Genomic DNA, 56011 nt, shown 5'->3' with positions numbered 1-56011 from the left:
CATCATCGGAACCGTGTGCGCCTGTTCGCTGCGACGCCCGGTGGTGGTCAGCAGCAGGAGCCGCTCGCGGTGCATCCCCTCGATCGCGCCGCCCGCCCGGAACTGCGCGACCACCCGGCGGTTCACCGCGGCGACGTCCACCCCGGCGAGCCGGCCGGTCACGGCGTCCACCGCGGGTCGCGGCCGGACGCGGCCAGCGCGCGCTCGAACGCCGGGGCGTCGCCCGGCACCGCCACCTCCGCGCCGAACCAGCCACCCTCCCGGCCTGCGGGTGCCATCGCGGAGACGCCTTCGAGCACCACCGTGGCGAGGCCGTCGGGCACCTCGACCGCGCGCCCGGTGGCCACCGCCAGGTCCCACGCGTGCACGGCGAACTCGGCGGTCATCATCGCGCCGATCAACGCGGCCGGCATCGGCGCGCCGCCCATGCTCGCCTCCCCCTCCCACGCGGCCGGGTCGGCCCAGGCGCGCGCCGTGGCCGCGGCCTCGTCGGCGCAGGCCCGCGCCCACTCCCCGTCGGGCAGCCCCCCGAGGTAGGGCGTGCGGTCCGCCGCGCTCCAGGCGGGGTCCCACGGCTCCCGCGCGCCGGAGCGGCGGGCCAGCAGGAAGCCGAACGCGAGGTGGTTCACCACGTCGCGCACCGTGTAGCCGGCGCAGGGCGAGGGGTCGTCGAAGAGAGCGGTGTCGGTGTCGCGGATGGTGGCGACGGCGAGCCCGATGCTCTGGTCCATGTGGTCTGCCGAATCCATGTCCCGCAGCCTGCCGGGCCGGCGAGCGGCGGTATTGCACGAACGCGACAGCGTCGGCGCGGCCCATGATCGATACTTCGGCGCGTTCGCGGGCGGGATCAACACGCGAACGCGCCGACTCGCCGATCATGACGCTGCGGCCCCGGCAGACGCGCGTCGTGCAGGGAATCGATCATCTAGCCTGGACTCCGTGGACCTGCTGGAGGTGGATGCGCTCGACCGGGCGCTCGACCTGCTCTCCGCCCGCCCGCTCGTCGTCCTCACCGGGGCCGGGCTGTCCACCGACTCCGGCATCCCGGACTACCGCGGCCCGGGCTCGCCGCGCCGCACACCCATGAACTACCAGGAGTTCCTCTCCGGCGAGCCCGCGCAGCGGCGGTACTGGGCGCGCAGCCACGTCGGATGGGCGCGGATGGCGCACGCCGAGCCGAACGCCGGGCACCGGGCGCTGGTCGCGCTCGAACGCTGCGGGGCGCTGCACGGTCTGATCACCCAGAACGTCGACGGGCTGCACGGTGCGGCCGGCAGCACCGCGGTGATCGACCTGCACGGCCGCATCTCCGAGGTCATGTGCGTCTCGTGCGGCGTGCGCAGCAGCCGCGCGGCGCTGCAGGAGCGGCTCGCGCGGCTCAACCCCGGCTTCGTCGAGGCCGCGGGCGGAGCGGTGGAGGCCGCCCCGGACGGCGACGCGGAACTGGCCGCCGTCGACGGCTTCCGCACGGCGCGCTGCGCCGCCTGCGACGGCGTGCTCAAGCCCGACGTGGTGTTCTTCGGCGAGAACGTGCCGCGCGAGCGGGTGGCCCGCGCCTACGCGATGGTCGACGCCGCGGCCGCGCTGCTGGTGGCCGGCTCGTCGTTGACGGTGATGTCGGGGCTGCGGTTCGTCCGGTACGCGCACAAGGCCGGCACCCCCGTGGTGATCGTCAACCGCGGCGCCACCCGCGGCGACGAACTGGCCGCGGTGCGCGTGGACGCCGGCTGCTCCGACGTGCTGCCGGCCCTCGCGGCGACGGCGGGCCCGGCGCTGCCCGGCGGCGCGTGAGCTTCGCGTTCCGGTCCGGGCTCGGGGCGCTACTGCAGTGATCGTCGGCTCGGCGCGTTCCCGGCCGCATACGGCCGTTTTTGCGCCCAACTGGTGATCTGGTTCGGCACCCCGATCCATGATCGCCCGTTGGGCGCACAGGCGGCGGCATGTCGCCGGAACTGCACCCAGTTGATGATCTTCGGCCGTCGGGGCGGTCACGGCCGGCCCCGGTCATGCGCCTGCGGTCACGTACCCCGGCTCCGTCGGGCGGCGAGCCGCGCCGCGGCCCCGTCCACGATCCGGTCGACCGCCACCGCGGCGAACCAGCACAACGGCACCAGGACGAACCCGGCGAGCAGGACCTGGAACCCGAACGGGAGCTGGGTGAGCCACAGCTCGACCGCGTCCCACCAGTCCGCCACCGCCCGTATCACGTCTCACACAGTAGGCCACGGCCCGCGGCACTAGGTTCCGTGGCATGTTCGCCGTCTACGCCGCAGAGCCCAACGCCGACGCTCCGCTCGACTCGCTCACCGTGGGAGAGCGTCCCGCGCCCGAGGTCCCGGACGGCTGGGTCGCCGTCACCGTCACCGCCGCGAGCCTGAACATGCACGACATCTGGACGCTGCGCGGTGTGGGCATCAAGCCCGACCAGTTCCCGATGATCCTCGGCTGCGACGGCGCCGGGACGCTCCCGGACGGCACCGAGGTCGTGCTGCACTCGGTGATCGGCGACCCCGCGTGGGACGGCGACGAGACGCTGGACCCCAAGCGCACGCTGCTCACCGAGAAGCACCAGGGCACGTTCGCCGAGACCGTCGTGGTGCCGGCGCGCAACGCCGTGCCGAAGCCGGCCGGGCTCAGCGCCGCCCAGGCGGCGGTGATGGGCACCGCGTGGCTCACCGCCTACCGGATGCTGTTCACGAAATCGGGCCTGCGTCCCGGGCAGACGATGCTCGTGCAGGGCGCGTCGGGCGGCGTGTCGACGGCCCTGGTGCAGCTCGGCCGCGCGGCCGGGATGCGCGTCTGGGTGACCGGTCGTACCGAGGAGAAGCGGGCCGTCGCCGAACGGCTCGGTGCGCACGCCACCTTCCCCTCGGGCGAGCGACTGCCCGAACGCGTCGACGCGGTGTTCGAGACGGTCGGTGACGCCACGTGGTCGCACTCGATGCGCGCCCTCAAACCCGGTGGGGTGATCGTTGTCTCCGGTTCGACCAGCGGGCCCAACCCCGGTGCCGACCTCCAGCGGCTGTTCTTCCTCCAACTGCGCGTTCTGGGTTCGACCATGGGAACCCGCCAGGAGCTCGCTGACCTGCTCCGATTCGTCGAGAACACCGGAATCTCACCGGAGATCGGGCACGAGCTGCCGATGGATCGGGCGGAGGAGGGCTTCCGCGCGATGCTCGATGGAGACACTGCTGGCAAGATCGTATTCACTCCATGAAGCCGCCCGTCGCGGTGAATCGGCCGTTCGTCTAGGAAATCGGGATCCTGAGAGCCCCGTCCGGCCCTCTCAGGACGTACAGTGTGTGACCGTGTCTGAGCCACCAAGTCGAACGGCGTCGGGGGGCGTCTATTCCCCGGCGCCGCGAGTGACAGGTCTGGTCGAGCTGCTCGACCGGCTGGACCGGGCTGTCGCCTCCGCGCTCGCCCCGGCTACTACGGGCGAAGGTGTCAGCCGTGACGGCTGGCGCGTCCTGCTGATGCTCGCCCGCGGAGGCGGGCGGAGCATGGGCGAGATCGCTTCCCACACGGCGCTGCCGGCGCCCACCGCCACCCGCGTCGTCGACCGCCTGGTCGCGGCACAACTCGCCTACCGACGCACGGACCCCGTGGACCGCAGGCGCGTGCTCGTCCACCTCGCAGGCGGCGGCCGCGCCGTCGTCGAACGGGTCTGCGGGCGCGTCGAGCGCCGCGCGAGCGAAGCCCTCGGACCTGCCCACACCCCCGAACGCGCCCAGCTCGCCGAGCTGCTCGAGGCGCTCGCCAACCGCCCCACCCCGGCTCAGGCCTGAGCCCGGGTTCCCCGTCACCGACCCCACCGCAGCCGTGGTACCCGCCCGGGTGCCACGGCTGCGCGCTGTTCGAGCAGCGCGTCAGCCCCCGCGCAGGAACGCATCCGCGGTCGCCTGGCCCGCCGCCGCGTAGGGGAACACCGCGAGCAGCAGCGTCGCCACCGCCACGACGAGGAACCGGCGCAGCCAGCTGCCGAACGCCGCCAGCCACCCCGCGACGAAGGCCAGGACGAGCGGCACGGTGATCGTGTACAGGGCGGCGAGCTCGACCGCGGGGTCCTCGGTGTCCGGGCCGCCGGCAACCGCTGTGAGGACGATGCCCACGACGAGGATGGCCAGGATCCCGGTGGCCAGCAGCGTCCACCGGCCCTTCGCCCGCGCAGCGGCGACACCGACGACCAGCACGCCGAGCAGGACGGCTCCCGTCACGACGGTGGCAACGGGGAACGGGCCGGCGCTCATGCGTCCCATCGTGGCCCCCCGACCGGGTCATCCCCGCACCACCCCCGCCCGAAGTGATCTAGCGTCACGTTCGTGCGCCGTCCGATCGCCGCAGCCGCCCTGCTCACCGCACTCGTGCTGAGCGGTACGGGGCCGCCCGCGGTGGCGGCGGCCCAGCAGCCGCCCGGCACCGACGTGGGCGCCTGCCTCGACGGCAGCTGCACCCTGCGGGTGACGGGGCCGGTGGAGATCCCGCTGGACGGGCGAGCCGGGCCGAGCGCGCTGACCGTGACCGACGTCGGCACCTACGCCGTGACCTTCATGCTGTCGTCGGGCAACGCGCGCTCGTACGGCGTGACCGGTCCGGGCGGCACCGTGCAGTTCGCCTCCCCGCAGGGCACCCTGACCATCCGGGTGCTGGAGCTCGCCGGTGGCACCGCGACGTTCGAGCTGAGCAGCACGGCGCCGGAGGCGTAGACCGACCGGCTGCCGGTCCACGCCAGCCGCTCAGCGGCGGGTGGCTACTTCTTCGCCTTGTCCGCGCTGGAGTCGGTGGACAGCGCCGCCACGAAGGCCTCCTGCGGGACCTCGACCCGCCCGATGGTCTTCATCCGCTTCTTGCCCTCCTTCTGCTTCTCCAGCAGCTTGCGCTTACGGGTGATGTCACCGCCGTAGCACTTGGCGAGCACGTCCTTGCGGATCGCGCGGATGTTCTCGCGCGCGATGATCCGCGAGCCGATCGCGGCCTGGATCGGCACCTCGAACTGCTGGCGAGGGATGAGCTCCCGCAGCTTCGAGGCCATCGTGGTGCCGTAGGCGTAGGCCTGGTCCTTGTGCCGGATCGCCGAGAACGCGTCGACCGGCTCCCCCTGCAGCAGGATGTCGACCTTGACCAGGTCGGCGCTCTGCTCGCCCGCCTCCTCGTAGTCGAGCGAGGCGTAGCCGCGGGTGCGGGACTTCAGCGCGTCGAAGAAGTCGAAGATGATCTCAGCCAGCGGCATCGTGTAGCGCAGCTCGACGCGGCTCTCGGACAGGTAGTCCATGCCGCCGAGCTGACCGCGCCTGCTCTGGCACAGCTCCATGATCGCGCCGATGAACTCGGAGGGCGCCAGGATCGTGACCTTGACGACCGGCTCGTGCACCTCGCCCACCTTCCCCGTCGGCCAGTCCGAGGGGTTGGTGACGATCATCTCCGAGCCGTCGTCGAGCACCACCCGGTAGACGACGTTGGGCGCGGTGGAGATCAGGTCCAGGCCCGCCTCGCGCTCCAGCCGGTCCCGGGTGATCTCCAGGTGCAGCAGCCCGAGGAAGCCGCAGCGGAACCCGAACCCCAGCGCCGCGGACGTCTCCGGCTCGTAGGTCAGGGCGGCGTCGTTGAGCTGCAGCTTGTCCAGCGCGTCGCGCAGCTCGGGGTAGTCCGAGCCGTCGACGGGGTAGAGCCCCGAGTAGACCATCGGCCGCGGCTCCCGGTAGCCGGTGAGCGGCTCGGCGGCGCCGTGGCGCTGGCTGGTGACCGTGTCACCGACCTTGGACTGCCGCACGTCCTTCACGCCGGTGATGAGGTAGCCCACCTCGCCGACGCCCAGGCCGGCCGAGACCTTCGGGTCGGGCGACACGATGCCGACCTCGAGCAGCTCGTGCGTGGCACCGGTGGACATCATCTTGATCCGCTGGCGCGGCGTGATCTTCCCGTCCACCACGCGGATGTAGGTGACCACGCCGCGGTAGGTGTCGTAGACCGAGTCGAAGATCATCGCTCGAGGTGGCGCGTCGGCGTCGCCCTGGGGCGCCGGCACCTGGCGGACGACCTCGTCGAGCAGCTCCCGCACACCGATGCCGGTCTTCGCGCTGACGCGAAGGACGTCGCCCGGCTCGCAGCCGATGATGTGGGCGATCTCGGCCGCGTACCGGTCCGGATCGGCCGCAGGCAGGTCGATCTTGTTGAGGACCGGGATGATCGTCAGGTCCTTGTCCAGCGCGAGGTAGAGGTTGGCCAGCGTCTGCGCCTCGATGCCCTGCGCGGCGTCGACCAGCAGGATCGCGCCCTCGCACGCCTCCAGCGCCCGCGAGACCTCGTAGGTGAAGTCGACGTGGCCGGGGGTGTCGATCAGGTGCAGCACGTGGTCCTGGCCGTCCAGCTGCCAGGGCAACCGGACGTTCTGCGCCTTGATCGTGATGCCGCGCTCGCGCTCGATGTCCATCCTGTCGAGGTATTGGGCGCGCATCAGGCGGTCCTCGACCACGCCGGTGAGCTGCAGCATCCGGTCGGCCAGCGTCGACTTGCCATGGTCGATGTGGGCGATGATGCAGAAGTTCCGGATCAGCTCCGGCGGGGTGAACGTCTGATCGGCGAAGCTCACTCTGTTCCTTCTCGAGCGGGGAACACCCATCGTCCCACGTGGCACCCCACCGGAGTCCGAACGGGTGAGCCAGAGGCCTCGCTACTCCGCCACCCGCTTCTCCGTCGCGATCTGCGGCGACTCGTCCTCGTCGGCGACGACCGGATCGATGTCGGCGGTGCAGTACTTGCACTTCGTCGCGTCGATCGCGACGAACTCCTTGCAGTGCGGGCACTCCCGGCTGCCCTGCGCCTTGAAGTTCCCCAACCCGGCGCGCTTGAGCAGCTTGACCAGACCGAACAGCACCGCGGCCAGCAACAGGAAGTTGATGACGACGGTCAGGAACGCCCCGTACCGGATCTCGGAACCGTTGAGCGTGAACGTGAGCGTCGAGAAGTCGGGCTGGCCGAAGACCGCCGCCACGAACTGCATGATCACATCGCCTGCCAGGCTGTCGACCAGCCCCGCGAACGCCGTGCCGATGATGAATCCGAGCGCCAGGTCCAGCATGTTGCCGCCCAGCGCGAACGCCTTGAACTCGCCCCAGATCCCCTTCACGGTCGCCTCCCGGTCAGCCGGCGGAACCCCTGTGGTCCGCCACGCGACGATGATGGCGCCTGCGGTCGCCGCGTGGAGCGGAAGGCGCGCGGTGGACGTCCGATCGGTGCAGGTCCGGGGCGATCTGGTCACCGAGAGTAGCGAATCGAAGACCATCCGCTGCATCTTCGGGTCGGATCGTCACCCTGGCTCCTCAGAGGGGCCTTGAGGTGCGACGATGGCGAGATCGCGCTGGCGTGCGACCACATGGCAGCCGTGCCGGGTCCCCCAGCCCCGGCGTCCGACCGGACGGCCCGATACCGGCCTTGTTCATCCAGGGGGCGAGCGGTGACATCGACGCGCTCGGAGTCGGCGAACGGCACGACCCCGGAATGCGCACTCGTCCAGGGGGCACCGGAATGCGCCTGCGTGCAGGAGGCCGAGCTCTTCACCGAGGAGCAGATCGTCACCCGCGCGCTCAGCAAGCTCCGCTTCGAGCAGCGCGCCGACGCCGCGGGCAAGGCGGCGGCGCGCCGCGGGCTGGACGGCCTGCTCGCGCACGCCCGCACGCGCGGCCCGTCCTCGCTCGTCTCGGAGCTGCTGCGGATGGGCCTCATGATCCGTCTGCTCACCGCCGACGACGCCGAGGCCGACGACGTCGAGGCGCTGCTGCAGGAGTTCATCGAGCTCGCCGACCTCGACGGCGACCCGCGCCGGCTCGGTGAGGCCGCCTCCCTGCGCGCGCACCGCACGGCCGTCTTCGGCCACGGGGAGAACGCGCTCGCCGACGCCGCCGCAGCCTTCGCGATCCTCACCGACATCAAGGCGCCCACGCCGGGGCATGACCCGGTCCGGTGGTCGCGCGAGCTCTCGCGCAGCCTCAACGGCTTGGTCGTCGTCCTGCTCAAGCTCGGCTCGCACGAGCTGGCCGACGAGGTCTCCCAGCGCGCCGTGGCGGTGTCGGAGCGCAGCGGGTCGGTGATGGACCGGCTCGTGCACCAGCTCAACCGGGTGCGCCTGCAGCTGTCCTGGGCGCTGCGCCTGGAACGCGGTGGCCGGGACGCGGCCGCCGCCACCCGGTTCGTCGGTGCGGCTCAGACCGCGCATGTCGCGGCCCGGCTCTGGCAGCCCGCGATGTCGCGCGGCTCGGTCGTCGCCGGCCCTGCGGTGCGGGAGTGCTCGGTGATCGGCGCCGCCTACGCCTTGCAGCGCCCCGGCGGCGAGCACCTGGAGATGTTGCAGACCCTGCACCCGATGGCGCACTTCACCGAGGACCGCGTCGTACTGGCCATCGGCACGGCGCGCTGCCTGCTCACCGCCGGTCGCCCGGATGAGGCGGCTGCGGCCCTCGCCCCGCTGCACGAGGAGCTGCGCGACGCCGACACCTCCGACGCCGTGCTCGCGCTCGCCCTGCACCGGGAGGTCGCGCGGATCGAGCACATCGCCCGTGGTGGCACCCCGTCCGAAGCGCTGCAGCACTACGCCACCGCGCTGGAGAGCGAGCTGTGGGCCCTGCGCGAGGCGCGCCACACGGCGCTGCGCAGCCACTCCGAACACCACCGCCTCGCCCGTGAGCACGGCACGGTCGCCGCGCAGGCGTTGCAGGACCCACTCACCGGGCTGCCCAACCGTCGCGCTCTCGACATGCGCCTGGACGAGGCCACGAGCACAGCGAGCAGCCAGCCGTGCGCGGTGGCGCTGATCGACCTGGACGGCTTCAAGGACGTCAACGACGCGCGCTCGCACGCGGTGGGCGACGAGGTGCTGCAGGAGGTCGCCTCCTGCCTGCGCACCACGCTGCGCGCACAGGACCTGGTGGCCCGCTACGGCGGCGACGAGTTCGTGGTCGTCATGCCGGCCACACCGTTGCCGGTGGCGTGCGCGGCGCTGCAACGGGCCGCCGACGCGGTGGCCGCGCTCCCCGTCGACGCCGCGGCGGGGGTGACGATATCGGTCGGTGTGGTGCGCGCCCCGCTCGACGGCGAACCGTCGGCTGCGCTGGCAGCCGCCGACTCCGCGATGTACCGGGCCAAGCGCGCCGGCGGGAACACCGTGGTGAGCGGGGCCGCCGCACCGGGCGGCGGACGCGACGGCGCAGGCCCTCCGGCCCGCGGCCCGGCGCGCCCACGGCTGCGCGTGCCGCCGCACCGGTAGCCCCAAGCAGGGCCGATTTCGCCGGCGCGGGTGACGAGCTGTAACATGGATCGCTGAGCGCCCGGCGTGAACGCACGATCCCCGCCGCCGGTGCGGAGCGGAACGAGCACATCACCGGCAGGAAGAAACTCGAGGCATTCGCGTGGCCAACATCAAGTCCCAGATCAAGCGGGTCAAGACCAACGAGAAGCACCGCCTGCGCAACAAGTCGGTCAAGTCCGCGGTCCGCACGGCAGTGCGTCAGTTCCGCGAGGCGGCCGACGCCGGTGAGACCGAGAAGGCCACCGAGCTGCAGCGCAGCGCCGCCCGAGCCCTGGACAAGGCGGCCAGCAAGGGCGTCATCCACAAGAACCAGGCCGCCAACCGCAAGTCGGCGATGGCCAGGCGCGTCGACGCGCTCTGATCCACGCTCTTCCCGAAGGCGCCGGTCCGCATCGCGGGCCGGCGCTTTCGCGTGGGCGAGAACAGGGCGTAGTAGGTACCCGTTCTCTTCGTCACCCGAACGTGCGATGGGCCACATCGCGTCGACACCGGTCCGGCACCTCGCTGACAGTGGGGGTTCGCCGGCGGGCAACCCCGCGTTCGCTCCCCCGTCTCGCCCGCCCGGAGCCGAGGAGAACTGCCGATGCTCGTCAACCTGCTCATGATGATCCCCGCCGCCCTCGCCGGGATCGGAGGAGCGTTCCTCGGCGACAAGCTGGGGCTCTGGGTCAAGAACGCCCGCACCACCGGCGAGAGCTGACCGCGAGCCGGTAGGCCGCTCAGCGCCGCCCGCGCGCCGCGCAGATCCGCAGGACGGCACGTTCCAGCGCGTAGTCGGCATCGGCCGCCGCGCCCTTCACATCCGCGTTGACCTCGGCGGCTGCGTCGAACGCCTCCGCGAGCGCCTCGGGACCCCACGCGCGCACCTGCTGCTGCGCCTTCCGGATCTTCCAGGGCGGCATGCCGAGCGTGCCGGCGAGCCGGTTGGGGTCGCCCCGGCCGGCCGAACCGACCTTGGCGAGCGTGCGCACCGCGTCGGCCAGGGCGTCGGCGATCAGCACCGACGGCACGCCGAGCAGCTGCGCCCAGCGCAAGGCCTCCAGCGCGGCCGCGCGTTCGCCCGCGACCACCCGGTCGGCCACCGCGAACCCCGACGACTCGGCCCGGCCCCGGTGGTAGCGGCGCACCGCGCGGTCGTCGACCGCGCCCCCGGTGTCGGCCACCAGTTGGCTCGTGGCCGCCGCCAGCTCCCGCAGGTCCGATCCCACGGCCTCGAGCAGCGTGCCGATCGCCTCACCGGTGATCTTGCCGCCGACCCGGCGGGCCTCCGCCCGCACGAAGTCGGAACGCTCGTCCATCCTCGTGATCTTGTTGCACGTGGTGACCGCGGCGCCCGCCTTGCGCAGTGCGTCGGCGAGCGCCTTGTTGCGCGCACCACCGGCGTGGACGACGACGAGCACGATGCCCTCGGCCGGATCCGCCGCCTGAGTGAGGATGGCGGCGCCGAGGTCCTTGCCGACCTCGTGCGCGGCGAGCAGTACGAGCACCCGGCCCTCCGCGAACAGGGACGGGCTCAGGAACTCGGCGAGGTCGGCGGGTGTGAGCTCGGCGGCCCGCACGCGACGCACCTCGGCCGCGGGATCGGTGACGCGGACCTGCGCCACCACCTGCTCGATCGCCCGATCCACGAGCAGCTCCTCCTCGCCGAGGACGAGGTGCAGGGGCGCTGGGGTGGCCACGCGCTCCATGCTCGCGCACGGCACCGACAACCCGTGACCCGGCTCCCAGATCGCCGAACCCGCTTGGGCGCGCGGAGATCGTGTCGTACCGTGGACGCCACAACCGCATATGGCTCATCCAGAGGGGCAGAGGGAACGGCCCGACGAAGCCCCGGCAACCGGCGATGCGCGCTCTTGCGCTCGATCACGGTGCCAATTCCGACCCGCACTTCGCGGGGAAGATGAGGAGACTTCTCATGACCCTGACCGCTGGCGCCGCCGCGACCTCCACCGCCCTGGACCTCGGTCCGGCGCGCGCGCTCTCCTGCCGGGAGTGCGGCCACCAGGTCCCCCTCGCCGCCGAGTTCGCCTGCCCCCAGTGCTTCGGGCCGCTCGAAGTGGCTTACGACTTCGGCACCGTCACCCGCGAGTCGATCGAGGCCGGCCCCAAGTCGATCTGGCGCTACCGCCACCTGCTCCCGGTGCCCACCACGGTGGCCTCCCACCCGAACACCGAGCCCGGCCTCACCCGCCTGATCAAGGCCGACCGGCTCGCCGCCGCGCTCGGCGTGCGCTCCCTGTGGGTCAAGGACGACACCGGCAACCCCACCCACTCGTTCAAGGACCGCGTGGTGGCCGTGGCCCTGGCCGCGGCCCGCGAGCTGGGCTTCTCCGTGCTGTGCTGCCCGTCCACCGGCAACCTGGCCAACGCCGTCGCCGCCGCGGCCGCCCGCGCCGGGTGGGACTCGGTCGTGTTGATCCCCAGCTCGCTCGAGCAGGCCAAGGTGCTCACCACCGCCGTGTACGACGGCACCCTGCTCGCCGTCGACGGCAACTACGACGACGTCAACCGGCTCGCCACGGAGCTCGCGGCCGAGCACGAGGACTGGGCGTTCGTCAACGTCAACGTGCGGCCGTACTACGCCGAGGGCTCGAAGACGCTGGGCTACGAGGTGGCCGAGCAGCTCGGCTGGCGGCTGCCGCAGCAGGTCGTGGTGCCGGTGGCGTCCGGCTCGCAGCTCACCAAGGTCGACAAGGGCTTCACGGAGCTGGGCAAGCTCGGGCTCGTGGAGCCCACCCCGTACCGCGTCTTCGGCGCCCAGGCCACGGGCTGCTCGCCGGTCGCGAAGGCGTTCGAGGAGGGCCACGACGTCGTGCAGCCGGTCCGGCCGGACACGATCGCGCGCTCGCTGGCCATCGGCAACCCGGCCGACGGCCCCTACGTCCTCGACGCGGTGCGCCGCACCGGTGGCGCGCTCGGGCACGTCAGCGACGAGGAGGTCGTGGACGGTATCCGGCTGCTCGCCCGCACCGAGGGCGTGTTCGCCGAGACCGCGGGCGGCGTCACGGTGGCCACCGCGAAGAAGCTGATCGAGTCCGGGCAGCTCGACCCGGACGCCGAGACCGTGCTGCTGATCACCGGCGACGGGCTCAAGACCCTCGACGCGGTGAGCGGCCAGATCGGCCCGTCGGCCACGGTGCCGGCCACCAGCGCGGCGGTGCAGGAAGCCTTGGCGACGCTCCGCAACTGAGGGGTCAGGGAACGGCCCACCGCCCGTCCCGCATGACGTCGCGGCCGGCGAGCTCGTCGACCTCGCGCCACGCCTGGATCCGCTGCGGGCGCACGCGGAACCACGGATAGGACTCGGCCGGCAGTCGCGGGTCGAAGCCGGTCCGGGCGGCGAAGGCGTCAGCCGTCTCGTCCGGGACCGCGCTGAGGACCTCGACGGTTCCCTCGACGAGCACGACGTCGCGGGTCTGCCCGATCCCGACCCGCACCCGACCGGTCGCCTGGAGGTTGCGACCGGTCGGGGTGGCCGCCGAGGTGGCCATCAGCAGGGTCTCGCCGTCCCACAGGAACGACAGGGGCACCAGGTACGGACCGTCTCCGCCACTGGTCGCGACCCAGGCGTCCACGTCCTGGTCGAGCCGGTCGAGGGTGTCCTGCTTGCGCTGCTGCGGGGTGCGGGGCTGCGGAGGCGTCACCCGATGATCCTCTCGGGTCGGCGGCGACCGTCCGGTCCAGGGTCGCGGACCGATCCCGTCCGGCCCGGCACCATCGGACCGATGGTGATCACTGCGAGAAGCACGTGAGCGCGCCGCGAGAGCCCTCGCGTACGACTCGCGCCGCAGGAGCGTCGCCGTCGCAGGCCGCGTTCGCGACCCGGGGCACGGCGCGCCGGCTGATCACCCGGTGCGATCCGGCCGGGTCGGCGGGCTCAGGGTCGGGTCGTGGCCCGCACGGAGAACGTCCGTGTACCGGGAGCCAGCGCCGCGGCGGCGGGGGCGAGCAGGCACACGAGCGCGCACGCGGCCAGCGTCGGCCCGAGCCCGAACACCACGATGGCCGGGGCGATCAGGGCCAGGCCCAGCGGGGCGAGGCCGTAGGAGAACAGGAAATCCAGCGAGGACACCCGCGCCAGCAGGCGCGGGTCCACCTCACGCTGGGTGGCGGTGAACCACGGCACGTTGAACAGCTCGATCCCCACCCCGGTCGCGACGTACGCCACGACCAGCACGGCGGGGCGCACCGGCTGCAGCAGGCACAGCGGCGCCACGGCGTACACCCCGAGGCCGGCCAGCGCCGCCCAGCCCGGGGCCCGCGGCCGCCACCGCGCGATCAACAGGGCACCGAGCAGCGCGCCCACGGTGTAGCCGGTGGTGGCCAGTGCCAGCACGACCTCCGAGCCGTAGCGGTCGCGGGCCACCAGCGGCAGGGCGACCGCGGTGACCGAGTACCCGGTGGCGATCACCGCCGTCAGGGCGCCCAGGCCGGCGAGGAACCACGGGTGCCGCCGCGCCTCCCGCCAGCCCTCGGCGAACTCACCGACGATCGACCCGCCGCTCGCGGCCACGGGGACGCTGCCTCCGGGTGGCGGCACGAGCGCCGCCACCAGCCAGAGCGACCCGATGCCCAGCAACAGCGCCGGGACGCCGAGCACGCCGGCAAGCAGCGCGGACAGGGCCGGCCCGAGCAGCACGCTGCACCGCACCGCGATGGTGATCGCGGCGTTGGCCTGCTGGCGGCGGTCGGGGTCGACCACCTCGGCGGTGAGGGCCTGGAACGCCGGCCGGCAGGCGCCCTGCCCGGCACCGACCACCACGGCGGCCACGGTCATCAACAGGACCGACCGCCCGGCGCCGAGCGCGATCAGCGGGCTGGCGGCCGCCGCGGCGAGGCCCGACCAGAGCACGACCGCACGGCGCGGGTAGCGGTCGGCGAGCACCCCGGCCAGCGGCACCGCGGCCAGGAACCCCACCGTCCGGGCGGCCAGCACGAGCCCGAGCCCCACCGCGCCCAGGTCGCCGTGCAGCACCGCGAGCCCGAGCACGAACGGCATCGCCCAGGTCGCGAGGCCGGACGCGGTGGTGCCGACCCACAACCTCAGGAACTGCGGCTCCCGCAGGACCGATCGTGACGCCGGCACGTCAGCGGCGGAACGAGGTGCGCACGTACTCGGCGAAGCCCTCCGCCCCGTCCACGATGCGCGGGCCGCTGATGGCCTCGTTGTAGTCCAGGATGTGGAACCGGTCGTTCCGGATCGCCGGCACCGACCCGAGCGCGGGGTGCGACCGCAGGAAGGCGATCTTCTCCTCGGCGGGCTGGTCCTGGTAGTCCAGGATGACGATGATCTCGGGCTGCGCCGCGACCACGGCCTCCCACCCGACGTCGATCCAGCGGCCTTCGAGGTCGGCGAAGATGTTGCGCGCCCCGGCGAACTCGATGATCTCGTTCGGCGGGACCTGGTTGCCCGCCGTGTACGGCCGGTCGGTGCCGGAGTCGTAGAGGAACACCGACGGCGGCGGGTCCAGCCGCGGCGCCGCCTCCCGCACGGTCGCGACCCGAGCGCGCAGCTCGCCGACGTACGCGGCCGCCCGCTCCTCGACCCCGAAGATCCGGCCCAGCCGCTCGAGGTCGGCGTACAGGCCCTCGAACGGTGTGACGCGCTCCGGGAACCCGGGGTAGTTGAAGCAGCTCTCGGTGTGCATGAAGCTCTGGATGCCGAGCCCGTCGAGGATCTCGGGCGTGATGCCCCGCTGCTCGCTGAACCCCGACCGCCACCCGGCCACCACGAGGTCGGCTCCGGCGTCCACCACCAGCTCGCGGTTGAGCAGGTCCTGGCTCAGCAGCTCGACCTGCGCGTACTCCGCCGCCCACGGCGATTCCTCCACGGGCGGGTTCGCCGGCGGCATCACGTAGCCGCGCACGGCGTCGGTGAGGCCGAGGGCGAACAGCTTGTCGGCGCTGCCGGCCTCGTAGACCACGGCCTGCTCGGGCCGCTGGTAGGCCACCTCCTGGCCGCAACGCGGCACGGTCACCGGCTCGGGGGCGCCTGCCTCCGGCGCGACCTCGGCACCGCACCCGGCGAGCAGGAGCACCACGAGCGCGGGCGCGGCGCGCCGCCACCTCGGGGTCGGGGGGACGGTCACAGGTGCGTTCCTTCCGGTGGGCCGGCGGCGCCGGCAGGGGTCGGGGTGGGTGTGAGCGCGTACAGCAGCTGCGGATCGCCGGTCAGCGGGTGCGCCACGACGGAGGCCGTGACGCCGAAGACGCGCTCCACGAGATCGGCCGTGAGCACGTCCCACGGCTCGCCTGCCGCCACCAGCTCGCCCCGGCTCAGCACGCCGAGCCGGTCGCAGGTGGCGGCGGCCAGGTTCAGGTCGTGCAGCACGACCAGCACCGTGGTGCCGGAGCCGCGCAGCAGCGACAGCAGCTCGATCTGGTGCCGCACGTCGAGGTGGTTGGTCGGCTCGTCGAGGACGAGCACCTCCGGCTCCTGCACCAGGGCGCGCGCCGCGAGCACCCGCTGGCGCTCCCCGCCGGACAGCGACAGCACGCCGCGCCCGGCCAGGTGCGCCACGTCGAGCTGCTCCATCACGCGCTCGCACAGCGCGCGCTCGCGCACCGTCAGCGCCTCGGTGCCCCGCTTGTGCGGCGTGCGCCCGAGGGCGACGGTCTCGGCGACGGTGAAGTCGAGGTCGGCGCCGCCCTCCTGGGTCAGCGCCGCCACCCGGCGCGCGCTCTGCCGCCGGCTCGTCGTCACGACGTCGGTGCCGTCGACGAGCACGGCACCGGAGGTGGGACGCAGCGCCCGGTAGACGCAGCGCAGCGCGGTGGACTTGCCACTGCCGTTGGGGCCGATCAGCCCGACCACCTGCCCGTCGGGCACGTCCAGCGACAGCGCACTGACCAGCGCGGTCCCGTCGACGACGACCGAGAGCGCCTCGAGACGCAGCTCCATCAGCGACCCCCGAACAGGTAGGCCCGCCGGCGCATCAGGACGACGAAGACCGGCACCCCGACGAGCGCGGTGATGGCGCCCAGCGGCAGCTCGCGGGGCGCGACCAGGACGCGGGAGACCAGGTCGACCCAGACCATGAAGACCGCCCCGACGAACGGGGCGACGACCAGCACCCGCGCGTGGCCCGCGCCGACGACCAGCCGCACGAGGTGCGGCAGCACCAGCCCCACGAACCCGATCGCCCCGCTGACCGCGACCATCGCCCCGGTCATCAGCGACGTCAGCACGAACAGCGCGGTGCGGACGAGACCGGTGTCGACGCCCAGGCTCGACGCGGTCTCGTCGCCCAGCGCCATCGCGTCCAGCACCCGGCCGAAGCGTCGCAGCACCACCGCCCCGAGGACGACGACGACCGCGACGACCGGCAGCGAATCCCACGACGCGGCACCGAAGCTGCCCATCGTCCAGAACAGGATGGTGCTGGTGGCCTCGCCGTCCGGGGCGAAGTAGATCAGCACGCTCATCACGGCCTGGAAACCGAACGACAGCGCGATGCCGGTGAGGACGAGCCTCAGCGGGGTGATGCCGCTACGGGTGGCGGACGCGGCGTAGACCAGCCCCGAGGCGAGCAGGGCACCGAGGAAGGCGCCGGCGGACACCGCGTGCACGCCCAGCCCGGCCAGCACCCCGAACACGATCACGGCGACGGCGCCGGCCGAGGCCCCGGACGAGACCCCGAGCACGAACGGGTCGGCCAGCGCGTTGCGCACCATCGCCTGCACCACCACGCCGACGACGCCCAGCCCGGCTCCGACGACGGCCGCGAGCAGCACGCGCGGTGTGCGAACCTGCCAGACGATCTGGTACTGCGGCACCTCGGCGGCGGTGATCGAGCCGCCGGTGAGCGCCGCCCACAGATAACGCGCAGTGTCGAGCGGCGCGATCGTCGCGGATCCGAGGCCGATCGTCACCACCACCGAGGCCACCAGCACCACACCCATGGCCAGCACCCCCGCCACGAGTGGCCCGCGCGAGGTGCCCTTGCGGGTCTGCGAGCCGGAGCGGCCGACCCCCGAGGCGCCACCGACCTGCACAGCAAGCACCCCCGCTCAGCACGAACGACAACCGTTATCGTTCACACTATCGAGCGACGGGGGTGCGAATACGGGGTGGGGTCACAACGATCTGCTGTACGAGCGGCACTTCCGTACCGCTCTATCGGACGGGAGTGCCGCTCGTACGGTCGGGAAGGTGCGCTGCGATCCAGCGCGTCACCGCAGCGGCGGTTTCTGCTTGCGGGAGGTCCGTGGTGTCCAGGAGTTCCACCGGCGGGTTCAGCGCGGGGCCGTTGCGCCGGAGCCAGTCGTTGAACTCCAGCGTCTCCGCGATGCGCGGCTCGTCCCAGCCGCGCCACGCGGGGCGGGCCCGGAGCCGGGGTGCCAGTACCTCGGGGTCGCACACGAGCGCCAGGTAGTGGATCTCGCCGAGGAACACCCGCTCCGGACGGCTCTCGAACTGCACCGGCGCGACCGTGCCGACCAGCACGACCGGCCGCCCGCTTTGGTGGATCATCGCGGCCATCCGCAGCCAGGTGGAGCGGAAGGCGCCGAAGTCGTCGGTCGGATCCTGCAGTCCGGCCGTCCACAGCACGTCCTGCTCGACGACGACGGCGGTGTCGGCGAGGGCCGGCTGGAGCAGGCGCGCGACCGTCGACTTACCCCCGCCGCTCGGCCCGGTGAGCGCGAACATCGGCAACCGGCGGAACGGCTGCCGGTGGCCACAGTCGCGGCAGATCAGGACGGCGGCGTCGGGTGCGACGACCGGCACCGCCGGCCGGGCACCGCAGCCGACGCAGATCTGCAGGTCGACCGGGAGCTCGCCGGCGTTCAGCCGAACAGCTCGCCGAGGAAGCCCCCGCGACCCTTGTGGCCGCGGTGGCCGTGGGGCGGCGGCGAGTCGTTGTAGCGGTGGCCGCGCGGTGGCGGCGAGTCGCTGTAGCGACCGCCGTGCGGCGGCGGCGAGTCGCCGTAGCGCCGGCCACCTTGGTGGCGGGGGTCGTGCCCGCGCTGGCCGCCGTAGGGCGGCGGCGAGTCCTGGCCGTACGCCGGCGGGGCCGAGTGCCCGCCGTAGAAGCTCTGCTCGGCGTTGGCGATCTGTTCGAGCTCGCCCCGGTCGAGGAAGATCCCGCGGCAGCCCTGGCACTGCTCGATGTGCACCCCGCGTCGGTCGACGGTGTGCATCCTGCTCTGACACTTCGGACAGATCACCCAGCTGACCCTACTCAGATCGGCAAGATCGTCCAGCGACGGGAACGGCCCTCGGCCCCGCCCGGCCGCGCCTGAACCTTGTTAAGGTGTCACCGTGGCGAAGGGCATCACGCGCGAACGGATCGTGGCAACGGCACTCGAGCTGCTCGACGAGAAGGGCATGGAGGGCATCACCGTCCGCGCGCTCGCCGCCCGGCTCGACGTGCAGGCCCCCGCGCTGTACTGGCACGTCCGCAACAAGCAGGAACTGCTCGACGAGATGAGCACCGCCGTCATGCGCGGCGTCACCCGCGCCCTGGCGGCGATCCCCCCGGGCAGCGGCTGGCGCGACGACGTCGGCGCCTACGCCCGCATCCTGCGCGCGGAGTACCTGCTCCACCGGGACGGCGCCCGCATCTTCAGCGGCACGCGCATCGCCGACGCCGACGTGGTGAGGGCCAAGGAGTCCTGGCTCGCACGCCTGACCGCGGCGGGGTTCACGCTCGCCGAGGCGGACGACGCCGTCGATCTCGTCACCGCGTTCGTGGTCGGCTTCGTCATCGAGGAGCAGGAGCGTGGTCAGTCAGCCGCAGCCGACCCGCAGCGGTACTCGCTCGCCGAGCGCGACGCCTGGCTGGGCGAGGGCGCCGACCTGGTCAAGAGTGCCGGGCACCTGCGCGACGACGGTGACGGGCGGTTCGAACGGCACCTCGGCATCGTGCTCGACGGTCTCGCAGCCCGGCTGGGCAGCTGACGGCGGTGGTCCACACCGTGCTGCTCGCCGAGGACGACCGCGCGATCCGCGAATCGCTGGCCCGCGCGCTGGAACTCGAGGGATACCTCGTGGTCGGGGTCGACGACGGGGTGCAGGCGCTCACCCGTGCTCGTCGTGACGCTTTCGACGTGCTCATCCTGGACGTGATGATGCCGGGCCTCGACGGGCTCGGCGTCTGCCGGGTCCTGCGCGCGGACGGCAGCCCGGTACCGGTGCTGATGCTCACGGCGCGGGTCGAGACGCAGGACCGGGTGGCCGGTCTCGACGCCGGTGCCGACGACTACCTGCCCAAGCCCTTCGAGCTGGACGAGCTGCTGGCCCGGCTGCGGGCACTCCTGCGCCGGGCCGCCCCGCCGGAGGGGGACCGCGAGCCGACGCTGACGGTCGGGGACCTGAGGCTCGACCCCGCAGCCCGGCGCGTGTGGTGGGCGAGCACCGAGCTGATCCTGACCAAGACCGAGTTCGACCTGCTCGAGCTGCTCATGCGCAACACGGGGGTCGTGCTCGACCACACACGGGTCTACGAGCGGATCTGGGGCTACGACTTCGGTGCGGACTCGAAGAACCTGGCCGTCTACATCGGGTACCTGCGGCGCAAGCTGGCCGCCGCGGGCGCACCACCGGTGATCCACACGATCCGCGGGGTCGGCTACACCGTGCGCAGGCCGTGAACCTCGGCACCCGCCTCGCGCTGGCCTTCGCGATGGTCGCCGCCTCCGTCGCCGCCGCGGTCGGGGTACTCGCGTTCTACTCGACGGTCGAGCGGCTCAACGGCGAGGTGGACCGCGCCCTGCAGACCGCCGCGACCGCGGTCGTCAACGGGTACGAAGGAGTGCTGCAGACCCCGGTGACCGACCGCCCCGGCGGCCCGCCGGACGGGCGCGGCGACCGGTCCCGGCAGCTGATCGCGCAGCGCATCGCTCCCGACGGCACCGTCACCCCGCTCGGTGGGCAGCCGGTGACCCTCCCCGTCCGCGACACGGACCGCACACTGGCGTCCGACACCCAGCGGGGCGCGACCAGCACCACCGAGGTGGCGGTCGCCGACGGGACCGGCGGCGTCGCCTACCGCGTGCTGACCACCGCGCTCGGCGAGGGGCGTGGCGCGGTGCAGGTCGGGGTCGACATCGTCGTGTACCGCCAGGCGCTGGGCGGGCTCGCGAAGGAGGTCACCCTCCTCGCCCTGCTGGTGACGGTCGTCGCGGCGGGGCTCGGTTGGCTCCTGGCCCGCCGGATCGCCCGGCGGCTGGTCCGGCTGACCGCTATCGCCGAGGACGTCAGCGCCATCGGGCCAGGGGCGGGCGAGGTGCCGGTGCAAGGACGCGACGAGGTGGCCCGGCTGTCGTCGTCGTTCAACACGATGCTGCGACGGCTCGCGGCGTCGCGGGAGGCGCAGGAGCGGCTGATCCAGGACGCCGCGCACGAGCTCCGCACCCCGCTGACGAGCCTGCGCACCAACACCAGCGTGCTGCGCCACCTCGACCGGCTCGACCCGGCGTCGCGGGGGCGGCTGCTCGCCGACGTCGAAGGCGAGACCCGGGAGCTGTCCCACCTGGTCGAAGAGCTGATCACCCTGGCGTTGGCCCGTCGCACCGGCGAGGAGGAGGACGACGAGGTCGATCTGGCCCCGGTCGTCCGGGCCGCCGCCGACCGGACCCGCCGGCGGAGCGGGCGGACGATCGGCATCGACTCCGACGGCACGCGGGTACGCGGGCGGCGCAACGCGCTGGACCGTGCGGTCGGGAACCTGCTGGAGAACGCGGCCAAGTTCGACACCGGCGGTACCGGGCCGATCGACATCCGGGTGCGCCGGGGCACGATCACGGTCTCCGACCGCGGCCCCGGGCTCGACCCCGCCGACGTCGACCGGGTCTTCGACCGGTTCTACCGGTCGGACGCCGCACGGTCGCTGCCCGGCTCGGGACTCGGCCTGGCCATCGTCGCCGACATCGCCGAGGCGCACGACGGCACGGCGTTCGCCCGCAACCGGCCGGGCGGCGGCGCCGCGATCGGGATCACGATCGGTGCGCGCCGTCTCTTACCCGATTCCGACTCGCATCATGATCCTGATTCACCTGGGCCCGCGACAGTGGTGGGGAGCTGATCCCCGCACCGTTCAGGAGTCCCCGTGCCCGCCCCCGCTCCCCCTCTCGAGGTCTCCCCCACCCCGCCGGCCACGACGATCGCCGCCCCGGCCGGGTTGACCGCCGCCCAGGTGAGCGGGCAGCGCCGTGCAGGGGGCGTCAACGCCCAGGTGACGGGCACGTCGCGCAGCTACGCGACGATCGTGGCGACGCACGTCCTCTCCTCCTACACCACGATCCTGTTCTCGATCGGTGTCGTGCTGCTCGTGCTGGGCCGCCCCGGGGACGCGTTCACCAGTGTCGGGATCGGGCTGGTCAACGCGCTGATCGGAGTGGTGCAGGAGTGCCGCGCCAAGCGCAAGCTGGACCGGCTCGCGCTGCTGGACGGCGCCGCCGTCCGGGTCGTCCGCGACGGCGCCGAGGTCACCGTCGCGGCGGCAGAGGTGGTCCGCGGTGATCTGGTGCGCGTTCGCGCCGGGGAGCAGATCGTCGTCGACGGGCCGGTCGTCGCGGGGCGCGTCGAGGCCGACGAATCGCTGCTGACCGGCGAGTCGGACCCGGTCGTCCGCGGCGTCGGCGAGACCGTGCTGTCGGGCAGCCACTGCGTCGCGGGGAACGGCTGGCAGCGCGCCGAACTCGTCGGCGCACACAGCTACGCCGGCCGTCTCACCACGGAAGCGCGCAAGCTCACCACCGACCGCACACCGCTGCAGCGCCAGATCGACGGCGTCGTCCGCCTGACCATGGTCCTCACCCTCGCCCTCAGCGCGTTGGTGCTGGGCCAGGCCGTGCTGGGGGGCCAGTCGTTCCTGGGCATCGTGCAGATCACCGCGGTGCTCGTCGGCCTGGTGCCCTACGGCCTGTTCTTCCTGGTGGCCGTCTCCTACGTGCGCGGCGCAGCCCGCATCGCGCCGCGCGGCGCCCTGGTGCAGCAGGTGAACGCGGTCGAGTCGGTCAGCCACGTCGACGTCGTCTGCACCGACAAGACCGGCACCCTGACGACCGGCAGGCTGACGCTCACGGAGGTGCGGCCACTCGGCGGCGACAGCTCCGACGACGTGCGGGACGCGCTCGCCAGGTACGCCGCCTCGGTGACGCAGGCGAACCTGACCTGCACCGCGCTGGCCGTCTCGCTCCCCGGCGAGGCGTGGCCGCTGCGCGACGAGATCGCCTTCACCTCCGCGCTGCGCTGGTCCGGGCAGGTCACCCTCGACGGAGCGGGGTGGGTCCTGGGCGCACCGGAGGTGCTCGCCCCGCACCTGTCGCCCGGGATCGGCGTTCCCGGGATCGACGACGGGATGGTCGCCGACCGGGCGCACCGCGGGCTGCGGGTCCTGCTGCTGGCCCGCACCACCCACCACGGTGCACCGCTGCGCGGCGGCGACGGCCGGCCCGCACTCCCCGCGTTGGACCCCGTGGCACTGGTCGTACTCGCCGACGAGCTGCGCAACGAGGTGGTGGAGAGCGTCCGGCGCTTCCGTGAGAAGGGCGTCGCGGTCACGGTGCTCTCCGGCGACGACCCGCGCACGGTCGCGGCGCTGGCGAGCCGGGCCGGGATCGGGACCGGTACCCCGGTTGCGGGCCCGTTCCTCGACACCCTCGACGACGACGCGCTCGACGAGCTGGTGGAACGCACCACGGTGTACGGGCGGGTCACCCCGGAGCAGAAGGAGCGGGTCGTCGACGCGCTGCGGCGCCGGGGGCACCACGTCGCGATGCTGGGCGACGGCGTCAACGATGCCCGCGCGCTGAAGCGTGCCCACGTCGGCGTCGCGATGCGCTCGGGCAGCCCCGTCACCCGCGACGTCGCCGACATCGTGTTGCTCGACGACTCGTTCGCCGCGCTGCTGCCCGCCCGCACCGAGGGCCGTCGGATCATCGACGGGCTGTCGACCTCGATGTACCTGTTCCTGACCCGGGTCGCCGTGCAAGCACTGATCATCCTGATCACGGCGGCGCTGGGGCTCGCGTTCCCCTACACCCCGACCCAGGTCGGCCTGACCGTGCTGACGGTGGGGCTTCCGACGCTGTGCCTGTCGTTCTGGGCGCGCCCCACCGCCCCCGACCCGCACCTGCTGCGCAACCTCGCCCGCTTCGTCGCCCCGGTCACGGTCGTCACCGCGACGATCGCCACGCTGGTCTACACGCTGCTCCAGGTCTGGCTCCCGGCCAGGATCCGCGCGGGCGCCATCTCGGCGCAGGAGCTCGCCGGGTTCGAGGCCGTCACCGGCGTGGCCTACGGCGAACCCGGGTTCGTCGAGGCCGCGGTGACCATCGGCGCGCAGACCGGCCTGTCGGCGTTCGTCACGCTCTCGTCGTTCGTGGTGCTGCTCTTCCTGAAGCCGCCGCACCGGGTCTTCGCGGCGTGGACCGCGCCGGTCCCCGACCGGCGGCCCGCCTGGCTCGCCGCCCTGCTCACGGTGACGTTCCTGGTCGTGGCGTCGGTCCCCGCGCTCGCGTCCCCCTTCGGTCTCGCGGTCGTGCCCGAGGTGTTCGCGATCGCCGTACCCGCGGTGCTCGGCTGCTACCTGGCGCTCGCGGCCGCCTTCCGCTGCCGCGTCGTCGACCGGCTGGTGGCGCTCGCCGAACCGGCCACGCGGTGACGGGCGTAGAGGCCGCGGTCCTCACGGCAATGGCCGAGCATCCGATGCGGGCGGTGCTCCTGGTCGTGGTCGGCGCCCTGCTGGAAGGCCCGATCGTCACGGTCGCGGCCGCCGCCCTCGCCGGCGGTGGAGTGCTGACGTGGTGGAGCGTGTGGCTGGCCGCCGCATGCGCCGACGTCCTCGCGGACACCCTGCTCTACGCGCTGGGCCGGCACGGCGAGCGAGCCGGCGTGCGGCGGATGCTGGTGCGGCTCGGGCTCACCGACGAGCGCCGCGACACGCTGACCACGCAGGTCCACGCGCACCTGCCCCGTGTCGTCATCGCCGCCAAGCTCGTCGACCTCGGCGCGGTGCCGGCGTTCCTCGCGGCGGGGCTAGCCCGGGTGGACGTCCGGCGATTCCTCTCATGGGTGGTGCCCGCCACGGTGGTGCGGTCGGGCGTCCTGGTCGGCATCGGATTCCTCGCCGGCGACCGGTTCTCCGAGGACCTCAGCGCGCGCCCCTGGCTGCTCGCCGTCGGAGGCCTCGCCGTCGGCATACTGCTGGTCCTCGGCCGAGCGATGATCACCCGACTCGTGCCGGCATCCCGGGACCGAGGAGTCGGCCCGTTCGAACCGGGCAACCCGACCATCGAGGTCCTGCACTCCCCGCCTCACCGCGGCGCCCGCAACGGGGAACCGCGCGAGACGACCTGCAGGCCCTCCTCGGTCGGGCGCGCCACCACGGCGTCCACGGGATGACCGCGCCGTATCACTGACCTGACAGAGCCGTGCCTCGCGCGGTCATCAGCGAGCCGCGACTCGGGTCGGGCGCGGTCTCGCACTCGCCCGGTTGGGCCTCCCGGATCAGCGCTGCGCGGCAGCGGCGGGATTCGTCTCCTGCCAGTAGCGGAAGACCGCGTTCAGATGTGCGCTCATGGACACCCGAGCGGCGGTCTCGTCCCCGTCGGCGATGGCGTCGAGAATGGCCTGGTGCGAGCGCACGGCCTCCTGGTAGGCCGAAGCAAGGGTGAGGTTGTGCTGGCGCACGCTCACCAGGCTGGTGTGCAGCGAGGACAGGATCAACTCGAAGACCGGGTTGCCGGTGACACGGGTGATGCCCGTGTGGAAGGCCACGTCGGCATCGGCCGCCGCAGGAAGGTCGGCGGAGGACTCGCGCAGGGTGCGCATGGACTGCTGCAGCGCCGCGATGTCGACCTCAGTGGCGCGGACTGCGGCGACGCCGGCCGCGTGGACCTCGATGAGCTCGCGGACCTCGTGTACCGAGCGGTAGTCGAGGCGGTTGTCGCGGAGGTAGAGGAAAAGGGCTTCCTGCGCGCGCTCGGGCGCCACGGCGGTGATCGTCGAGCCGCTGCCGAGCCGGGGGGAGACGACGCCGCGGCCGGCCAGATGGCTGATGGCCTCCCGGACGACCGGCCGGGACACCCCGAACTCGGCAGCGAGATCACGTTCGTTCGGCAGCCGGTCGCCGGTCTTGAGGCTGCCGTCCCGGATTCGCCGCAGCACGTGCTGCACCACCAGGTCCGAGCGGCGTGCGTCGGGGGCGGCAGGTTGGTCGTCGGATGGTGCTCGCAGTGCTGCCTCCGCGGGTGTCTGCTCCGGAGACCGAGCCTGATCCCGGATGTCGCGTCCCCGTCCACTCGTGCGTCCGGTGGGAGGGCAGGTGCCGCTCGAGATCGAACGCGCCGAGCGGCAACAACCTCGATATTGGTCTTACCGGTTCAGTCTGTCAAGACGGCCCGGAAGCCCTCTACGTCGAACACGATCTCTTGCGCCCCGTTCACACCCTGAGGTACACATGGCGCCAACCGAAAGTGGTCTTACCAAAGAGGTGGCGAGTGGGCAATTACACGGTGGCAGCACTACCCGGAGACGGGATCGGCCCGGAGATCACCGACGTCGCGTTGCGGGTACTCGACCGCGTGACCGGCATCGTCCCGGGGCTGCGCGTCTCGGTCGACCCCCACGACGCGGGCGCCGAACGCTGGCGCCGGACCGGGGTCGCGATGCCGGAGGAGACCTTCGCGGCGTGCGAGGCGGCCGACGCCATCCTGATGGGCGCCATCGGACTGCCCGACGCGCGGCACCCGGACGGGCGCGAGGTCAACGGCGACGTCATCTTCCGGCTGCGCTTCGCGCTGGACCTGTTCGCCGGCATCCGCCCCGTCCGCAGCCTGCCCGGTGTGCCCGCGACGCTCGCCGGCCAGGCCCCGATCGACTACGTCGTCGTCCGCGAGAACGTCGAAGGGCTCTACGCGTCACGCGCCGGGGGCACCAACGTGCGCGGCGAGGTGGCCACCGACACCATCGTGATCACCGCCAACGGCACGCGGAAGGTCTCCGAGATCGCGTTCGGCCTCGCCCGCAAGCGCCACGGGCGTCCGCTCGACGGCCGCCGGATGGTCACCTGCGTGGACAAGGCCAACGTCCTGAGCTCCTACGCGTTCTTCCGGTCGGTCTTCGACCAGGTCGCGGACGCATCCACCGACGTCGAACGCGACCACGTCTACGTGGACGCGATGACCGCGTTCCAGGTGCTGCGGCCCGATCACTTCGACGTGGTGGTCGCGGAGAACATGTTCGGCGACATCATCTCGGACCTCGCGGCGGCCACGGTCGGCGGGCTGGGGCTCGCCGCGTCCGCCGACGTCGGCCACGAGCACGGCATGTTCCAGCCCGCCCACGGCTCCGCGCCGGACATCGCCGGTAGGAACCTCGCCAACCCGACAGCAATGGTCCTCTCGACCGCGATGATGCTCGACTGGCTCGGGGAGCGCCACGACGACAAGGCCGCCCTGGACGCTGCCTCGAAGATCGACGCCGCCACCCTTCGCGTGCTCGCCGACGGCACTGCGGTCACGGCCGATCTCGGGGGCGCGGCGACCTGCACACAGATGGGCGAGGCGATCCTCGCCGCACTCGACGAAGGCGCCTGATGGTCGTCGAGGCCGACCTCGACCGGGGGCTCACCACAGTCTCGCTGATCGACCACGTGGCGCTGGCCGCCCACGACGCCCCCGCCGCGGCGCGCTGGTTCGAGCGGACCCTCGGACTGCGGCGCGAGCACGACGAGATCGTCGAGGACGCCGGGGTGCGGCTCCTGTGGCTCCGTCCCGACGGTCGTCACCGGCCTGGTGGGGGAACCACCGCGATGCAGATTGTGCAGCCGCTGCGCGACGGCCCTGTGCGCACGCACCTCGACGAGCACGGCGAGGGCCTGCACCACGTCTGCTTCGCCGTACCCGATCTCGCGCGCTCGCTGCAGGACGTGTCCGAATCCACCGCGCAGATCTTCACCGGCGGGTACGGCCATCCCTGTGCCTTCCTCCGGCACGGACCGACGGGATGCACGGTCGAACTGGTGCAGCAACCGGCGTGAGCCTTGCCGTCGCGCTTGCGGGCACCTCGTTCGGCCGCAGTCGGGAAGCCCTGCAGCCCGTGTGGTGAGTCGTGAACCTTCACATCGACGTGAGGAGTGCAGACAGTGAACGACCATGCAGCGACGCTGGCGGGCGCCGGTATCGGTACCGTCCCGATCCTCGTCCACGCCTCGTTGGCCTTCGTCATCATCATCGGACTCATCGTCTTCCTCAAGGTCAACGCCGTAATCGGCCTCTTCCTGGGAACTTCATATCTAGGTCTCACAGCGGGGCTGGGGCCCACCGAAACGGTTACGGCAATTACGGATGGCTTCGCCGACATCATGGCGGAGATCGGTCTCCTGATCACCTTCGGCGTGTTGCTGGGATCAATGCTACGCGCTCTCGGCGTCTTCGACAGGATCGCAGCCTGGCTGATCCGCATCACGCGCGACCGGGACCTGCCCTACGCCTACACATTAGTACTCATGCTCCTCTTCCCCGTCCTCTTCACCGACGTTCAAATGGTTCTCGCCGCGCCCCTCGTCCGCAATCTGGGTAAGCGCCTGGGCCCCGGAGGGCTCGCGAAGATGGCCTCCGCGACGATGATGGGGTCACAACTCGGGCAGATGTTCGTCGTTCCGGGTCTCAGCCTGTTGGCCATCACCGGACTACTGCAGCTGCCATTGACCAGCGTCCTGGGGTACGGCCTTCTCGTTGGTATCCCGACCGGCGTGATGTCTGTCTTCCTCTACGTGCAGCTCATCAAGTTGCGAATGTGGAACCCGAGCACCGACGAGCTGATGGACGAGCATCGGCCGACTGGTCAAAACGTCGCAACAGCTGAAGGTTTCGCCGAATCCACCGCCCACCGCACGGCCGGCGGCACGGACGAACCGGCACACTCGCCAATGAGCGAAGCGCCGATCGAGGCCTACCACAACGAGACGCGGAGCCCAGGCCGGCCAAGACTGGGGATCTCCCTCCTCCCGCTCCTCCTGGCCCTTGCACTGGTGGTGTCGGGCGGCGTGTTCCAGATCGTGCACGGCGATCCGCCCGGTGGAATCCTCGGCCTGCTGACGAACCCGGTGTTCGCACTCTTCCTCGGATTCTCCCTGTCATATGTCATGGTGTGGCGGTATTCGTCCTCGGACCGCGTCGATGGCATCATGTCGGATGGCCTCAAACAATGCGGCACGATCCTGGTGCTCACCGGGATCAGCGGCTCGTTGGCCGGCGTCATCAGCGCCTCGCCGCTCGGGGACGTCCTCACCCAGCTCTTCACGGCCAGCGCGTTGACCCCCCTACTGCTTGCCTGGATCGTCGCTTGTGTCATCCACATCCTGATCGGATCCACCTCGCTGGCTGCGATCAGCACCGCCGGAATCCTCGCCCCGGTGTTGTCCGAGGTTGCGACACCGGCCCCACTCATCGCCCTTGCGATCGGGTCGGGCGCACTGTTCGCGATCCAGGTCAACAGCAACGGCTTCTGGATGTGGCAGACCCTGTTGAACATGACGACACGCGGCACGCTGAAGACCGTGACGGTACCGACGATGCTGATCTCGGTCGTCTCGCTGGGCATGATCCTGGCGATCAGCATCTTCGTCTGAGTCGCTACCCCGAGGAGCTAATGCTATGCCCACGTGTTCCGCCGCAGCTCTGACCGACTTCGCATCGGACATCGTCCGGGCCACCGGCGCCGACGACGACGTGGCCGAGGAGGTGGGTCGCCACCTGGTGCGATCGAACCTCTCAGGTCACGATTCCCATGGCGTGCTCCGCCTCCAGCAGTACGTGACGCAGGTGGATGAGGCGCAGATCGTTCCTTCCGCACGACCGGAGGTGCTGACCGACAACGGTGTGACCGGATTGATCGACGCGCACCGGTGCTTCGGGCAGTACTCCACCGCCTTCGCGCTCGACTGGGCTCTCGACCGAGCTCGTCGGCATGGCATGGCTTCGGTCGCAGTACGTCATTCCGCACACATAGGACGGCTCGGTGAATACACCGAGCGGGCGGCGGACCAAGGGCTGGTCGCTCTCATGACCGTGGGCGCTGCCGGCAAGGAGGTGGGATGGATGCCGCCGTTCGGGGGACGAGACCGCTTCGTGGGAGCCAATCCCTGGTCGATCTCGATCCCCGGTGGGAGCAGTTCCTTCGTCTTCGACGGTTCGATGACCAACATCGCTCGGGGCAAAGTAGATGTCGCCCATGCTCGTGGCGTACAACTGCCGCCGGGGTGCATCGTGGATCGTGATGGCAGGCCCGCACGACAACCGGAGGCCTTCTTCGCCGATGGCTCCCTGATGCCCCTGGGCGGCGAGGTCGCCGGACACAAGGGGTACGCACTGGGCCTGGCTTCCGCCCTGATCGGCGGGCTAGCAATGATCGGCGACCAAGACCCAACCCTCATCGGCGGCGACATCTTCTGGGATCGGTCCGAATCGACGAACTTCCTGGCGGGAGTCTTCCTCATCGTCATCGATCCCGCGGCGTTCGGCGGCACCGACGGCTACCGTTCTTCGGTAGACAGCGTACTCGCCGACGCAAGAGCAACACCGCCCGCATCCGGGGTGACCGAGGTCCAGGTTCCCGGCGATTTCGAGGTACAGAACCGCCAACGTCTGACGAAGTCGGGAATCAACCTCCCGGAGGCGACCTGGAACAGCCTCGAAACCGTAGCCGCGCGATTTGCGGTACCCATGCCTCCGCTGTAGGCGCGCATTCCTGGCGGAGCAGCCTGATCACACTCCCTGGCCCGCCCGAACCCTCAACGGGTGGTTGCGAGCCGCGCGTTCTTCGCCGCCTGCGATAGCTGTACTCCGGGCACGAGTGCACCGTCCACGTCAGGCACCTGTCGAAGTCGGGCCGGGCACGCTGACTGGAATCCGCCTCGTCCACGTACGCCGACAAGGCGTCATGTCCATCAACGAAGAAAATTTCTGATCTCGATGAACGTGGACGAGGAGACTCCCGAAGTGGCGAGCATCGCCGAGCAGGGCGGGCCCTGCACCGGCGACTGCACCGCTGGGCACGTCGACGACGCGGCGCGCCGGCTGCCCGGAATGGGCTACGCGGGCGCGGCGAGGGACCGGGCGGGAGCATCGTCCGCGCCACGGTCGACGCGATTGCGCGTGTCGACCCGGTCGGTCCGCTGCTCGACAACCTGGTGCACGCGCGTCCCGTCGACCACCGACCGGTCCGCCGGCCCGAAGAACCACGGGAACTCGACCTGCCTCGCCGCTCGCTCCGGCGTCTCGACCGGCGGCGTGAGCAGATCGTCGTCGGCGACCACGCAGAGTGCCTCGGCGATCACCACGTAGCCGGTGGGTGGGCGGGCGACGTGGTCGCGGACGGACGGCTGACCTGCCGGCTCGATCACCCGGCACTCCAGCCGCGCCCGGCCGGCCACCAGAGATGGCACCGCGACCTTGTGCGAGGCAGTGGTCGGCCACCGCACCGCCCCGGTGGCATGCTCGCGCGGCGCCCTCGACAGGTCGGCCAGGTGCTGGGGTAGGTCCGAGGCGGTCAAGTTGGCCACCAACTCCCCGCGCGCCAACGCTGCTGCCTGAACCGACTCGGGGTCGCCGCCGGCGTCGCGGACGGCGGCGATGGTGATCGCGACCGTCGCAACCCGCCCACGCATCGGCACGCAGTAACCCAGCGGCGCGACGAGCGGCTCGCCGACCGCATCCAGCGTGGAGATCATGGCTGTCGAGTACGGCGCCACCAGCCGGGTGAGCAGTTCGTGCCGCTGCTGCGGCGCCAGGTCGGCCATCTCGACGATGCGCAACGGGAACTACCCTCCCGGTCGGGTATCCGAACGGCCGAGTCTGGCACGGCCGCTCCGGCTGTCGGCCGCCGCGGGGCGGCCGACTTGAGCGGTTCGGATGTGAACGGATGACCGGTGCCCACTGCCTTGCTCTGCCTGGTCAGCAGCGACGGGCGGGCGGGACCGATTCCTGGACCGGAAGCGCCGGCCAGAAGCATGGTCATCGGTTGGGTGCACGGGCGGCCACATCCGGCCGTTCGTGCACCCAACCGATGATCACCGCAGCTGATCGGTTCGAGCCGCGCGTGGACGCTGTCGCGACGACGGTCAGGTGCTTCCCGCAGCGATCACATCCGCATCCGCCGGCCTGATTCGGCACCACGCTCTCCCCGACAGTGGGCACGCCACACCGGCGATCACGACTCGCGTTATCACGATCTACTGCTGTAGCACTAGCCGCGGTGTTGCCCGTTGTCGAGAGGGTCGCCGTGGCGACCGGTTCGCGAACAGTCGATCTAGGCGCTTTTGCCGAATCGTCCCGGGCGTGTTGAACGACCTGGTAGCAGTCCATCGGATGAGAAGCACGTTCGCCTGCCGACCATGCACCCTCGACGTCCTGCACGGAGCCACACGCGTCGAGCCAGGTGGACACGGCATTGGCCGCTGGCCAGCGCGTCCAGCGTCCGGTTAGCCTGCCCGCATGGCGACACAGGACGGGAAATACCCGCCGAAGCGTTTCGATTCCGGGCGTCGCAGTACGAACGTTCTCGCGGTGGCGACATTGTCGCTGGGCGTCGTTGCCGCGGCAGCGATGCTCAGTGGCACGCGACTGATCGACGGAGAAACCCTTCTCGGTGCAGCGATCGTTACAATTCTCTGCGGGATCCTTGCGCTCATCGATATCCACCGGCGCCGCCATAGAGGTACAGCTATCGCGATCGCAGGTCTACTCCTGGGCATGTTCGCGCTATTTCAAGACGGCCCGCAGCGGGACGCATCCGGTGCCATCGTCGAGGCCGGCAGGGTCGCGACGAACGACCGGAAGCCAGGTGATTGTTTCAACGGGCTGGGTAAGTTGGGGCCGGGTGCGAACAGTATGTTCTCCATAGATGCAGTGCCTTGCGCAGAAGCGCACCAGGCCGAGGTTTTCGCTGTCTTCGAGCTGGCCGGCACGTCCTACCCGGGCCACCGGAAGGTCTCCGACGAAGCCTGGGAGCGGTGCCGGACCGAGCTCGACCGGTACGCGCAGCACGCGGCCGAAGACCCGTCGGTCAGAACCCACTCCTTCTTCCCGACCGAGGGGGCGTGGAACGGGCGGGGCCACAACCGTGAAGTGATTTGCATCATCGGCAATCCGGCTCAGAGCCGTACCGGCTCGATGCGCGATTGAGGGGCCGAGGAAGAGCTGGCCGCCGTCCCCGGTCGCCGATGGCGAGGTCGCACCGCGCAGACCACTCGGCCGCGAAGGCCCTCGTTCGCGCTACTGCGCGGTGTCCTCATCGCGGAGCCGGCAGCGGTGAGCCTCGGGAGACGAGCTCGAGGCCAACTTGGCTGCCGACCACGGCGACATCGCCCGTGAGATCGGTGCGGCGGACCGCGGCGCCGGCCCGCTCCAGCCCGCCGATCAGGCCGGGGTCGGGGTGGCGGTAGGTGTTGCCGGCGCCGACGCTGACCAGCACCGCGCGCGGAGCGACCGCGTTGAGGAAGTCGATCGAGGTGTACCGGGAGCCGTGGTGCGGCATCTTGAGGACCTCGGCCCGCAGGTCGGCGCCGGAGGAGAGCAGGTCGGCCTGCGCGGCGAGCTCGACATCGCCGGTGAGCAGCACCGTGCCGGCCGCCGTGCGGGCGCGCAGCACGAGCGAGCCGTCGTTGACCGCGGTGCCGTCCTCGCCGTCGACGGATGCGGCCGGATGACGCGGGCCGAGGACGTCGAGGACGAGCCCTGGCCACTCCAGCCGCTTCCCCGCGACGAGCGCGACGACGGGAGCGCCCGCGCCCGCCGCCGCGTCCGCGATATCGCGCAGCGCCCACGCCGGCTCGCGCACCGGCCCGACCGCGACGCCGGCGACCGCCCGCCCCCGCAGCGCGCCCGCGAGCCCGCCGACGTGGTCGGCGTGCAGGTGGCTGAGCACCACCAGCGAGATCCCCTGCACCCCGAGCCGGTCGAGGCAGGCGTCCACCGGCCCGGCGTCGGGACCGGCGTCGACCAGCACGACCCAGCCCGGCCTGCCGGTGCCCAGGACCAGCGCGTCGCCCTGCCCGACGTCACAGGCCACCACCGACCACCCGACGGGCGGCCACCCCGGCGTGGCGACCCGCGTGGGCACCAGCACGAGCGCCGACCCCAGTGCCACGGCGAGCAGCAGCGCCCGCCACCGCGGGGACCGCCCGAGCGCGAGCAGCACCAGGACCAGGGCGCCCAGCAGCAGCGCGCCCACGAGCCCGCCCGGCCAGCCGAGCACCGCGCCGGGAACGGCCGCGGACCGATCGGCCAGCAGGACCAGCCAGCCGACGAACGGGCCGGCCGCCCACGCGCACGCCTGCGCCAGCGGGGCGCCGAGCGGTGAGAGCACCGCGGCCAACACTCCCAGCACCGTGGCCGGGGCCACGGCGGGCACGGCGAGCAGGTTGGCGAGCACCGCCATCGGGCTGACCTGCGCGCTCAGCCCGGCGATCAGCGGGGCGGTGGCGAGGAACGCGGCGGCCGGCACGCAGAGCGCCTCCGCAATCCATCGCGGCACCCCGCGCCCCTGCAGCGCCTCGGACCAGCCCGGTGCGAGCAGCACCAGCGCCGCCGTGGCGAGAACCGACAGCGCGAAGCCCGGGTCGACGGCCAGTGCCGGGTCGGCCGGCAGCAGCACCAGCACGGCCGCGGCGAGCGCGGGCAGCGCGGAGCGGCCACGGCCCAGGGCGAGCGCGAGCAGCACCACGGCCGCCATCGCCGCCGCCCGCACCACGCTCGGCGACGGCCGCGCGAGCACCACGAAGCCGAGCACGGCGAGCGCGCTGAGGACTGCGGCGAGGCGGGGATCGACCCGCAGCAGGCGCAGCAGCGCCAGGACCGCGCCCGCGACGATCGCCAGGTTGGCACCGGAGACGGCCAGCAGGTGGGTGAGCCCCGCAGCCCGGAAGTCGGACTCGACCTCCGGGACGAGGCCGCTGGTGTCGCCGACGGCCAGCCCGGGCAGGAGCCCGGCGGAGGCGGGCGGCAGGACCGTGGCGGCCTCGCGCAGCCCCGCCCGCAGCCCGCCCGCGGCCTCCTGCCACCACGGCGGCGCGCGGACGTCGCCCGGCGGGCCGCGCACCCGCAGCACCGCCACGGTGAGGTCACGGCGGCCCGCCGGGGCGAGCAGCCCCTCGGCCGTGGCGGCCTGCCCCGGCAGCAGCGCGGCCCACTCCTGCGCCGGAGCGATGAGCAGCACGCGCCCACCGGCCGTCCAGTGGCCGTCGCCTGCGGTGGCGCGTTCCAGCCGCGCAGGCACCAGCACGAGGCTCGCCTCACCGGGCCGGGACCCGTAGCCCGTGCTCCGGATCGGACGGGGGTCGTCGGTGACCACCACCCGCAGCTCCGCTGCCCCACCGCGCTGCGCGGGCTCACGCAGCGGGTGCCGCTCGACCAGCAGGACCTGCGCGGTGACCGCCAGCGCGGCCGCCGCCGCGCACCCGGCTGCGGCCAGGACCGCAGCCGACCACACCGCTCCGCGGCGCCGCAGCGCACCCACGACGAGCAGCACCGACGCGACCAGCACGACCACGCCGGCGACCGGCCCCACCCCGATGCCGAGCAGCATGACCGCCCACACCGCGAGCGCGGCCGGCACCAGGCGCAGGTCGGGCGGGCGCCGGGGTGGGTCCGGCACCGGAGCGCGCATCAGACCTTCACCAGCTCCCGCAGCTGCGCGAACCGGCGCTCCCCGATGCCGTCGACCTCCCGCAGTTGCTCGACCCGGGCGAAGCGCCCGTTGCTCGCGCGCCACTCGAGGATCCGCTGGGCGGTGACCGGACCGACTCCGGGCAGCGCGTCGAGCTGGTCCTCGGTGGCGGTGTTGAGGTCGACCGGCGCGGCAGGCGCGCCTGGCGCCGTGCCCGCCGGTGCGCCGCTTGCCGGCCCCGCCGGGGCGGCGTCGGGCGCGGCGGGCACCCCTACCGCCACCTGCTCCCCGTCCACGACCCGCCGGGCCAGGTTGACCTCGGCGAGGTCCGTGCCGGGAAGGGCCCCGCCTGCCGCCTCCAGGACGTCGGCCACCCTGGCGCCGTCGGGAACCTCCACCAGCCCGGGCCGATGCACCTTGCCGGACACGGCCACGACCAGGGGCGCCGCGGGCGGCTGCGGGACCCCTGCCGTCGGTGGGGACATGGGTGCGGCCCCCGGCTGCGCCGCGGCGGACGGCGCCTGCTCGGCGGCCATGCTGACCGCGGGCAGATCGGCCACCGGTTCGGCGCGCGGCCGCTCGGACCAGACCCCGACCGCAGCCAGGACGGCGGCCGCGGCGGCCACGAGGGCGAGCGCGGTGGCACCGGGCCGCCCCGGGTCGAGGCGAGCACCGCGCCACGCGGCCGGCGCGAGCCTGCGCAGCACGCCGGCGACGCGCCCGGACCCGCCGGGACGATCCAGCTCCGCCGGTGGCACACCGAGGAGGTCGGGCCCACGCAGAGGTGGTGCCGGCATCTCCGGGGCACCGCTGCGTCCGGCAAGCAGGTCCTCCCCCTCCTGCGCGGCCTGCCGGGCTGCCCGGCGCGACCCGGCGGCGAGTGCAGCACCGTGCCGAGCGGCCAGGAGCGGCAGGGGAACCGTCGGCGGGTCGGCCCACCCCGCGCGACCACCCGCCGTGCGGCCATCCGGCCGCGGCGGCACAGGAGCCTCCCCGTGCTCGCGCGTCGACCCGGCGTCCGGCTCGGCCCCGGTGGCAAGCACCGAGGTCAGCCGCCCGGCGAGGGGGTGAGGTCGTGTCACGCGGACGACGCTAGGACCGTGGGAGGTGGGTGCGGGGGCGTCGCCGAGAACTGTGGATGGCCCGAGCACGAGGGGGACAACTCGGCGGAACGCGCAGCGGACTGGGGGTCAGCCCTCCGGCACCACGACCACCCCGAGCAGTCCGGGCCCCACGTGGGCGCCGATCACCGCCCCGACCTCCGACACGAGCAGCCGTGCCACCCGCGGCACGCGCTCCTTCAGCCGGACCGCGAGCTCGTCGGCACGAGCGGCGGCGTCGAGGTGGTGCACCGCGAGGTCGACGGGACCGTCCCCGGCGGCGCGCACCGCCAGCTCCACGAGCCGCTGCGCCGCCCGGGCCGAGGTGCGGACCTTCTCCAGCGGCACGATGCGGCCCTGCGTCACGTGCAGCAGCGGCTTCACGGCCAGCGCCGTGCCCACGAGCGCGGCCGCGGCGCCGATGCGCCCGCCACGTCGCAGCCGGTCGAGGGTGTCGACGGAGAAGAACAGCCGGCAGCGCGCGGCGACGCTCTCGGCGGCCGCCGCCACGTCAGCGCCGTCCGCTCCCGCCTGCGCCGCGTCCGCCGCGGCGAGGACCGCGAACCCGAGGCCCATGCAGGTGGCCCGCGAGTCGACGACGCGCACGCGTTCGGGTGCGACCTCGTCGGCCGCCAGCCGCGCCGCGTCCCACGTGCCCGACAGCTCCCGCGACAGGTGCACCGAGACCACCTCGTCGGCGCCGCCGTCCAACGCGGCCTGGAAGGACGCGGCGAACTCCGCCGGCGTCGGCCGGGAGGTCTGCACCTCGAGGTGCCGGTCGGTCAACGCCACCGACAGCGCGGCGGCGTCGATGTCGACGCCCTCCCTGCCGACCCGCTCCCCCAGCCGGACCTCGAGCGCCACCACCCGGATCCCCCGCTGCTGCGCCATACCCTCCGGCAGGTAGGCGGTGGAGTCGGTGACGACGGCGACGGGCACGGCGCCGGAGCCTAGTGGCCCCTCGCCCGCAGCAGGGCTGCGCATTCGGCGCCGACCGCGGCGTGGGCCTCCCACCCCCAGTGCATCCCGTCCGGGTTGCCGTGCCCGCCGAGCACGTGCGCACCGACGAGCGCGGGCAGGTCGAGCAGGGCCACGCCGGCCGCCCGGGCCCAGGCGCGGGTCGCGCGCTCGGCGGCGGCCCGACCGACGTGGACCGAGGCGTAGCAGGCAGCCCGGTGCGGGGGCGGCACCACCGCCACGACGGGCAGTCCCGGACGGACCGCGTGCACGGCGGCGCGGCACCGCTCCAGGTACCGCACGCTCAGCCGCGGCGGCAGCGCGACCGGTCCGCCGCGGGGCAGCGTGGCCGCGAACGCCCGTGCCAACGGCGGTTGCGCGCGCAGGTACGCGTGGCGCGCCATCCGGCGCAGCGGTTCGGGACGCAGGGTCGGGATGAGCTCCCGCAGCGCGGTGGGCAGCGGCGAGGGCAGGCTGTCCATGCCGCCGACGCCGAGCACGAGCGCCTCGACGGAGGGCAGGACCGCCCACACCCGCGGGTCGGAGGTCAGGGCGTGCCAGGCGTGCCGAGCCGTCCAGCCCGTGCCGGCGGCGATCTCGGCGCGCCCGCCGAGCGCCGCGGCGGCGACGTTGGGCCACAGCCGCGGCTCGTCGGCAGGCTCCGGGCGCTGCGGGCCGTGGAAGGCCAGCGAATCACCGAGCACCAGCAGGATGGGGCGGTCGGTCACTCCCCCACGCCGACGTTGTACCCGGCGAGCCGCCAGCGCGGGTGGTCCTCACGGCGGGCCAAGGCGGCCCACCGGCAGTTGCCCAGACCGCCGATGGCGGGCCAGCTGGACACGGGGAGCGCAAGCAGACCGCAGACCAGGCCGGCGATCAGGCCGCCGTGGGCCACCAGCACGATGGTGGTCTCCGCGTCGGCGCCGTCGTACTCCTCGTCCAGCTCCTCGACCACGGGCAACGAGCGGCGCACCACGTCGACCCGCGACTCGCCGGCCGGTGGCGTCCAGGCCGCGTCGGACCGCCAGGCGGCGATCGCTCCCGGCCACTCCTGCTCGATCTCGGCGACGGTGCGTCCCTGCCACTCGCCGAGGTGGGTCTCGCGCAGCCGCGGATCGAGCTTGACCGGACGGCCGCACGCCGCGGCCACCACATCGGCGGTGTCGACGGCGCGACGGAGGTCCGAGCTGATCAGCCGGTCCGGGGCGAGCCGTGCGACCTCGGGGGCCACCGCGGTCGCCTGCTCCACGCCCGTGGCGGTGAGCAGCGAGTCGAGGTGCCCCTGCATGCGGCCCGCAGCGTTGTAGTCGGTCTGCCCGTGGCGCAGCAACACCAGCCTGCGCAAGCTCACCCGGTCGGCCCGGCGGTGTCAGCGGGCACGTCCACGACCGCTTCCGGGAACTCCACGCGCGGGCAGTCCTTCCACAACCGGTCGAGCCCGTAGAACCCGCGCTCCTCGGTGTGCTGGACGTGCACCACGACGTCGACGAAGTCCAGCAGCACCCAGCGACCCTCCCGGGCCCCTTCGCGGCGGGTGGGCTTCGCCCCGTGCCGGCGCAGCATCTCCTCGACCTCGTCGACGATGGCCTGCACCTGCCGCTCGTTGGGTGCGGACGCGATCACGAAGCAGTCGGTGATCACCAGTTGGTCGGACACGTCGAGCACGACGATGTCCTGCGCCTTCTTCTCGGCCGCGGCCGCCACTGCCACCCGGGCCAGGTCGAGCGCCTCATCGGTCGCCGTCACCGTTCCCCTTCCCGGTGGGCATGGCCCACCTGCTCCCCCACAGTGTCCCAGCTCTCGAACGAGTGGGTTTATCGGGCGGCCCGCAGCGGGAAACAGCTGTGCGGCGGGGCGTCCGGAAGGCTGCGAGGGCCGATGATCACGAGCGGGAACGTCGAGAACGACGACGTCGCGCAGGCCGCTGCCCGCGACGTGGCACGACTGCTGGACCGACGCGGTCTGCGGGACGTCGTCGAGCTGGCCCGGCGGGTGCTGGGGGAGTCGCTGCGGGAGTCCGTGCGCGCGCCGCTCCCCGACCGGGGGCCCGCGTCCGGGTGAGCCCTCGGGGGGCGTCTGTACGCTGCGCCAGCATGAACGGTCCACTCGGCGGGGTGCCGCCGGCCGAGCAACTGATGACTATCGAACGTGACGACCGGGACGGGTGCCTCATCCTGGCCGTGCGCGGCGAGGTGGACCTGAGCACGGGAGGGCGGCTGATGGAGGCCGGGAGCGCAGCGTTGCGCGAAGCCGCGGGAGCACCGGTGGTCCTCGATCTCACCGGTGTCGACTTCCTGTCGTCCTCCGGGCTCGGGCTGCTGGTCGCACTGCACGACGACGGCCGGGAGCTCGGTGCTCCGCTGCGCGTCGTCGTCGATCCCACGCGTCCGGTGATCCGACCGATCCGCACGATGGGCCTGGACGAGGTGCTCTCGCTGTACGGCACCGTCGACGAGGCCGTCGCGGCCTGAACGGCGAGCCGCTGGTGGGAGGAACCGCGCAGGATCCGTCGGGCGTCGGCCCCCCGGAGGACGTCATTTCCATGGTCCTCATGGCCGACCCGGTGTCGCTCTCGGTGGTCCGCGAGCGTTTCCACCGGTGGCTGCGCGCTCTGCGCTGGCCGGTCCGGGAGATCGACGACGTCGTCATGGCCGTGAACGAGGCCGTGACGAGCGCCGTCGAGCAGACGCACCCCTCCGCGATCGGCGCGGAGGTGCGGGTGGCGGCGCGGCAGTACGCGGAGCCCGACGGGGGCAGGCGCGTCCTCGTGGCGGTGGCGGGCGGTGAGCTCTGGTCACCCGAGCCGGACGGCTTCGAGGGCCCCGGCCTGCTGATGATCCACGCCTGTATGGACTCGATCGAGGTGTCGCGGGAGGTCGACGGCACCACGATGCTGCTCACCAGTGTGAAGGTGCCGCCGCTGCGCTGAGCCGCAGGCGGACCGGCCCGTCCCCGGAGGTCAGCACTCCTCATCGCGGTAGAGACGGCGCTTGGAGATGTACTGCACCACCCCGTCGGGCACCAGGTACCAGACCGGGCGTCCCTGCTCGACGCGGCGACGGCAGTCGGTGGACGAGATCGCCATCGCCGGGACCTCGACGAGGCTGACCGCGCCGTCGGGCAGGTGGTCGTCGTCGAGGGTGTAGCCGGGGCGGGTGACACCGACGAAGTGCGCCAGCTCGAACAGCTCGTCCAGCTTCTGCCAGGTGAGGATCTGCCCGAGCGCATCCGCGCCGGTGATGAAGTACAGCCGGGCGTCGGGGTGCTCGGCGTGCAGGTCGGTGAGCGTGTCGGCGGTGTAGGTCGGGCCGGGGCGCTCGATGTCCACGCGGCTCACCGAGAACCTCGGGTTGGACGCCGTGGCGACCACCGTCATCAGGTACCGGTCCTCGGGCTTGCTCACCACGCGTTCGGACTTCTGCCACGGCTGGCCCGTGGGCACGAAGATCACCTCGTCGAGCCCGAACCCGTCGGCCACCTCGCTGGCGGCGACCAGGTGGCCGTGGTGGATCGGGTCGAACGTCCCGCCCATGACCCCGATCTTGCGCTGCATCTGACGAAGCCTAGACGGCGCCTCCCAGGTCAGGCCCCTGCGCCTGCGGCCAGGGCGTCGGCGAGGAAGCGCAGTTCGCGGTGCATGGCCTCCTGCCCGTCGTCGGCGTGGCGGGCCACGGAGTGCCGGTAGCTGACGGCTGAGGCGAGCAGTTGTGCGGCGCAGTCGACGTCGGCGTCCGGGCAGCCGTCCGGGCGTGCCGCCGCGACGACCGTGCGGATCTGCCCGACCATCCGGTCGAAGCGCGCCTGCAGCGCGTCGAGCACGGCCGGGTGCGTGTCGGCCTCACGCCACAGCAGGTGGGACAGCACGGCCGACGTGTCGAGCGCCCGGTCGAACGCGTCGACGAGCCGGTGCAGGCTGGCGGCGACGTCGCCGCGGACGACCACGCGGTCCGGGTCGAGCCGGTCCTCGGGCAGCCGCTCGACGAGAGCGGCGAGCAGGTCGGGCTTGCGCTTGAAGTAGTAGTGGACGAGCCCCTTGGGCACCGCGGCCCGTTCGGCGATGCGTGAGGTGGGTGTGGCGTCGAAACCGGACGCGGCGAAGAGTTCCTCGGCCGCGGCGAGGATCCGCTCCCGCGCGCCCGGTTCCTCCGGTGCCGTCGTCTCCGTCATGCGTTCCTCCCGCCCATCGGCCACCCGACCGGTTCGGTGCCGTGCGACCTATCCTGGACGCGCGCGACGGCCGCGGCCACTGCGGCCGCGGCCGTTCTGCGTGTCCGGGTCCTGCATGCCCCGGTCGTGTGTTCTGCGTACCGGTCAGTGCTGGCCGACCAACCCCCGGTGCTCCGCGTTGGCGGACGGCAGGGCCGCGAGGCCCACCGCGACCGTCAGCACACCCGCGACCCAGGACGTCCAGGACGCGCCGCCGAGATCGGCGTAGCTGAACACCCAGGGCGAGATGAACAACAGGACGCCGAGCACCGCGTGGACGTACTCGCTGGCCACCGAGCCCGGTTGCGCGAGCGACCACAGCGCCGTAGCCGCGATCAGCACGCCGAACACGATCAACGACCACAGCGCGGCGGTGTCGGTGGACACCACGATCGGCGACAACGCGGTCAGCACGCCGATCACCAGTGCCGCCCAGTCCTGCCACCGCTGCCATGTCCTGGTCATTTGCGATCACCCTTCCCTCATGAGGAGATGACCCCATATTGCTCTTGACTGGCCGCCCGGTCAAGGTTCTTGAGACCTCTCCGATGAGATCTGCGGAACACCTCCTAGCGCGGGTACGCGTGGCGGAACTGGATGCTGATCCGCGGCGGCGCCGCCCGCGTCTTGGGCACCGCGTGCTGCCACGTGCGCTGACAGGAACCGCCCATGACCAGCAGATCTCCCGGACCCGGGAGATACCCGAGCGAGAGGCCGCCGCCCGTGGGGCGCAGCCGGAACGGGCGCGCGGCCCCGAGCGAGACCAGCGCGACGACGGCCTCCGGCAGCTCGCGCGCCACGCGGTCGCCGTGCCAGGCGACGCTGTCGGCGCCGTCGCGGTAGAGGTTGACACCGACCTGCGTGAACGCCACGCCGTAGCGCTCGCTCAGCACGCCGGCCATCTCGCGCAGCTCACCGGGCGGCGCCGGCCCGTCGTCGAGCCGCCAGCGATGGGTGAGCCGTGGCTCGGGGACCACCCGCTCGTACATCCGCACCTCACGGCCGCTCCACGGCGTCTCCTCCAGCAGCCGGGCGAAGAGCGTGTCGGCCCCGCGGCACCAGCCGGGCGCGTGGTCGACCCACGCCCCCTCCGCCAGCTCGCGCCGGCGCAGCTCGCCGAACCCGCGGTCCAGCTCGAGGGCGGGCGCGTCGAGCAACGAGGGCTGCCAGGCGAGATCCGGAGCGGCCATGCCGGCCACGCTACCGTGATTCGAACAGAAGTTCGATGTCGATCAGGGCTACCGGAGCGGGATCTCCACGTCGCGCTCACCCTCGGGCCGCGGACCGAAGATCCGCCGCTCCGACTCGTCGATGGCGATGTCGTCGATGCTGGCCTCCCGGCGGACCATCAGGCCGTGCTCGTCGAACTCCCAGTTCTCGTTGCCGTAGCTGCGGTACCAGGCACCGGTCGCGTCGCGGCACTCGTACTGGAACCGGACCGCGATGCGATTGCCGGCGAAAGCCCACAACGACTTGCGGAGCGCGTAGTCCAGCTCCCGCTCCCACTTCTCGGTCAGGAACCGGACGATCTCCGCGCGGCCACGCACGAAGCGGTCCCGGTTGCGCCACTGCGAGTCCTCGCTGTAGGCGAGCGCCACCCGCTCCGGGTCGCGCGTGTTCCAGGCGTCCTCGGCGGCCTGCACCTTCTGCCGCGCGGTCTCGCGCGTGAACGGGGGCAGCGGCGGACGTGCGGCCATCAGGGCTCCTCAAGGTGAGAACGGTCGTTCTCCCGAGCCTAGATAACGACCGTTCTCCGATCAACGCCCACGGGCTGCGTGCAACAGTGCCGCCGCCGCGGTGCGCGCCTGCGCCGCCGGGGCGTCCGTGCCGAGGATGCCTGCGGTGACGATCGCCCCCTCGGCGAGCAGCACGAGCTGAGGGCCGAGCCCGACCGGCAGCCCCGCGTCGGCGACGAGGCGGGCGACGTGGTCGGCGAAAGCGCGCTTGTGGGTCCGAGCCTGTCGCGCCACCACTGCGGACACCGCCCCGAGCTCGCCGAACCCGTTGACCCACGCGCAGCCGCGGAACCCCTGCTCGCGGAACCACGCACCGAGCCAGTCGAACACCGCGAGGATCCGCTCGTCCGGATCCGCCACCTCCTCGGTGGCGGCCGCGAGGCGCGCCCGCCACCGGACGTCCCTGCGCTGCAGGTAGGCCTCTACCAGCGACTCCTTCGCCGGGTAGAGCGCGTAGACCCGCTTGAGGGACAGCCCGGCGCCGGTGCGGATCTCGTCCATACCCACCGCCTGGATGCCGCGCGCGTAGAACAGCTCCTCCGCGGCGTCGAGCAGGCGGGTGCGGGCGGACTCGATGTCAACGGGCGCCATGGCGGGATCCCTCGTCGGCGGGAACGGTCGTTCTCCACGCTAGCCCCGGGCGCGCCGTCACACCGGGAGCAGGCCCTCCACCACGTCGGCGAGCTGCGCCGCGGTGCGGCACTCGTGCATCGGCAGGACGTCGGCGTAGCGCAGGGCCGCGGAATCGCCGCTGCCCCACTGCCGGCGCGGCTCGGGGTTGAGCCAGTGGGCGTGCCGCGCCTGGCCGACGAGCCGCTTGAGCACCGTGAGGTTCGGGTCGCGGTAGTTGGTACGGGCGTCGCCCAGCACCAGCAACGAGGTCTTCGGGCCGACGGCGTCGCCCCAGTGCTCGGCGAAGCTGCCGAACGAGCCCCCGTAGTCGCTGTGCCCGTCGAACGCGACGACGTCGGCCTCGCGCAGCACCCGCTGCATCACGCCGGACAGCTCCGCGCCGGGGTCGAACAGGTGGGTGACCTCGTCGGCGCGCTCCACGAACGCGAACACCCGCACCTTGCTGAACTGTTCGCGCAGCGCCTGCACCAGCAGCAGCGTGAAGTGGCTGAACCCCGCGACCGAGCCGGAGACGTCGCAGAGCACCACCAGCTCCGGACGGCCGGGACGGCGGGCGCGGAACGCGGGCCGCATCGGCACCCCGCCGGTGGACATCGAGCGGCGCAGGGTGCGACGCATGTCCAGCTCGCCGCGCTTGGCGTGGCGGCGGCGCACCGCGAGCCGCGACGCCAGCCGCCGCGCCAGCGGGTGCACGGTGCGGCGCAGCCGGGTCAACTGCTCGGCGTGCGCGGAGAGGAACTCGACCTGCTCGGTCTGCGTCGGTACCGCCGAGCGCGCCACCTGCTCGCGCCCGCGGACCTCCGCGGACCGCCGCCGCACCTCGTCGGTGACCATCTTGCGGAACGCCGCGATCCGGTCGCGGATCTCCCGGCGGCGCACCTCGTCGGCGAACTCGGAGTCGTCATCGGCGCCGTCCCGCAGGTCGGCGAGGATCTGCGCCAGCAGCGTCTCCGGCGAGAGCACCCGCAACGCCTGGTACGCCGACCAGCCCGGCTGGGTGCCCGCACCACGCACGCCGGTCCCCGCCGCGCCGGAGCGGCCGAGCGCGTCCACGGCCGCGCGGGCCAGCTCGGCGAGCGCCCCGGTGTCGCCGTCGCGGAGCAGGTCGGCGAGGACGACGCGCAGGGCGTCGACGTCCACCGGGCCGCCGTCGGCGTCCTCGACGCGCGGGACGTCGACCTCGCCCACCCCCGCACCCAGCGCCGCCGGGAAGTACAGGTCGAACAGGGTGTCGAAGACCTCGCGCTGCCCGGAGCGGCGCAGCAGCGACGCCGCCAGCCCTTCGCGGACGTGCTCGCGGTGGACCATGTCGAGGACGGCGAGCACGCGCGCGGCGTCGACCGTCTCCCCCGGCCCGACCGACACGCCGTGCCGGCGCAGCGCGGCCACGAAGTCGACCAGGTGCCCGGGCAGGCCGTGCCCCGCGCTCCGCACCGTCGTGACGTCCACCGGCCCATCATGCACCGCGGCAGCCTTCCCGCCGAGGGTTCCGCCGCGGCGGCTCAGGCGGACGTCAACGTGCCGGCCGGTAGGTCGCTATCACCACCCCGCTGGAGGTCGGCTTCGCGTTCACCAGCTCGAGCTTCGTCAGCGCGGCGTCGTCGGCGAACAGCTTCTTGCGGCCCTCGCCAGCGATCACCGGGTGGATCAGCAGCACCAGCTCGTCGAGCAGGTCCTGCTCCAGCAGGGACCGGAGCAGGCCCGGGCTGCCGGCCACTGTGATGTCCTTGCCCTCCCCCGCCTTGAGCTCCCGCACCGCGTCGGCCAGGTCGCCCTTGAGCAGGGTGGTGTTCTGCCACTCGTCGACGCCGGCCAGCGTGGTCGAGGCGACGTACTTGGGGGCGTTGTTGATCCAGCTCGCGAACCCGGCGTCCTCGCCCTCGTCGACGTTCGGCCAGTAGCCGGCCCACTCCGTGTAGGTCACCCGGCCCAGAAGCACCGTGTCGGCCGCCGCCAGTGCCCGCTCCATCTCGGCGCCCATCTCGGCGTCGAAGTCGAACTGCCACTGGTCCGGCGACTCCACCACACCGTCGAGCGAGATGAACGGGCTCGAGACCACCCTGCGCATGCGTTTCCCCTCCGTCGATGGAACGCCGGAAGGCTATGGGCCAGGCGAGATCATGTCTTGTACAGGAGCGACAGCGGCTCGCCCGGCACCGGAGCGCGCAGCTGACCGGCCGTCCGTCCGACGTAGCGGGACAACGACCGGGCCAGGTGCGGGTGGTCGAAGTACCCGAGCCGGTGCACGACCTCGGGCGTCGGCACGCCCTCCTGGACGAGCACCGCCGCCCGCCGGGCCCGGTCGATCTGCCGGACGGCGCCCCGGGTGAGGCCCGTCGAGGCGAGGAAGTGCCGTTGGACGGTCCGCTCGGACGCGTCCGGCGTCCGGCCGTCGAGCACCGCGGCGACGACGGGGTCGCGGACCAGCACGCCCTCGCCGACCAGCCGCCCCACGAACGCCTCGGCGTTGTCGTATTCCGGGAGGTGCCACGCGGAGCCGTGCAGCCAGAAGGAACGGGCGAGTGCGGCGGGAACGTCGGCACCGCGACCGACGAGCCGGGCGGCCGGGAGGTGCGGCATCGACGTGCCGAGCGCGAAGCTGATCCCGAAGAACACGGCCTCCTCGGGGACGGGCGCCGGGTTCGCCCGCGCCTCCGGCCCCTGCACGCCCACCTGCACCCGACCGCGCTGCTCCCACACGACCAGGTCCCAGTGCGCGGTGGCGACCGACGTCATGCGGGCCACGCCGGTGCTGCGGCTGCGCCACACCCGCTCGACGTAGGGCGAGTCGGACGGCCTGCTCTCGATCTCCAGCCCCATGCCCGGTCCTCCCCGGTCGCTCCGGTCCGCCAGGCGGTGAACGATCCGAGCAGTACACCAGAGCGGTCCCCGCCACCATCATGTGCTGCTCACGCCGACCAAGACGGTTTGATCGGCCGGAGAAGTACGTCGGCGCGGCTGCCGGGACAGCCATGTGCGGCTCGATCGTCTCCACTGTGGCCGCGTCGGGGATTGCGAGGCGCACGCCGCTCATCTATGTTAGCGCTACCGGTAGCGCTAACACATCGATACGCAGGCACTTCGGCGAATCGACACCACCGGCGGGGCCGATGGCCCCTCCCCGTGAGCCGGCCGTTCGGAACCGCCCGCAGGAGTCGGCCCGTCCGACCGCTCACACACCGTCGTGAGAGGGAGAGAGTCCTGTGTGGGCGATGAGATCGACAGTCCGTGCCGTGGTGCTCGCTGCAGCGGTCGCACTCGCCGCCGCGGGATGCAGCACCAGCGACGCCGAACGCGCCGATGGAACCGGTGGCCCCTCCCTCGGAGTGGTCCAGGGCGACTCCGGGAACTCGGTCGGGCACCGGTCGGCCGCGGACGTGAATCTCCCCGGCACGCGCATAGCGTTGATCGCCTTCGCCAACAATCCGTTCTGGGACACGGTCATCCAGGGGGCGGAGGCCGCGAACCACGAGCTCTCCGCACACGGGGCGAGCGTCGACTACATCACCGCGGGGTCGGCGATGGACGTGCCGACCGTCGAGAACGCGCTCAACTCGGCCGTCAGCCAGGGGTATGACGCGATCGGTGTCGTCTCCCTCGCCGACGGCGCCTGCCCCGCCATCAGCCGGGCAGCCGCCGCGGTCCCCGTCGCGACGTTCATCGCCGAGGGGAACTGCGCACAACAAGCGGGTGCGGCGTTCTTCCGCGGCCAGCCGGCGATCGACGCAGGGGCCAAGGCCGCCACGGCCATGGCACAAGCCACCCTGTGCACCGGCAGCATCGGCATCATCACGGGGTCGTTCTCGGTACAGCAGCACGAGCAGCGACGCCAGGGTTTCGTCGATGCGTATGCCCAGGAGTGCCCCGGTTCACCGATCGTAGGCACCGTCGAGAACGGCGACGACGCAGGCCAGGCGCTCAGCCAGGCCAACGACCTGATGACCGCCAACCCGGATCTCCGTGGCATCTACGTGACGGCGGGCGGACCGTTCGGCGCAGGCCAGGCCGTTCAACAGCGGGGCCGGACTGGAAAGGTCGCCGTCGTCGCCTACGACTTCGTCCCGCAGAACGTCGACCTCATCCGCTCCGGCGTGATGCAGGCGGCGGTCGGCCAGGACCCCTACGGTTCCAGCTACGACACGGCCATCGACCTGTTCAACATGCTCGCCGGCCAGCCGAAGCCCGAGAAGTACTTCCAGCCGGTCGACGTCGCCGTGATGACCACGGAGAACGTCGACGAGGTGCTCCGGTCCCAGGGGACGGAGTGACTCAGCCGATCCTCGCCGTGCGCTCTCTGCGCAAGTCGTTCGGTGGGGTCGCGGCTCTGCGCGGGGTCGATCTCGCGCTCCGCCCCGGGGAGGTTCACGCCCTCCTCGGGGAGAACGGCGCGGGGAAGTCGACACTGGTGGCGGCGTGCTCGGGGGCCGTCGCCCCCGACCACGGGGAGATCCTCCTCGACGGCGTGCCGGCGCGCTTCGCCGGTCCGCACGAGGCCTCCCGGTCCGGCATCGCCGTGGTCCACCAGGAACCGGCGCTCGCGCCGAACCTGACCGTGTTGGAGAACCTGCTCCTCCCCGAGCTGGCACACGCCGGATGGCACCGCTCGTGGCGACCTCGCCGGCGACGGGCGGAGATGGCCGGATCGCTGCGCGAGGTCGGTCTCGACCTCGATCTCGACGCCAAGGTCGCCGACCTCTCGGTGTCGTCACGACAGATGGTCGAGATCGCGAAAGCCCTGACCCTCGAGCCTCGTGTGCTGTTCCTCGACGAGCCGAACTCGGCGTTGTCACCCGCGGAGACCACCCGGCTGTTCGACGTCGTGCGCAGGCTGTGCTCCTCGAGTGCCGCGGTCGTACTCATCAGCCACCGGATCAGCGAGGTGTTCTCGATCGCGGACCGCGCGACGATCCTGCGGAACGGCAGCAGCGTGTGGGCGGGCCCGATCGCGGACACGAACCCGGCGCAGGTGATCGCCACGATCTCCGAAGGCCACCAGTCGGTGACCGACCGGCCGAGGTCGGCCTCTCTCGGGCGCGCAAGAACGGTCACGGACGCGACCCCTGCCGCCCAGCGATCCGACGGGTCCGACCAGCCTGCGGGCGAGCCCCTCCTCGAGTGCCGGGGTCTCGCCCGGAGCGGCGAGTTCGAGGACGTCTCGCTCACCGTCCGGGCCGGCGAGATCGTCGGCGTGTCCGGGCTGGTCGGCGCGGGCCGAACGGAACTCGCCCGCTGCCTGTTCGGGCTCAACCGGCCGGACCGCGGCACGATCCGGAGACGGGGGGAACCGGTGCGTTGGAGCGGTCCTCGCGACGCGATCGCGAACGGAATAGCGCTCGTACCCGAGGACCGTGCCGAGCAGGGCGTGTTCCCCGGAATGAGTGTGCGGTGGAACATGCGCGCCGCGGCGGCGGGCCTGCGCAGCAACGGGAGCGCGCCACCCACTCCGGAGGATCTCAGCGATCGGCTCGGCATCAAGGCCGCGTCGCTCGGCGACCCCATTTCCAGCCTGTCCGGCGGCAATCAACAGAAGGCCGTGATCGGGCGCTGGCTGATGACCCGACCCGAGGTGCTCATCCTCGACGAGCCGACCCGTGGAATCGACGTCGGGGCGAAGGACCAGATCTACGGCATCGTCCGGGATCTCGCCGCCCAGGGCATGGGCGTGCTGCTGATCTCCAGCGAGGTCGAGGAGATCGGAGAGCTCGCGACCAGGGTCGTCGTGATGCGGCGGGGCCGGATCGCGGCGGAGATCCCGGAATCCACCGATGTCAGATCGATCATGGCCGCGTCGTTCGGGGAGACAGCATGAGCACCAGGACCGATGTCGCCGCACATGAAGCGGTGGCTGCACCGACCGCCGACACCTGGCTGCGGCGTTCGGCGCGGAAACCCGAGGTCGGGGTGGCGCTGGTCATCCTCGTGCTCGCCATCTGCATCGCGATCGGGAACCCCAACTTCGCTACCGGCACCAACCTGTTCAACCTCCTCCGCGCCATCGCGATCACCGGGATCGTCGCGGTCGGGATGACGTTCGTCCTGATCGCGGGCGAGCTCGACCTGTCGGTCGGGTCCGTCGTCGCGCTGTCCGGGGTCACCGCGTTCACCGTGGCGGCCGAGACCTCATCCGTGCTCGCCATCCCCGTGGGCCTGCTCGTCGGTGGCGTGGTCGGCCTCGTGTCCGGTCTTGTCGTCACGCGGATCCGGGTCAACTCCTTCATCGTCACGCTCGGCATGTTGTCGGTTGCTCGCGGGCTCAGCCTCCTCATCACCGGCGGCCTCCCTGTGAACGGCCCTCCCGCATTGCAGGCGCTCGGCCAGGGCGCCGTCGGCCCCGTCCCGGTGCAGGTGATCGTCCTGCTCGTGATCGCGGTCCTCGGACAGCTGGTTCTGACCCGCACGGTGTTCGGGAACCAGGTCCAGGCGGTCGGCGACAACCGGGACGCCGCCCGGCTGTCCGGCATACCGGTCGCCCGGATCAAGGTGACCTGTCTGGTCCTGGTCGGCGTACTCGCCGGGCTCGCCGGCCTGATCCGCGGCGCGCAGCTCGGCGTGGCCGAACCGAACGCCGCGGTCGGGCTCGAACTCCAGGTCATCGCCGCTGTGATCATCGGCGGGACGAGCCTGTCGGGCGGTCGCGGCAGCGTCACCGGGGCCCTGCTCGGCGCCGTACTACTAGGGCTGATCCAGAACGCCTTCGTCCTGCTGCACCTGTCGAACTACCTGCAGGTACTCAGCACCGGACTGATCATCGTTCTCGCAGCGGCGTTCGACCGGCTCCGGGTGCGCCGGTCACGGCTCTGAGCCGCCCATCCGGCGAGCACCGCGGCGACGACGCGGTCGGCCGATCGGGGATCGATTCCAGCCGTACGTCAGAGCGGTTCCTGTCACCGTCACGTACTGCTCGCGGCGATCAAGGAGGGTCGATCGGTCCGAGAAGTACGTCAGCGCCATGCGCGGTTCAGATGGATCAAGAGCGCGCACCGGCGCGCGGAGAAGGGCGAGGCCGATGGGCAGCCTCTAGCGCGGTGGCCACGACGTTCACCGGGTCATGCAGCGACTGGTCCGGTAGCGCGCCCGACCCGACCCCCGCGCCGAGGGCAACCCGGTTGGCACAACTACCGAATATCGTGACTCTCAGGCGGCCGTCCCCGACCTGGGCAGGTCGTCAGCCGAGCCGCTTCTGCGCCACACAGGGCATGCCCTCCGGGTACTGGCCCCTCGTGTCCCACCACTCCTCGATGTTCGCGCGCACGATGAGGGCGGCGTGATCGAGCGGCATCCGCGTCAGGTCGCCTTCGACCGAGGGGAAGGCGAGTTCCCATCGCCGCGAACGCTCTTCCGCGCCGCCTGCCTCCAGATCGACGACGAGGTGCACTCCGTCGTCGCGGAGGTCGTTGACCACGATGACCGGCCGGGACGGACCCGGATCACCCAGGGGTCGCTGGACCGCCGCGCGGAGCTCATCAAACGTCCAACCCACCGGTCGGCCTCCCCTCGATGCCGCCGATCGCCTGCAGGACGAGGCCCGCGGTGATCGATCTGAGCAGTACGGCAGATCGGCTCCTCCCACCATCATGTACTGCTCGCGGCGATCAAGGCGGCTTGATCAGTCCGAGAAGCGCGCCAATGCGGCCGCCGGGTCGGCCCAGCGCGGCTCAGATGGATCACAGGGCCGTGCCGGCGGCTAGTTCAGCCGCAGCTCCGCGACCGCCTTCACCGCGTCGGACTGGTGCTTGAGCACCACGCCGAGGGTGGCGCGCACCGTGTCGTCGTCGAGGGTGTCCATGCCCAGGGCGAGCAGGGTGCGGCCCCAGTCGATCGTCTCGGCCACGGACGGGGCCTTGCGCAGCTCCAGCCCGCGCAGCACGCGGACCGTGCGCACCAGCGCGTCCACCAGGGCCTCGGGCAGCTCGGGCACCCTGCTCAGCACGATGCGCCGCTCCAGGTCGGCGTCGGGGAAGTCGAGGTGCAGGAACAGGCAACGGCGCTTGAGCGCCTCGGACAGCTCGCGCGTCGAGTTCGAGGTCAGCAGCGCGAACGGGCGGCGCGTCGCGGTGATCGTGCCCATCTCCGGGACCGTCACCTGGTAGTCCGAGAGCACCTCCAGCAGCAGGCCCTCGACCTCCACGTCGGCCTTGTCCATCTCGTCGACGAGCAGCACCGTGGGCTCGGGGCGGCGGATGGCCGTGAGCAGCGGGCGGGGCAGCAGGAACTCCTCGGAGAACACGTCGTCGCGCGTGTCGTCCCAGGACTCGCGCCCCTGCCCGGCCGTGATGCGCAGCAGCTGCTTGGCGTGGTTCCACTCGTAGAGGGCGCGTGCCTCGTCGATGCCTTCGTAGCACTGCAACCGCACGAGGCCGGCACCGGTGGAGGCGGCCACGGCCTTGGCGAGCTCGGTCTTGCCGACCCCGGCCGGACCCTCGACCAGCAGCGGCTTGCCGAGCCGGTCGGCGAGGTAGACGGTGGTGGCCACGCCTGTCGAGGCGAGGTAGCCGACACCGGCGAGGCGCTCGGCGACGTCGTCGACCGAACCGAACAGCGGTTCCTGGGGCGCGTCCACCCGGCCATCCTGCCTCGTGGGCCGGTGATCCGCCCAGGGCCGGGGCGGGTCAGGCGGTGCGGCGCCGCCCGCTCCACTCCCCGATGCCCAGGAAGAACGCCCACTCCAGGTGCTCGGCGCACGCCGCCACCGTTCCGGGGCCCTTGTCCGCAGCGACCACGACGACGGCCTCCCTCGTGCACCGGGTGCATCGTCTGATCACGAAGGGCCAGTTCCGGGAGGCGCTGCTCATACGTCGGAGTTCCCCGTCCGGGTGGCTCCACACCCCCTTCGGAACTGTCGGCGGTCTCGTCCACCATGGGGGCGTGACCACAGCTACCGGACCCGATCTCCGCGAGCGCGCCGAGGCCGTGCTGGCCACCCTCGCCGGCCCGGGGGCGCGGCTGCGCGAGGACCAGTGGGCCGCGGTGCAGGCGCTGGTCGAGCAGCGGCGGCGCGCGCTGGTCGTGCAACGCACCGGGTGGGGCAAGTCCGCGGTGTACTTCGTGGCCACGGCGTTGCTGCGCGAGGCGGGCGCGGGCCCCACCGTGATCGTCTCGCCGCTGCTCGCGCTGATGCGCAACCAGATCGACGCCGCCGAGCGCGCCGGCATCCGCGCCGCCACGGTCAACTCGGCCAACACCGGCGACTGGGAGCGCACCTACGCGGCGGTCGACGCGGGCGAGGTCGACGTGCTGCTGGTGAGCCCGGAGCGGCTCAACAACCCCGATTTCCGCGATCGCGTGCTGCCCCGGCTCACCGCGAGCGCCGGGATGCTGGTGGTCGACGAAGCGCACTGCGTGTCCGACTGGGGTCACGACTTCCGGCCCGACTACCGGCGCCTGCGCGCGCTCATCGCCGAGCTGCCGGCGGGCATCCCGGTGCTGGCCACCACGGCCACCGCCAACGACCGCGTGGTCGTCGACGTCACCGAGCAGCTCGGGCTGGGCCGCCACGACGCCGGCGACACGCTCGTGCTGCGCGGCTCGCTCGATCGGGAGAGCCTGCGCCTGTCCGCCGTGCAGCTGGCCACGCCCGCGCAGCGACTCGGCTGGCTCGCCGAGCACCTCGACGCGCTGCCCGGTGCCGGCATCGTCTACACGCTCACGATCGCCGCGGCCGAGGAGGTCGCCGAGTTCCTGCGCGAGCGCGGCCACCCCGTCGCCTCCTACACGGGCAAGACCGACCCCGCGGAGCGCCTCGCCGCCGAGGGCGACCTGCTGGCCAACCGCGTCAAGGCGCTGGTGGCCACCAGCGCGCTCGGGATGGGCTTCGACAAGCCCGACCTGGGCTTCGTCGTGCACCTCGGGGCGCCGGCGTCGCCGGTGGCCTACTACCAGCAGATCGGGCGCGCCGGCCGTGCCGTGGAGCGCGCCGAGGTGGTGCTGCTGCCCGGCCGGGAGGACCGCGACATCTGGGCCTACTTCGCCTCGCTCGCGTTCCCGCCCGAGCCGCTCGTGCGCCAGACCCTCGCCGTGCTCGGGGAGGAGACGCTCTCCACGGCCGCCATCGAGACGCGCGTGGACCTGTCCCGCACCCGGCTGGAGATGCTGCTCAAGGTGCTCGACAGCGACGGCGCCGCGCGGCGCGTCAAGGGCGGGTGGGTCGGCACCGGGCAGGAATGGGTCTACGACCGCGAGCGCCACCAGCGCATCTCCGAGGCCCGCCGCGTCGAGCAGCAGGCCATGCTCGACTACATCGACACCACCGAGTGCCGCATGCAGTTCCTGCGCCGCCAGCTCGACGACCCGGCGCCGGAGCGGTGCGGCCGGTGCGACACGTGCACCACCCCGGCGTGGAGCACCGACGTCGACGCCGGCACGGCCGCCGCGGCACAGGAGCGCATCACACGCCCCGGCATCGAGGTCGCGCCCCGCAAGCAGTGGCCCAGCGGGATGGCCGAGCTGGACGTCCCGGTGTCCGGGCGGATCCCGGCGGGCGAGCTGGCCGCCCCGGGCCGGGTGATCGGGCGGCTGTCCGACATCGGGTGGGGCACCCGGCTGCGCGAGCTCGTCGAGGGCGAGGACGCGCCCGTCCCGAAGGACGTCCTCGACGCGTGCGTGCGGGTGCTCGCCGGCTGGGGCTGGGAGGAGCGCCCTGTCGGGGTCGTCGGCATCGGCTCCCGTACCCGCCCGCACCAGCTCGACCACCTCGCACGCCGGATCGCCGACGTGGGCCGGCTCCCCCTGCTGGGCGTGCTCCCCCCCGTCGGCGAGCGCCCCGCTGAGCACGCGAACAGCGCCCAGCGCCTCGCCGCGGTCTGGTCGGCGTTCGAACCGCCGGCGTTCGACGTCCCGGCCGGCCCGGTGCTCCTGGTGGACGACGTCATCGACACGGGCTGGACGGCCACGGTCGCCGCCCGCCTGCTGCGGCGCGCGGGCGCCACGGCCGTGCTGCCGTTCGCACTGTCGCAGAAGGGCTGAGCAGCTCGCCGATCTGGCGCTGCGGCAGGTCTCGGGCCTCGATCGACGGGGATTGCTGCTGCGGTGCCAGGTTCGCGGGCGGCTGTCTGGCGCTCTCGCCGACGGAGTCGGACAATGCGCGACGCGTGCGGCGGCCGACCGTCCGCGTGGCTGTCAGTCGCCGGTCATCGGCGGAAACGGAGGGGCCGAGCTTGCCCCGCCGGCGGCGAACACGGCCCGAAGGACGTCTGGGTCGCCCCGGAACTCGCCCACGGCCAGTGCCTGCTCGATGCTGATTCCTCCGGCGGCAAGCGCGACGATGACGTCCGGCGCGGCGGCGAGGACCGTCTCTGGCTCGTCGTCGGGGCGGACGAACGCGCTGGGGCCGTCCTCGTCGATCCTCAGGACCATGAGGAAGCCGTCGACCTCGATCCCGATCTCCACGGGACTCGAGAGCGCCGCGCCGGCGAGCAGGGCGGGCAATGCGAGGGTCAGCCAGCGTGGCTGGAACGCGTCGTCGCCGCGCCCTGGCGCCAGCAGCGGCGCTCCCCACCGACCGAGCGCTTCCATCGGCTCCCGCAGTCCGATGCCCCAGGGCGTCAGGGCGTAGGCAACGCCCGACTCCTCCAGCCGGCGCTCGACCACCCCGTTCGCCTCCATGGTCCGCAGCCGTTCGGCCAGGAGGTTCGTCGCGATGCCCTTGAGCGAGACCTTCAGCTCGGTGTAGCGCATCGGACCGGGAAGGAGCTCGCGCACGATGAGCAGAGTCCAGCGCTCACCCACGATGTCCAGGGACCGCGCGAGAGCGCAGAACTGCCCGTAGGTGCGGGACCTCTTCGGCTGCTGGTTGACTTTCTCCATCACGGTTGATGATATCAACTGCGCAGGCTGTCGCCGAGAAGAGAGGCTTCCGTGGACGTGAGCATCGGTTGGCCGGCTGTCGTGGCCGCGATCGTGGTCGGTATGGCGACAGCTTGGGTCTGGTACAGCGACTGGGGTCTCGCCGGCGGTGTCTGGCGGAAGCTGACCGGGGTGACCGAAGAGGACTCGATCAGAGCCGGCAAGGGTCCGTTCGCGGTCCTGGTGGTGTCGATCATCGTCACCGCGCTGGCCCTCGCCGCCGCCTGCTCCGTCGTATCCGTGTTCTTCGGCAGTGATTCGGTCTGGCCGGCACTGGCCGTCGGCTTCACTGCATGGCTCGGCTTCTCGGTCTCGACCCTGGCTCAGCACAACGGCTTCGAGCAGAAGCCCGGTCAGCTCACCGTGATCAACAGTGCGTATCAGTTCGTGCTGTTCCTCGGCATGGCCCTCGTCATCGGCCTGCTCCAGTAGCAGGAGGGCCGGCGCTCGCGGACGGCGTGAGCGCTCCGCGCCCGCGAGTCGCGCCCTCACCTCCGCGAGTCGCGCCCCCCCTGCCCGATGCTCCTATGGAAGTCAACCCGTGATCTGAAGATCTTGGTGGCTGTGGGTTAGGGCGGTGTAGACCTCGCGGGCGACGTAGCGTTTGAGGCATCGGATGATC

General features: G+C 72.4%; 59 protein-coding genes and 1 riboswitch (1 of these 60 cut by a window edge). Of the genes, 25 read left to right on the top strand and 34 right to left on the bottom strand.

Annotated elements, in window-relative coordinates; genetic code table 11:
* Positions 1-162, bottom strand: the start of a protein-coding gene (locus CFP66_RS27230; protein WP_233159753.1) for a nitroreductase/quinone reductase family protein. It extends 270 nt beyond the left edge of the window; the window shows 162 of its 432 coding nt (coding positions 1-162); the start codon lies at positions 160-162; its stop codon lies off the left edge, out of view.
* Positions 159-749: a TIGR03086 family metal-binding protein gene (locus tag CFP66_RS27225; protein WP_094928032.1), complete on the bottom strand. Its 591-nt coding sequence runs from the start codon at positions 747-749 to the stop codon at positions 159-161. The genes CFP66_RS27230 and CFP66_RS27225 overlap by 4 nt, the downstream gene beginning before the upstream one ends.
* Before the next feature lie 190 nt (positions 750-939).
* Here CFP66_RS27225 and CFP66_RS27220 point away from each other — a divergent pair, with 190 nt between their 5' ends.
* On the top strand, positions 940-1791 hold the full coding sequence (locus tag CFP66_RS27220; protein WP_369805174.1) for an NAD-dependent protein deacetylase: 852 nt from the start codon (positions 940-942) through the stop codon (positions 1789-1791).
* Between the two features lie 227 nt (positions 1792-2018).
* Here the strand turns inward: CFP66_RS27220 and CFP66_RS27215 are convergent, their stop codons facing one another.
* Positions 2019-2207, bottom strand: coding sequence for a hypothetical protein (locus CFP66_RS27215; protein ID WP_094928030.1), 189 nt, complete (start codon positions 2205-2207; stop codon positions 2019-2021).
* Positions 2208-2251: 44 nt separating this feature from the next.
* Between CFP66_RS27215 and CFP66_RS27210 the strand changes: the two genes are divergently transcribed.
* Together CFP66_RS27210 and CFP66_RS27205 are read left to right on the top strand one after the other, a co-directional pair.
* A complete protein-coding gene (locus CFP66_RS27210) occupies positions 2252-3217 on the top strand; it encodes a zinc-binding dehydrogenase (RefSeq protein ID WP_094928029.1) in 966 nt (321 codons plus the stop codon).
* A 148-nt stretch (positions 3218-3365) separates the two neighbouring features.
* Positions 3366-3788 (top strand): MarR family winged helix-turn-helix transcriptional regulator, encoded by a 423-nt coding sequence (locus tag CFP66_RS27205; protein ID WP_158228233.1) that lies wholly within the window; start codon positions 3366-3368, stop codon positions 3786-3788.
* Between the two features lie 81 nt (positions 3789-3869).
* Here the strand turns inward: CFP66_RS27205 and CFP66_RS27200 are convergent, their stop codons facing one another.
* On the bottom strand, positions 3870-4250 hold the full coding sequence (locus CFP66_RS27200) for a hypothetical protein (RefSeq protein ID WP_094928027.1): 381 nt from the start codon (positions 4248-4250) through the stop codon (positions 3870-3872).
* Between the two features lie 72 nt (positions 4251-4322).
* Here CFP66_RS27200 and CFP66_RS27195 point away from each other — a divergent pair, with 72 nt between their 5' ends.
* Entirely contained in the window at positions 4323-4706 is a 384-nt protein-coding gene (locus tag CFP66_RS27195) for a hypothetical protein (RefSeq protein ID WP_094928026.1), read from the top strand.
* A gap of 44 nt (positions 4707-4750) precedes the next feature.
* Here CFP66_RS27195 and lepA read toward each other — a convergent pair whose 3' ends face one another.
* Together lepA and mscL are read right to left on the bottom strand one after the other, a co-directional pair.
* Positions 4751-6589: a translation elongation factor 4 gene (gene lepA, locus CFP66_RS27190; protein ID WP_198961698.1), complete on the bottom strand. Its 1839-nt coding sequence runs from the start codon at positions 6587-6589 to the stop codon at positions 4751-4753.
* 81 nt (positions 6590-6670) lie between these two features.
* A complete protein-coding gene (gene mscL / locus CFP66_RS27185; RefSeq protein WP_094928181.1) occupies positions 6671-7126 on the bottom strand; it encodes a large conductance mechanosensitive channel protein MscL in 456 nt (151 codons plus the stop codon).
* A gap of 327 nt (positions 7127-7453) precedes the next feature.
* On the opposite strand from mscL, the gene CFP66_RS27180 reads away from it, so the two are divergent.
* Positions 7454-9259, top strand: coding sequence for a GGDEF domain-containing protein (locus CFP66_RS27180; RefSeq protein WP_143517400.1), 1806 nt, complete (start codon positions 7454-7456; stop codon positions 9257-9259).
* A gap of 142 nt (positions 9260-9401) precedes the next feature.
* Positions 9402-9662 carry a 30S ribosomal protein S20 gene (gene rpsT / locus CFP66_RS27175; protein WP_094928023.1) on the top strand — a complete coding sequence of 87 codons (261 nt, stop codon included), beginning with the start codon at positions 9402-9404 and terminating at the stop codon, positions 9660-9662.
* Positions 9663-10020: 358 nt separating this feature from the next.
* Here the strand turns inward: rpsT and holA are convergent, their stop codons facing one another.
* Complete coding sequence (gene holA, locus CFP66_RS27170) at positions 10021-10980, bottom strand: DNA polymerase III subunit delta (protein ID WP_369805173.1); 960 nt, start codon at positions 10978-10980, stop codon at positions 10021-10023.
* A 111-nt stretch (positions 10981-11091) separates the two neighbouring features.
* Positions 11092-11208: riboswitch (SAM riboswitch) on the top strand.
* 8 nt (positions 11209-11216) lie between these two features.
* Between holA and thrC the strand changes: the two genes are divergently transcribed.
* The gene (thrC, locus tag CFP66_RS27165) at positions 11217-12491 is read left to right on the top strand and encodes a threonine synthase (protein WP_094928021.1); all 1275 of its coding nucleotides are present in this window, start codon (positions 11217-11219) and stop codon (positions 12489-12491) included.
* Between the two features lie 4 nt (positions 12492-12495).
* Here thrC and CFP66_RS27160 read toward each other — a convergent pair whose 3' ends face one another.
* The 7 genes from CFP66_RS27160 to CFP66_RS27130 all read right to left on the bottom strand — a co-directional run bounded on the left by CFP66_RS27160 (position 12496) and on the right by CFP66_RS27130 (position 18469).
* The gene (locus CFP66_RS27160; protein ID WP_094928020.1) at positions 12496-12945 is read right to left on the bottom strand and encodes a pyridoxamine 5'-phosphate oxidase family protein; all 450 of its coding nucleotides are present in this window, start codon (positions 12943-12945) and stop codon (positions 12496-12498) included.
* Between the two features lie 233 nt (positions 12946-13178).
* The gene (locus CFP66_RS27155; protein ID WP_143517399.1) at positions 13179-14387 is read right to left on the bottom strand and encodes an MFS transporter; all 1209 of its coding nucleotides are present in this window, start codon (positions 14385-14387) and stop codon (positions 13179-13181) included.
* Position 14388: 1 nt separating this feature from the next.
* On the bottom strand, positions 14389-15390 hold the full coding sequence (locus tag CFP66_RS27150) for an ABC transporter substrate-binding protein (RefSeq protein WP_198961697.1): 1002 nt from the start codon (positions 15388-15390) through the stop codon (positions 14389-14391).
* The gene (locus CFP66_RS27145) at positions 15387-16202 is read right to left on the bottom strand and encodes an ABC transporter ATP-binding protein (protein ID WP_094928019.1); all 816 of its coding nucleotides are present in this window, start codon (positions 16200-16202) and stop codon (positions 15387-15389) included. Before CFP66_RS27145 ends, CFP66_RS27150 begins: the two co-directional genes overlap by 4 nt.
* Positions 16202-17203: an iron ABC transporter permease gene (locus CFP66_RS27140; RefSeq protein WP_094928178.1), complete on the bottom strand. Its 1002-nt coding sequence runs from the start codon at positions 17201-17203 to the stop codon at positions 16202-16204. Before CFP66_RS27140 ends, CFP66_RS27145 begins: the two co-directional genes overlap by 1 nt.
* A 214-nt stretch (positions 17204-17417) precedes the next feature.
* Positions 17418-18029 (bottom strand): AAA family ATPase, encoded by a 612-nt coding sequence (locus CFP66_RS27135; protein WP_233159752.1) that lies wholly within the window; start codon positions 18027-18029, stop codon positions 17418-17420.
* 59 nt (positions 18030-18088) lie between these two features.
* Positions 18089-18469, bottom strand: a complete 381-nt coding sequence (locus CFP66_RS27130; RefSeq protein ID WP_094928018.1) for a zf-TFIIB domain-containing protein — start codon at positions 18467-18469, stop codon at positions 18089-18091.
* Between the two features lie 94 nt (positions 18470-18563).
* Between CFP66_RS27130 and CFP66_RS27125 the strand changes: the two genes are divergently transcribed.
* The 5 genes from CFP66_RS27125 to CFP66_RS27105 are packed head-to-tail and all read left to right on the top strand — an operon-like array spanning position 18564 to position 24650.
* Positions 18564-19202: a TetR/AcrR family transcriptional regulator C-terminal domain-containing protein gene (locus CFP66_RS27125; RefSeq protein ID WP_094928017.1), complete on the top strand. Its 639-nt coding sequence runs from the start codon at positions 18564-18566 to the stop codon at positions 19200-19202.
* Positions 19199-19894: a response regulator transcription factor gene (locus CFP66_RS27120; RefSeq protein ID WP_094928016.1), complete on the top strand. Its 696-nt coding sequence runs from the start codon at positions 19199-19201 to the stop codon at positions 19892-19894. The genes CFP66_RS27125 and CFP66_RS27120 overlap by 4 nt, the downstream gene beginning before the upstream one ends.
* Positions 19891-21327, top strand: coding sequence for a HAMP domain-containing sensor histidine kinase (locus tag CFP66_RS27115; protein ID WP_094928015.1), 1437 nt, complete (start codon positions 19891-19893; stop codon positions 21325-21327). The genes CFP66_RS27120 and CFP66_RS27115 overlap by 4 nt, the downstream gene beginning before the upstream one ends.
* Before the next feature lie 24 nt (positions 21328-21351).
* Positions 21352-23910 (top strand): HAD-IC family P-type ATPase, encoded by a 2559-nt coding sequence (locus CFP66_RS27110; protein WP_233159750.1) that lies wholly within the window; start codon positions 21352-21354, stop codon positions 23908-23910.
* A 29-nt stretch (positions 23911-23939) separates the two neighbouring features.
* On the top strand, positions 23940-24650 hold the full coding sequence (locus CFP66_RS27105) for a DedA family protein (protein ID WP_143517398.1): 711 nt from the start codon (positions 23940-23942) through the stop codon (positions 24648-24650).
* Positions 24651-24755: 105 nt separating this feature from the next.
* Here the strand turns inward: CFP66_RS27105 and CFP66_RS27100 are convergent, their stop codons facing one another.
* On the bottom strand, positions 24756-25415 hold the full coding sequence (locus CFP66_RS27100; RefSeq protein ID WP_143517397.1) for a FadR/GntR family transcriptional regulator: 660 nt from the start codon (positions 25413-25415) through the stop codon (positions 24756-24758).
* Between the two features lie 332 nt (positions 25416-25747).
* Here CFP66_RS27100 and CFP66_RS27095 point away from each other — a divergent pair, with 332 nt between their 5' ends.
* The 4 genes from CFP66_RS27095 to CFP66_RS27080 all read left to right on the top strand — a co-directional run bounded on the left by CFP66_RS27095 (position 25748) and on the right by CFP66_RS27080 (position 29989).
* On the top strand, positions 25748-26845 hold the full coding sequence (locus CFP66_RS27095) for an isocitrate/isopropylmalate dehydrogenase family protein (protein WP_094928013.1): 1098 nt from the start codon (positions 25748-25750) through the stop codon (positions 26843-26845).
* The gene (locus CFP66_RS27090) at positions 26845-27288 is read left to right on the top strand and encodes a VOC family protein (RefSeq protein ID WP_094928012.1); all 444 of its coding nucleotides are present in this window, start codon (positions 26845-26847) and stop codon (positions 27286-27288) included. Before CFP66_RS27095 ends, CFP66_RS27090 begins: the two co-directional genes overlap by 1 nt.
* Before the next feature lie 105 nt (positions 27289-27393).
* On the top strand, positions 27394-28881 hold the full coding sequence (locus CFP66_RS27085; protein ID WP_158228232.1) for a GntP family permease: 1488 nt from the start codon (positions 27394-27396) through the stop codon (positions 28879-28881).
* A 25-nt stretch (positions 28882-28906) separates the two neighbouring features.
* Positions 28907-29989, top strand: a complete 1083-nt coding sequence (locus tag CFP66_RS27080) for an Ldh family oxidoreductase (RefSeq protein WP_094928010.1) — start codon at positions 28907-28909, stop codon at positions 29987-29989.
* A gap of 353 nt (positions 29990-30342) precedes the next feature.
* On the opposite strand, the gene CFP66_RS27075 is transcribed toward CFP66_RS27080, so the two are convergent.
* Positions 30343-31065, bottom strand: coding sequence for a hypothetical protein (locus tag CFP66_RS27075; RefSeq protein WP_094928009.1), 723 nt, complete (start codon positions 31063-31065; stop codon positions 30343-30345).
* A 679-nt stretch (positions 31066-31744) separates the two neighbouring features.
* Between CFP66_RS27075 and CFP66_RS27070 the strand changes: the two genes are divergently transcribed.
* The gene (locus tag CFP66_RS27070) at positions 31745-32434 is read left to right on the top strand and encodes a DUF4190 domain-containing protein (protein WP_094928008.1); all 690 of its coding nucleotides are present in this window, start codon (positions 31745-31747) and stop codon (positions 32432-32434) included.
* Between the two features lie 106 nt (positions 32435-32540).
* Here the strand turns inward: CFP66_RS27070 and CFP66_RS27065 are convergent, their stop codons facing one another.
* The 6 genes from CFP66_RS27065 to rsfS form a co-directional block, all read right to left on the bottom strand.
* A complete protein-coding gene (locus CFP66_RS27065; protein WP_094928007.1) occupies positions 32541-34916 on the bottom strand; it encodes a ComEC/Rec2 family competence protein in 2376 nt (791 codons plus the stop codon).
* The gene (locus CFP66_RS27060) at positions 34916-35998 is read right to left on the bottom strand and encodes a helix-hairpin-helix domain-containing protein (RefSeq protein ID WP_369805171.1); all 1083 of its coding nucleotides are present in this window, start codon (positions 35996-35998) and stop codon (positions 34916-34918) included. The genes CFP66_RS27065 and CFP66_RS27060 overlap by 1 nt, the downstream gene beginning before the upstream one ends.
* 108 nt (positions 35999-36106) lie before the next feature.
* Positions 36107-36955, bottom strand: a complete 849-nt coding sequence (locus CFP66_RS27055) for a DegV family protein (protein ID WP_094928006.1) — start codon at positions 36953-36955, stop codon at positions 36107-36109.
* A gap of 11 nt (positions 36956-36966) precedes the next feature.
* Positions 36967-37701, bottom strand: coding sequence for a diglucosylglycerate octanoyltransferase (octT, locus tag CFP66_RS27050; protein WP_094928005.1), 735 nt, complete (start codon positions 37699-37701; stop codon positions 36967-36969).
* Positions 37698-38324 (bottom strand): histidine phosphatase family protein, encoded by a 627-nt coding sequence (locus CFP66_RS27045; protein WP_094928004.1) that lies wholly within the window; start codon positions 38322-38324, stop codon positions 37698-37700. Before CFP66_RS27045 ends, octT begins: the two co-directional genes overlap by 4 nt.
* Positions 38321-38719: a ribosome silencing factor gene (gene rsfS / locus CFP66_RS27040; RefSeq protein WP_094928003.1), complete on the bottom strand. Its 399-nt coding sequence runs from the start codon at positions 38717-38719 to the stop codon at positions 38321-38323. Before rsfS ends, CFP66_RS27045 begins: the two co-directional genes overlap by 4 nt.
* Before the next feature lie 132 nt (positions 38720-38851).
* Here rsfS and CFP66_RS27035 point away from each other — a divergent pair, with 132 nt between their 5' ends.
* The 3 genes from CFP66_RS27035 to CFP66_RS27025 all read left to right on the top strand — a co-directional run bounded on the left by CFP66_RS27035 (position 38852) and on the right by CFP66_RS27025 (position 39902).
* Positions 38852-39034 (top strand): hypothetical protein, encoded by a 183-nt coding sequence (locus CFP66_RS27035; protein WP_094928002.1) that lies wholly within the window; start codon positions 38852-38854, stop codon positions 39032-39034.
* 32 nt (positions 39035-39066) lie between these two features.
* The gene (locus CFP66_RS27030; protein ID WP_233159749.1) at positions 39067-39444 is read left to right on the top strand and encodes an STAS domain-containing protein; all 378 of its coding nucleotides are present in this window, start codon (positions 39067-39069) and stop codon (positions 39442-39444) included.
* Between the two features lie 71 nt (positions 39445-39515).
* Positions 39516-39902, top strand: a complete 387-nt coding sequence (locus tag CFP66_RS27025; protein ID WP_094928001.1) for an ATP-binding protein — start codon at positions 39516-39518, stop codon at positions 39900-39902.
* A 30-nt stretch (positions 39903-39932) separates the two neighbouring features.
* Here CFP66_RS27025 and nadD read toward each other — a convergent pair whose 3' ends face one another.
* The 9 genes from nadD to CFP66_RS26980 all read right to left on the bottom strand — a co-directional run bounded on the left by nadD (position 39933) and on the right by CFP66_RS26980 (position 46368).
* Complete coding sequence (nadD, locus tag CFP66_RS27020) at positions 39933-40526, bottom strand: nicotinate-nucleotide adenylyltransferase (protein WP_094928000.1); 594 nt, start codon at positions 40524-40526, stop codon at positions 39933-39935.
* 29 nt (positions 40527-40555) lie between these two features.
* Positions 40556-41140, bottom strand: coding sequence for a TetR/AcrR family transcriptional regulator (locus CFP66_RS27015; RefSeq protein ID WP_094927999.1), 585 nt, complete (start codon positions 41138-41140; stop codon positions 40556-40558).
* A gap of 144 nt (positions 41141-41284) precedes the next feature.
* A complete protein-coding gene (locus CFP66_RS27010; protein ID WP_094927998.1) occupies positions 41285-41644 on the bottom strand; it encodes an SPW repeat protein in 360 nt (119 codons plus the stop codon).
* A gap of 104 nt (positions 41645-41748) precedes the next feature.
* Positions 41749-42369, bottom strand: coding sequence for an alpha-ketoglutarate-dependent dioxygenase AlkB (locus CFP66_RS27005; RefSeq protein ID WP_094927997.1), 621 nt, complete (start codon positions 42367-42369; stop codon positions 41749-41751).
* 48 nt (positions 42370-42417) lie between these two features.
* Positions 42418-42876, bottom strand: coding sequence for a nuclear transport factor 2 family protein (locus CFP66_RS27000; RefSeq protein WP_094927996.1), 459 nt, complete (start codon positions 42874-42876; stop codon positions 42418-42420).
* 60 nt (positions 42877-42936) lie between these two features.
* Entirely contained in the window at positions 42937-43506 is a 570-nt protein-coding gene (locus CFP66_RS26995; protein WP_094927995.1) for a TetR/AcrR family transcriptional regulator, read from the bottom strand.
* A gap of 57 nt (positions 43507-43563) precedes the next feature.
* Complete coding sequence (locus tag CFP66_RS26990; protein ID WP_233159748.1) at positions 43564-44997, bottom strand: VWA domain-containing protein; 1434 nt, start codon at positions 44995-44997, stop codon at positions 43564-43566.
* Positions 44998-45061: 64 nt separating this feature from the next.
* Positions 45062-45616 (bottom strand): dihydrofolate reductase family protein, encoded by a 555-nt coding sequence (locus CFP66_RS26985; RefSeq protein WP_094927993.1) that lies wholly within the window; start codon positions 45614-45616, stop codon positions 45062-45064.
* 50 nt (positions 45617-45666) lie between these two features.
* Positions 45667-46368 carry a helix-turn-helix domain-containing protein gene (locus CFP66_RS26980; RefSeq protein ID WP_094927992.1) on the bottom strand — a complete coding sequence of 234 codons (702 nt, stop codon included), beginning with the start codon at positions 46366-46368 and terminating at the stop codon, positions 45667-45669.
* 392 nt (positions 46369-46760) lie between these two features.
* On the opposite strand from CFP66_RS26980, the gene CFP66_RS26975 reads away from it, so the two are divergent.
* The 3 genes from CFP66_RS26975 to CFP66_RS26965 are packed head-to-tail and all read left to right on the top strand — an operon-like array spanning position 46761 to position 50349.
* Positions 46761-47816 carry a substrate-binding domain-containing protein gene (locus tag CFP66_RS26975; RefSeq protein ID WP_143517395.1) on the top strand — a complete coding sequence of 352 codons (1056 nt, stop codon included), beginning with the start codon at positions 46761-46763 and terminating at the stop codon, positions 47814-47816.
* Positions 47813-49357: a sugar ABC transporter ATP-binding protein gene (locus CFP66_RS26970; protein ID WP_094927990.1), complete on the top strand. Its 1545-nt coding sequence runs from the start codon at positions 47813-47815 to the stop codon at positions 49355-49357. Before CFP66_RS26975 ends, CFP66_RS26970 begins: the two co-directional genes overlap by 4 nt.
* Entirely contained in the window at positions 49354-50349 is a 996-nt protein-coding gene (locus CFP66_RS26965; protein ID WP_094927989.1) for an ABC transporter permease, read from the top strand. Before CFP66_RS26970 ends, CFP66_RS26965 begins: the two co-directional genes overlap by 4 nt.
* A gap of 364 nt (positions 50350-50713) precedes the next feature.
* On the opposite strand, the gene CFP66_RS26960 is transcribed toward CFP66_RS26965, so the two are convergent.
* Together CFP66_RS26960 and CFP66_RS26955 are read right to left on the bottom strand one after the other, a co-directional pair.
* Positions 50714-50923 (bottom strand): hypothetical protein, encoded by a 210-nt coding sequence (locus tag CFP66_RS26960; RefSeq protein WP_143517394.1) that lies wholly within the window; start codon positions 50921-50923, stop codon positions 50714-50716.
* A 309-nt stretch (positions 50924-51232) separates the two neighbouring features.
* A complete protein-coding gene (locus tag CFP66_RS26955) occupies positions 51233-52108 on the bottom strand; it encodes a MoxR family ATPase (protein ID WP_094927987.1) in 876 nt (291 codons plus the stop codon).
* 305 nt (positions 52109-52413) lie between these two features.
* Here CFP66_RS26955 and CFP66_RS26945 point away from each other — a divergent pair, with 305 nt between their 5' ends.
* Complete coding sequence (locus CFP66_RS26945) at positions 52414-54510, top strand: RecQ family ATP-dependent DNA helicase (protein ID WP_094927985.1); 2097 nt, start codon at positions 52414-52416, stop codon at positions 54508-54510.
* Between the two features lie 153 nt (positions 54511-54663).
* Here CFP66_RS26945 and CFP66_RS26940 read toward each other — a convergent pair whose 3' ends face one another.
* Entirely contained in the window at positions 54664-55350 is a 687-nt protein-coding gene (locus CFP66_RS26940) for a helix-turn-helix domain-containing protein (protein WP_094927984.1), read from the bottom strand.
* Between the two features lie 51 nt (positions 55351-55401).
* On the opposite strand from CFP66_RS26940, the gene CFP66_RS26935 reads away from it, so the two are divergent.
* A complete protein-coding gene (locus CFP66_RS26935) occupies positions 55402-55821 on the top strand; it encodes a DUF1761 domain-containing protein (protein ID WP_094927983.1) in 420 nt (139 codons plus the stop codon).
* Positions 55822-56011: the final 190 nt, after the last annotated feature.

Origin of the sequence: Pseudonocardia sp. MH-G8 (assembly GCF_002262885.1) — a bacterium.
Taxonomy (GTDB): domain Bacteria; phylum Actinomycetota; class Actinomycetes; order Mycobacteriales; family Pseudonocardiaceae; genus Pseudonocardia.
The sequence above is the reverse complement of the archived record's forward strand: the minus strand, read 5'-3'. Positions and strand labels throughout refer to the sequence as shown.

Bases quoted from the DNA above. Each gene is read 5' to 3' on its own strand.
- CFP66_RS27225 (WP_094928032.1), bottom strand. From the start codon at position 749: ATGGATTCGGCAGACCACATGGACCAGAGCATCGGGCTCGCCGTCGCC.
- CFP66_RS27210 (WP_094928029.1), top strand. From the start codon at position 2,252: ATGTTCGCCGTCTACGCCGCAGAGCCCAACGCCGACGCTCCGCTCGAC.
- CFP66_RS27200 (WP_094928027.1), bottom strand. From the start codon at position 4,250: ATGAGCGCCGGCCCGTTCCCCGTTGCCACCGTCGTGACGGGAGCCGTC.
- thrC (WP_094928021.1), top strand. From the start codon at position 11,217: ATGACCCTGACCGCTGGCGCCGCCGCGACCTCCACCGCCCTGGACCTC.
- CFP66_RS27145 (WP_094928019.1), bottom strand. From the start codon at position 16,202: ATGGAGCTGCGTCTCGAGGCGCTCTCGGTCGTCGTCGACGGGACCGCG.
- CFP66_RS27140 (WP_094928178.1), bottom strand. From the start codon at position 17,203: ATGGGTGTGGTGCTGGTGGCCTCGGTGGTGGTGACGATCGGCCTCGGA.
- CFP66_RS27105 (WP_143517398.1), top strand. From the start codon at position 23,940: ATGGCCGAGCATCCGATGCGGGCGGTGCTCCTGGTCGTGGTCGGCGCC.
- CFP66_RS27090 (WP_094928012.1), top strand. From the start codon at position 26,845: ATGGTCGTCGAGGCCGACCTCGACCGGGGGCTCACCACAGTCTCGCTG.
- CFP66_RS27080 (WP_094928010.1), top strand. From the start codon at position 28,907: ATGCCCACGTGTTCCGCCGCAGCTCTGACCGACTTCGCATCGGACATC.
- CFP66_RS27070 (WP_094928008.1), top strand. From the start codon at position 31,745: ATGGCGACACAGGACGGGAAATACCCGCCGAAGCGTTTCGATTCCGGG.
- CFP66_RS27065 (WP_094928007.1), bottom strand. From the start codon at position 34,916: ATGCGCGCTCCGGTGCCGGACCCACCCCGGCGCCCGCCCGACCTGCGC.
- CFP66_RS27035 (WP_094928002.1), top strand. From the start codon at position 38,852: ATGATCACGAGCGGGAACGTCGAGAACGACGACGTCGCGCAGGCCGCT.
- CFP66_RS27030 (WP_233159749.1), top strand. From the start codon at position 39,067: ATGAACGGTCCACTCGGCGGGGTGCCGCCGGCCGAGCAACTGATGACT.
- CFP66_RS27025 (WP_094928001.1), top strand. From the start codon at position 39,516: ATGGTCCTCATGGCCGACCCGGTGTCGCTCTCGGTGGTCCGCGAGCGT.
- nadD (WP_094928000.1), bottom strand. From the start codon at position 40,526: ATGCAGCGCAAGATCGGGGTCATGGGCGGGACGTTCGACCCGATCCAC.
- CFP66_RS27015 (WP_094927999.1), bottom strand. From the start codon at position 41,140: ATGACGGAGACGACGGCACCGGAGGAACCGGGCGCGCGGGAGCGGATC.
- CFP66_RS27010 (WP_094927998.1), bottom strand. From the start codon at position 41,644: ATGACCAGGACATGGCAGCGGTGGCAGGACTGGGCGGCACTGGTGATC.
- CFP66_RS27005 (WP_094927997.1), bottom strand. From the start codon at position 42,369: ATGGCCGCTCCGGATCTCGCCTGGCAGCCCTCGTTGCTCGACGCGCCC.
- CFP66_RS27000 (WP_094927996.1), bottom strand. From the start codon at position 42,876: ATGGCCGCACGTCCGCCGCTGCCCCCGTTCACGCGCGAGACCGCGCGG.
- CFP66_RS26995 (WP_094927995.1), bottom strand. From the start codon at position 43,506: ATGGCGCCCGTTGACATCGAGTCCGCCCGCACCCGCCTGCTCGACGCC.
- CFP66_RS26985 (WP_094927993.1), bottom strand. From the start codon at position 45,616: ATGCGCAGGGTGGTCTCGAGCCCGTTCATCTCGCTCGACGGTGTGGTG.
- CFP66_RS26980 (WP_094927992.1), bottom strand. From the start codon at position 46,368: ATGGGGCTGGAGATCGAGAGCAGGCCGTCCGACTCGCCCTACGTCGAG.
- CFP66_RS26975 (WP_143517395.1), top strand. From the start codon at position 46,761: ATGAGATCGACAGTCCGTGCCGTGGTGCTCGCTGCAGCGGTCGCACTC.
- CFP66_RS26965 (WP_094927989.1), top strand. From the start codon at position 49,354: ATGAGCACCAGGACCGATGTCGCCGCACATGAAGCGGTGGCTGCACCG.
- CFP66_RS26940 (WP_094927984.1), bottom strand. From the start codon at position 55,350: ATGGAGAAAGTCAACCAGCAGCCGAAGAGGTCCCGCACCTACGGGCAG.